This window comes from Nocardiopsis synnemataformans (genome assembly GCF_965343085.1).
Lineage (GTDB): Bacteria > Actinomycetota > Actinomycetes > Streptosporangiales > Streptosporangiaceae > Nocardiopsis > Nocardiopsis alborubida.
The window spans coordinates 1-57,671 of sequence record NZ_CBDRFA010000036.1; the positions used below are offsets into that span (position 1 = coordinate 1).

Sequence of the window (57,671 nt, forward strand, 5' to 3'; positions counted from 1 at the left end):
GCAGGCCCCGATCGGATACGACGCCGCGGTCCTGCACGCCTACGCCCTCACCCACTCGGAGACCGCGACCAAGGTCCGCGAGGTCTTCGCGGACGTGCTCGACACCGCCGACGGTAGGCTCGCGCACCTGATCATCTGCGCCGAGATCATTCAAGCCGCCCCACGAGACGCACTGCACGCACGCCTGGCCCCACACGCGCGCGCATTCGCGCTCGCCCTGCTCGCCAGCTGACTACTCGCTGCAGTCACGTCTCTGGCTTTGGACCTGTTCCCTCATCGGGGGGAACGTCCGTCCCTTCGGGGGACCTTCCTGGTCTTGGCACCACAACTGAGGTCCACCGCGAGGGCGAAAACCATCCGAATTCACTGCGATTCCAAGAAAGACCGTGCCACGATCGTGGGATGAACAGCCATCCGACTGACCCAACCTCCAGCGCCGCCGAACCGCCCTCGACCCCCGATGCCGAGACGCTGCGCGCAGCGATGGTCGAGCGCATCAAGGACCGTCAGCGCGCCCTCGGCGCACCGCTCCCGCCGACGGTGGAACGCGCGCTGGGCGCAGTTCCACGGCACCTGTTCACCCCCGGCTCGAAGTTGGAGGCTGCCTACGGCGACGGGTCGGTGATCACCAAGACGGACGAGCGCGGCGTCAACCTCAGTGCGGTCTCCGCGCCGCCGACCATCGCCGGCATGCTCGGCCAACTCGGCGTGGAACCCGGCCAGCGAGTGCTGGAGATCGGCAGCGGGGGCTATAACGCGGCCCTGCTGGCCGAGTTGGTCGGCCCCGAGGGCGAGGTGACCACGATGGACATCGACGTCGAGGTCGTGGACCGGGCACGGCAGTGTCTGGACCGGGCCGGGTACGGCCGGGTCAGGACCGTGTGCGGCGACGGAGCGTTCGGCGCACCAGACTTCGGCCCCTACGACCGGCTGGTCGTCACCGTGGGCGCTGAGGACATCCCTGAGTCCTGGACCGAACAGCTGGCCCCCCAGGGGCGGATGGTCGTGCCGCTGCGCACCCGAGCCCTGATGCGGTCCTGGGCCCTGGATCGCGACGGTGACCGGCTGGTCAGCCGCTCCCACCTGATGTGCGGGTTCGTACCGATGCAGGGAGCGGGACGCCGCCAGCGCGCCCGGATCGACCTGCAGAGCGCAGCCGTCACTCTGTGGGCAGATGAGGGCCCCGACATCGACGCCGCAGCGGTGGAGAAGGCGTTGTCGTCCCCGCGCGCTCAGGCGTGGTCGGGTGTGACCCGCAAGCGCGGAGAACCCTTCGGCGACCTGGACCTGTGGCTGGCGACCACGTTGGAGGGCGCGTGCGTGCTCACCGCCACCCAGGACGCCGTGGACCGGGATGTAGTTGCCCCGTCCTGGCGTCTGGGAACCCCAGCGTTGGTGGAGGGAACGAGCTTGGCCTACCGGGCCAAGCAGCGCCCCGTCGGAGACGACGGTGACACCTTCGAGTTCGGTGCCTTCGCCCACGGCCCCGACGCCCAGCGCCTGGCCGATCTGTTGGCCGAGCGGTTTCGCGTGTGGGACAACCACGTGCGCGGCCGACTCCGACCGCACATGGAGGTCTACCCCTCCGGCGTGAACGACATCGACCTTCCCAGTGGGCGCGTGGTGGACAAGCCGCACAGCCGCATCGTGCTGTCCTGGCACGCGCCGACCACCTAGACCCCTGTTTCATTTAGTGATTGGAGAAAGAACCCCATGCACACTGCCGCCCCCCACGAGAACCCTGCCGTCCCCCACGTGGTCGAGGATGAGGGCCTGGAGCTCGACGTGAGCTTCGTCGCCGCCGGCGTCCCTGTCCAAGGGATGGAGACCGAGGACTGCACCAGCGACGGTTGCGGCGACACTTCCGCGGACGACTGCTAGCACAGGCGAGAGGGGCGGCCCAGGATGACCACGCCGTTTGCCAGCATCGACGCGGCCATGATCCGCCTGGCCGCCCCCACCGATACACCACCGCCCTGGCCCGACCTGACCGGTGAGAGTCCGCAGCAGGTGGCTCACTGGCGCGCGTGGCTGACCCGAATCTGGGCGGAGCCCTGCCTGGCCGAGGCGATCGAGATCGCCAGCCCGCACCTGGCAGCCAGGATCGAAGACGTATGCGCCACTCGTCTGGCTCAGCCACGCCGAGTTCGACGCGTGGTGGAATCGGTGGTGCGTTACCTGCTACGCCAGCGCACCCGCGCCACTCCCTTCGGCCTGTTCGCCGGGGTGGCCCCGGTGCGTCTCGGCACCCGCACCACCATCAGTTCAGAGCAGGCAGGGGCGGTCATAGCCCGCCCGGACGCGGTGTGGCTCGCCTCCTTCATCTCCGATCTGGAAAGCCAGCAGCCCTTGCTGGTGTGTCTGAGCGTGGTGGCCGACAACCGGGCCTTCGCTCGCGATGGCCGGTGGGTCCTTGCCTGGCGCAGCGACCCCGCCGGTGGCCCAAGGCCTGACATCGGTGAGGTGTCGGTGCGCCGCACCCGCGCGGTCCGGCTCGCCGTCGAGGCCGCCCGCTCACCCATCACGGTGCGTACCCTCACTGACCACCTCGAAGCTGAGCTGCCCGGGGCGAGCCGGGTAGCCATCACGAACCTGCTGGCCGCCCTGGTCGCCCAGCAGGTGCTGATCACCAGCCTGCGCCCGCCCATGGAAACCACCGACCCGCTCAACCACCTACTCGCCCGTCTGAGTGAGGTCGACCGGCACGGTCATCACGGCGAGCAGGTGAGCGCGCTGGAGTCCGTGCGTGACATGCTGGCCGCCTACGGTCGCGAGCCCACGCCGCAGCGCCGACGCGCCCTGCGCGCACAAGCCCTTGATCGGATGAGGGCCCTGCACTCTGGATCTGAACCCCAGATCGCGGTGGACCTGCGCGTGGATGGGTCCGTCGCGCTCCCACACGCCGTGGCGCGCGAAGCCGAACACGCGGCCGCGGCCTTGACCGCACTGGCACCCCACCCCACAGGTCCCCCGGTCTGGCACGTCTGGCACGCCCGCTTTCTGGAGCGCTACGGCGAGAACGCCCTCGTGCCGCTGGGCGAGGTCACCGACCCGGCCATCGGGCTGGGGTGGCCACCCGGCTACCTCGGCGCCCCCGATACGGTCCCCCTTCCTGCGCTGAGCAAGCGCGATCGCGCCCTGCTGCGCCTGGCCCAACAGGCCGCTGTGGACTCCACTCGGGAAGTCGTGCTGGACCGGGAGCGACTACGCGCGCTGACCCAGGCCTGCGGCGCAGCACCCACCAGCCTGGCCCCCCACACCGAACTACGGTTCAGCCTCCAAGCACCCACTCCCACCGCGGTCGACGAGGGCGCGTTCACGCTGAGCATCATCGGCGCCTCCCGCCAGGCCGGCACCCTCACCGGGCGCTTCCTGGGCCTGATGGAGCCGACCGAGCGCGCACGCATGAAGAATGCGCTGGCCGCGGCCCCCTCCCTGGCCCCCGGCGCGATCCGCACCCAGCTCTGCTGCCCCCCGCTGGCCCAACGCACCCACGACGTCGCCCGAGCCCCGGCCGTGCTGCCGCGTATCGTGCTGGGCCAGCACCCCGACGCTGCGGCCGACGGACCCGACATCGATGTGCAGGACCTGGCCGTGACCGGCGACAGCAAGGGCCTGCGCCTGGTGTCGCTGAGCTCGGGCCGCCCGGTGGAGCCCACCCTGTTCAACGCGGTGGCACTGCGCCGCGCCGCCCACCCGCTCGCCCGGTTCCTGTGCGAGGTCACCACGGCTCGCACCGGAGCCTGCCGCACCTTCGACTGGGGTGCGGCCCAAGACCTGCCGTTCCTGCCGCGCCTGCGCTACCGACGTACCGTTTTAGCGCCGGCCCGCTGGAACCTCACCGCCGCCGACCTCCCCGGCCCCACGACCCCTTGGGCGCGATGGCACCAGGCCTGGCAGGAACTCCACCAGCGCCTGAGACTGCCCGAGTCGGTGCTGCTGGGCGAGTACGACCGCCATGTACGCCTGGACACGGCCGAGCCTGCCCACCTGGCACTGCTGCGCCGCCACCTGGAGACCACCGGTCACGCCCACCTCACCGAAGCTGCGCCCACCGCCGACCACGGCTGGATCAAAGGGCGCGCTCATGAAATCGTGCTACCGATGGCCGCCCCCGCGCCGGCCCCACCGGCTGATCCGCCACCCCGGCCCACGCGCCCAATCCGCCACGGCGGCCACCACCCCGGCACCTCATCGTGGCTGTATGCGCGCCTGCACGCCCATCCCGACCGCCATGACGCCCTCCTCGCCGTCCACGTGCGCGCCCTACTGGAGCAGTGGCGCGAAGGACCACCGCAAGGAATCTGGTTCGTGCGCTCCCGCGATCCGGCCCCCCACCTGCGGCTGCGCATGCGCCTGCACGGTCCCAACGACTACGGCGCCGCAGCCCAACGACTGGGCTCCTGGGTCAATTCCCTGCGCGATCAAGGCCTGGTGAGCGCCCTCACGTTGGAGACCTACTATCCCGAGGTCGCGCGTTTTGGCACCGGCCCCGCCATGGCCGCCGCCGAGACCCTCTTCGCCGCCGACTCCGCAGCAGTGCTGACCCAACTCACCACCGCACCGGGCAGCTGGTACCTCCAGGCCATCACCGCGGCGAGCATCGCCGACCTGGCCCAGGCTTTCACCGGCGGCCCCCGCCAAGGCCACCGCTGGCTGGTCAACCATCCCCCACCCCGGCCCACTTCGCCCCCACCGCGCGAGGTGAGCGAACAGGCACTGGCCTTGGCCGACCCTGACCTCGGCCCCGCCCTGCTGTCCACAACCCCCGGCGGAGAGGCATTGGTACAAGCCTGGCAACAGCGCCGCACGGCCGCGGCCGCCTACCGTGCATGCCTGGACGATCAGGGCCTCGATGCCGACCGCATCCTGTCCAGCCTGCTGCACCTGCACCACAACCGCATGATCGGCCCCGACCGGGAAGCCGAACGCGGCTGCCTAAGGCTGGCCCGCGCCAGCGCGCTCACACACACCGCCCGCGCCGAACGGAGAGCGCCATCACCGCACTGACCCCCCACTCCCGCCCGGTCGCCCACGCGATGGCAGAACGTCTCACCCACCCCGACATCGCGGCGCCCCTGCTCGCCCCCGCCCAATCCCTGTCGGCTGGGGCCGCCGGGGTGGCGCTGTTGCACATCGAACGGGCCCGCGCCCACGAGGGACCGTGGGACCGCGTCCACGCCTGGCTGAGCGAAGCGACCAGCACCCCGCTCACCACCGGCCCTCAAGCCAGTCTCTTCCTGGGCGCCCCAGCCCTGGCATTCGCTCTGGCGAGCGCCGAGGGACAGCGACGCTATACCGCAACTGCACGTGCCCTGGACGAGCGCCTCAACGATTTGACCCGCGAACGCCTGAGCCAGGCCCACGCCCGTATCGACCGCGGTGCCCGCCCATCGGTGTCGGAGTTCGATCTCATCAACGGCCTGACCGGCCTAGGTGCCCTCTGGTGGCGCCGCGACCCGCACGGGCCCCTGCTGGGAGAGATCCTGACCTACCTCGTTCGGCTCAGTACACCCATCCGGGGCCTTCCCGGGTGGTGGAGTGCTCGACCGCCCTCGGGACGCCGCGCTCGCGCCACCACCGGCGGGCATTCCAACCAGGGCATGGCACACGGCATCGGCGGGGTCCTTTCACTCCTGGCCCTGGCCGCACGTGCTCGCGTCACCGTCCCCGGTCACACCGAGGCCCTGAACCGCATCTGTGCCTGGTTCGATCAGTGGCGCCAAGACCATCACGCCGGCCCTTGGTGGCCTGAGATCCTCACCCGCGAAGACCTGTTGCGCGGCCAGCCCTTGCAGTCCCGGCCCGGGCGCCCCTCCTGGTGCTACGGCACCCCCGGCCTGGCCCGCGCCCAGCAGCTCGCCGGACTGGCCACCGGCGACACCGCCCGGTGCCACATGGCCGAACAGGCCTTGGCCGGATGTCTCAGTGACCCCGGCCAGCTCGCCCTCCTCAGCGATCACGGCCTGTGCCACGGCACCGCCGGCGTCTTCCAAGCCTCGTGGCGCGCCGCCGCTGAGACCTCCAGCTCTGCGCTCACCACCCACATGGGAGCGCTGGCCACACGTCTGAGCGGACCCGAACCCGACGAGCCCGGGGGGTTCTTGCGTGGTACGGCGGGGCGCGCCCTGGCCTTGGGCACAGCAACCGCCGGACAGCCGCCCGCCAGCGGGTGGGACTCCTGCCTCCTGCTCAACTGAGACCCTCCGGAGCTGCACCCATGTCGATCCCCACCGACTCCAGCACGCGCTGGCGTCAGATCAACATCCCCTTCACCTCCGCGTCGGTGGCCGAACACCATCTCGCAACCGACCTGGGCCCCGCGCTCATCGCGGCGGAAGACTCCGGTCTCCTCCAGAAGTGGTGGTTCCTCCGTAAACAACCATGGCGCCTGCGCTACCTGCCCACCCCGACCGCCGAACCCGAGCACGCCGCGGCCGCCGTACAGAAAGCGGTCCGAGGTCTGCGCGACAGCGGGATCACCCAGTTCACCACCACGATCTATGAACCCGAGACGCACGCTTTCGGCGGCCCGGCGAGTATGCGCGCTGCCCACACGCTGTTCCACATCGACAGCCGCAACATCGCCACCCACCTGGCATCCCCCGTGACCAGCTCCTCAACGCACGTCCATCACAGCGGACGGCGCCGAGAGATGTCGTTGCTGCTGTGCACCGCCCTCATGCGCGCTGCCGGTTTGGATCGCTATGAGCAGGGCGACGTGTGGGCCCGTATCGCCGCCCACCGCCCCCAAACCAGCACCGATCCTCAGCACCTCACCACCGCCGTGCAGACGCTGGTCAGCGTCGACACCGCCCCCGGGACCCAGTTGCGCGTTACTGGTTCCCTCGCCTACGCCGATGAGTGGTTCACCGCCTTCGAGCGCACAGGCCACACGCTCCGCCACCTCGCCAACGCGGGCGAGCTCACCCGCGGCATCCGCGCCGTCATCACCCACCACGTCCTCTTCCACTGGAACCGCATAGGGCTGTCCACTTCTGACCAAGCCGGGCTCGCCCGCGCCGCCGAACGCATGTCCTTCGCCGACCCACGCACACTCACCCCGAGCTCCGACCAGCTGTGAGGCGGCCCGCGGCCCAGCGCGGACTAACTGTGGCGGTGCTTCCCAGCTCGCCAGGGCTCACCGATGGGTGAGGGTGTCGGGGCCGGACGGGGGGTGGGGGGCGCCAGGTGAGGCGGAGCAGCGGGTCGCCATCGTGTGCGCTCGCGCTCAGGTGCATCCCGTCGCTGGTGCGGGTGGGGTGCAGGTGGTGGCGGTCGGCGACCTCGCGCGCCAGGCGGTCGATGTCGGCCATGGCCACCGGGCCGTGGACCACCTCCCACGATTCGGCGGCGGTGGTTGGGGCGGGCGGGAACGTCACGGGGACTCCTGAGGAAGATGGTCGTGGGCGAGCCGGTCGAGCATGCGGTCGATGTGGGGCAGGTGGTCCAGCAGGGTGCGGGCCGCACGGTGGCGCAGTACCCAGAAGTCGTCCAGGGCGTCCTGGTCCAGGCCGGGTTTGAGGTAGTGCTGCTTGACCCCGTACAGGCTGCGCACCAGTTGCAGGAGGGCGATGGTGCCGCAGGTGCGCACGTCCGTCCTGCGGGTGCCGGGGTGGGCATCCAGGTAGGCGGTGATGAACGCCTCGGCGAGCCCCATCCAGTCCCTGGAGCCGGTGACGGTGTGGGGGTAGAACGCCATGCGGCCCAGGTCGTAGGCGACCAGGTCGGGGCGGGGCGGACCGAAGTCCAGCACCGCCGCCAACTCCTCCCCGTGCGGGGTGAACAGGAGGTTGACGGGGCTGTAGTCGCCGTGCAGGACCTGCACCGTCAGCGCGTCATCGACCCGGGCGGCCAGTGCGGGCAGGTGGGTGAGCATGGTGCGCCGCTCGGCCAGGGTGGCCGCGGCCACCGCGTCGAAGGCGTCCGCTCGGGTGCGGGTGTCGATGGCGGCGAGGATCGTCTCGATCGTCGCGGCCAGGCCGACGGTGTCGGTGGTGCACCACCCGGACAGGGCGACGTCGCGGTCGGCGTCGGCGACGGGCAGGTCGGCGAACGCGGCGTGGATGCGGCCCAGCGCCCGCCCCGCCTGGACGCAGTGGTGCGCCTGGGGGTGGGTCACCACGTGCCCGTCCACCCACCCCCAGACGGAGAACGCCACCGGGCTCTGGGTGTGCAGGAGGTGCCCGTCCAGGTCGCGGATCAGCGGGGCGACGGGCACCCCGTGGGCGCCGGCGCGCTCGGATAGGGCGAGGGCCCCGTGTTCGGCGTCCAGGTCGGTGCCCTTCGGGTAGGTCTTGACGAACACCCGGCGCCCACCCGAGGTAGTGCCGCGCAGGTTGATGGTGTTCTGGCCGCCCCGCACCGGGGTCAGGGCGGCGTCAGGCAGGTCGTAGTGGCGGGCGAGCGCGGCGGCGATCGGTACCAGGTCGGGGGCACTCATACAGCGGAGCCCTTTCCTTCGGGTCGACGGTGTGTGGTTCCTCGGTTCTCCCACAGCTCGTGGGCCAGGCGGGTGTAGGCCGCGCCGATGGCCGGCCACCGCCCCGCAGCGCTGGCCGGGGCGTGCGGCGCGGCCGGGGACGCGGCCTCCCAGGAGGCCAGCGCCACCTCCGGCCCGCCGCGGTGGGGGTAGAGCAGGCGGGGATGGTGGTCAGTCATCTCGGTGATGGCGGGCAGATCGGGGGCGATCACTGGGCATCCGAACCCCACCGCGGTGCCGACCGAGCTGGGGTGCAGGACGCGGGTGAAGAACTCCCGCACCCCGTCGCTGCGGTAGAGGCACCATGCGGTGTCCGCGGCCGCGTACAGGGCCGCGGTGTGGTGGGGGTGGACCCGTTCGGCCACCAGGTGCGGGGTGCGGTCGGGGCCGACGATCACCAGGTGGGCGGTGGTGGTGGCCCGGCCGAACGCGGCCGCGGCGGCGGGCAGGCCCTTGTAGGCGGTGAGGTTGCCCAGCACCAGCAGTGTCCGGTGGGAGTGCATGCGCTCGACGACCGCGGCCAGGGGGGCGGGCAGCGGCTCCTGTGCGGGTGGGGGGCTCAGGCCCGCCCCTCCGGCGACGGTGATCGGCGCGTCGGTCAGGGCGGCCAGGTGGGTGGCATCAGCGCGGGTGTGGGCGATCACCGCGTCGGCCAGTCCTAGCACGCCGTGGGCGGCCACGTGTTCGGCTTCGCCGGGCGGCGGGCCGTCGATGGGCAGCAGGTTGTGCACGGTCCAGGCCACCGCCCATCCGGCGGTGCGCAACCCGGCCAGCTGTTCCAGCATCCGGTGAGCCGCGGCCGTGGTGCGGTCCCCGGCGTGGTTGCGGTACAGGCGTTTGAGCCGGTGCAGGTTCACCACTCCGGGTGGGCCCGGCCAGGAGGCGAGGGCGTCCAGGTCCGGGCGGAACTGCGGCCGCAGGCCGGTGATGTGGGTGTGGAGTTCCCGGAGGTAGGGGCTGGGCCAGGCGGGGTAGTTGGTGATGACCACCGATGGGCGGGCCGGTGGGGTCATGGTCGAGGGGTCTCCTGTTTGCAGAGGGTGCGCCACCACCGGGTCAGGGAGCGGTGACGGTCCAGGCATACAGCTCGGCTGCGGTCGGCGCCGGTCCATTCCACGGCCACCTCCACTGGCTGGCCGGTGTGGATCCGGGCGGCGAGGTCGCGGGCGGCCTGCTCATGGCCGCCGGTGGTGGTCTCGGTGCCGTTGTCGCTCAGGTGCAGCACCCGCACCCGGTCGGCCACCGCCCCCCACCGCTTCTCCATGCCCGCGCTGTGCACGGTGCGGGCGTGGGTGAGCTGGGCGGTGTCGGCCAACACCCCCATCGAGGGGTCGGTGTCCAGCAGGTCGAGGAGTACTCGGTGCGGGGCCGCTTGCCACCAGGCGGGGTGGTGGAGTTCGACCACCACCGGCACCGCAAGGTCCACCAGGGCCGGGACGGGGGTGGTCAACGGGTGGCGGGCCAGTAGCCGCACCCATCCTGCTCCTACCGCCGCGGCGGCCCGGGCCAGGGACTCCAGTTCCAGGCGTGCCCGGTCCGGGGCGGCGACAGCGGGGTGGATGTCGGCGAGGTCGAGGCCGGCGAGGTCGAGGCCGGCGGTGACGCCGATGATCGGCACCGTCCCTGCGGCGGCCAGGCGCCACTTCTCCCATGCGTCCGGGGGCACACCGACTCAGTCGAGCCGTGGGTGCAGCCAGCCGGAGCAGGGCCGCATCGCCTACCTGGGAAAGATCCGGGGTAAGGGGGCATGACACGGAGCAGGCCCAACCCGAGTCACCCCTTCAGGTACGGCCACGACCAGACGCCATCAAGGAGGAGATCGTTGGCACCACCCCCTGGTGGTGCTTCACATGGTCGACGGGCTCATGGGGCCGATGCGTTGCTCTGGCGTTTGTCGCGGGCATAGATGACGGTCGACTTGCCGTTGCCTGGAGTGCGACGGTCCAACTCGAACAGGGTGGTGGCGGCGAGCACATCGCTGAGCTTGGTGTAGCCGTAGCTACGGGAATCGAAATCCGGCCGTTGCTTGGTGATGATGTGGCCCACGACAGCCAGCGGGGCCCAGCCGTCATCGTCGGAAGAGGCCTCCACGGCGTGACGGAGCAGGTTGACCAGAGCGGTGTCGCCCTTCAGCGTGGCCGTCGGTGTCCGCGCAGGCTGTTTCGCCTCGGCTGGGGCGGCGCTGGCGTGTAGGTTCTCGATGTAGATGAACTTGTCGCACGCCGCGACGAACGGCTTGGGTGTCTTGCGTTCCCCGAAGCCGAAGACGGTCAGACCTGCCTCACGGATCCGGGAGGCCAAGCGGGTGAAGTCGCTGTCGCTGGAGACGAGGCAGAACCCGTCGAAGCGCTCGGTGTAGAGCAGGTCCATCGCGTCGATGACCATCGCGGAGTCGGTAGCGTTCTTGCCCGTGGTGTAGGAGAACTGCTGAATCGGCTGGATGGACTGGGCGAGCAACTGGTTCTTCCATCCCTTCAGCTGGGTGCCGGTCCAGTCGCCGTAGGCGCGTTTGACGTGAGCGGTGCCATACCTGGCGACCTCCGCCAACAGTTCCTCGACCATGGCGGGTTTGGCGTTGTCAGCGTCGATCAGCACCGCCAGTTTCGTGGCGTGCTCGACAGGGGCGGCTGTGGCCATGCGCTACGGCTCCATCCGGTGAAGAAGGGGCACCAGTCGGGGGAGGGGCTCTGCCACCAACATGGCACGGCGCCCGTGCGCTGTGAAAGCCACAAGCGCCTTGTCATCGCTCGAAACGACCGGGCACATCCAGCTAGCGGGTCCTGGCCGCGGCGGTGGTCTGCTCGGGCGAGCGAGCCCTCACCGGGTCCGCTGTGACCAGCGCCAGGTCCCGCCAGCGCGAACATCAAAGGCAGATTGACGGGCGCACACGACCGGCCCGGACACCTACCGGCCAGAGTGGACACCGCCAGGCGTCCCCGAAACCAGGTTGCCAGGTTCATCGACCCACAACCGCCGTTCCCCAGCGGCGGTCACCGAGATTCCGAGGCGCCCGCGGTCCGGAGCCCCCGCCGCTTCCCACAAGCGGCGCGCGTGATCGATCTCCGCACCCAAGTCCCGGGGGCCGAACCGGTGCGCCTCGAAGTCATCGTCTTCGGGAACGTACTCGACCAAGGCCCACGATCCCCGCCGGTCGAACAGGTAGATGGTCGCCTCGCCGCTGTCGTCTCCCGCGTGGTAACGGACCACGTTCAGGTGCTTCACCAACGCTCCGACCATCAATGCCAGACCGCCAGCTGGGTCGGCGTCGCACACCGGCATCGGGTTGATGGTGGTGCGGTACTCCACGGCGCCGGCAGCCTGCTCATCGATGAAGTCCCTCCATCCCCCAGCAGGCACCCGTTGATCGCGCAACCACATGAACGGTGCGTCGCCGATCACGCGCCCGTGCGCCATACCCTGCTCGTCGACGACCAGCCGCAGCAAGTTCGTGGTCGCGAAACCGGTCGCCCACGGGGTGACGATGACCCCTCCGGGGCGGGTCTGGCAGATCCACGCCCCGGGGATGTCCCGTGCCGCCACCGTGGCCAGCACCCGGTCAAAGGGTGCCCGGCCGGGCGCTCCGTGGGCACCATCCCCGACGAGCAACTGCGGCTTGTACCCGGCGGCAGCCAGGTTGGCTCTCGCCTGCTGAGCGAGGACCAGGTCGATCTCGATGGAAGTGACGTGCTCTGGGCCCAGGCGTTCGCACAAAAGCGCACAGTTGTACCCCGTCGCGGTACCGATCTCCAGGACATCCATCCCCGCGGTGACGTCCAGGGCTTGGAGCATGGCAACGACCAGGGAGGGCTGGGAGGCTGAGGAGGTGGCGCGGTCGCCGCGGCCGTCCGGGTAGGCGGGGGTGCCATCATCGACCTGGGTGATGACCGAGACGTCGTCATAGGCCCACCGGGACCAGTTCGGATGTGAGCGGGGAACGCAGATGAGCCTGCCGTCTCCGGCATCGACGTCCAAGCCCCAGACGGTGTCGGGAAGGAAAGCGTGCCTGGGCACCTTTTCCACAGCCTGACGCCAGGCCGGGTCGGTGAGGACACCGCGGTCCGCCAACCGGGCGGCCAGGGCGGATCGTCGTTCGATGTGCGGGTCGATCACGTGCCCTGCTTCTCCCCGCCGCCTCCGTGAGGGCTGGGATGCTGGGAGTCGTTGTCCTTGGGATCGCCGCGCTGGTCTTGCGGCTGGTCGGGGTTGGAGTGCTTGCCCATGTTCTGCTCTCCTTACGGTCCGCTGCGAGATGACTGTAACCGTGTGTGACCCTCTTGCTGTGGTGCTGACCGGATGTGGCCTGGATGCGGCAAGGACGCTTCGTTGAATGGGAATGCGGGAAGAGGCTCTATCCGCTCACACGGACTTGGGACACCGTCATGCCAGGGGTTGTCGAGCAGATGTAGGAGCTGTACGCGGGCCTGCTGGGTGTCGGACTCGACGGCACGGGCGTGGCGCTGTTTCCACAACACAGCGAGCCAACACAGGGCTCAGGTGACGACTTGTTGACCGGACTAGCGGAGGTGTCACGGGCGAGTCGTGGACTTCGGTACGTGCCGGGACAGCGGCACTCGGCTGGGATTCGTGTACGGAGTTGCGCAACACTAGCTTCGTACAGTTGCTACTCAGCTCGGGGCTGCGCCACCAAGAGGGCGGGTGACTGCTCACCGGCGAGCTGCACTCCCGGCGCCTGTGCCACGGCCGTCACATTCACGGGCGCATCGCCGGAGCCGTGTCCCGGGCCAAGAAGAGTCGCGCCTACTACGCCTCGGCCGAGGCCGTGGGCCTGGTCGAGGCTTACACGGTCTGCGGGCCACCGCGTACCTGGCCTCGAGACCGCAGGCATTGTCGCTTCATTCGGGGCGCCGAAGCGCTTGCGGAACTGTGTGGGGATGGCATATCCCAGCAGATCCGCGCATCGGTTTAGGTAGATGGCCCCGCCGTTGAGCCAGGAGCACAAACCAGACCCTGGACCGTCAGCAACCGGGGGTCCCCGCGAGGAGGGGGCCAGGGGGCCAGCTCCTCGACCACGCCCATGCTCGGGACGAAGTCCACGGCTTGGGCCCCTGGTCGTGGGTCAGCTGTGTGCGCTCTCGGCGGACCGTGAAGGGCCATCCCGACGTCTGTTCTTGCGACGAATACTTAAGGTGTGCGATCATGCTCACACGGCGACCGAGGGCGCCGCGTCTCCCCCATCTCCACCCGGCGCTGGGGCGCGAGGCCAAAACGGCGGTACCGCCCGCCCTCACCTTCCAACAACCGCTGCAGTGCGACAGGACTTCTTCGAGCGTGGCCGGGGCGCTGGGAGCCACCATGTCCCGTCACACCGAACTCATCCGAGCCCGCTCCGCCGCCACCGGGGAAAGCCACGCCACTGTTTTCAAGGCCATAGCCGCTTTGCCCGCTGGAGCGCCGGTCATCCCCGAGGCCACTGATGACCAAGCCCGACTGGAGACAGACCTCCTTTTGGAGCTTCGCGACCTAGGCACCATGGGCCCCCCATATGACCCGCCGCTGGGCATCACGCGCTGCACCCCCAGCCCGGACAGGGCGGTGTTGGAGATCGCTCGTCCACACCTGTCTGATGCATTGACCCTCTGGCTGCCCCGTAGCGATGCCGATAGCGAACCCTTGGGCGTTCCTGGTCTGCGCGTTCGGCACCGAGGCCGCTTCCTCGAGTTGCGCCAGCTGGGCCTGGACGCATTGGTCAAGATTCCCGCGACCCGAGCGCAGTGGTCTTGGGCCCGTGATCAGGTGCACGCTCTGCATACCTGCCTGGGGACTCCGCTCTGGAGCACAGATCCCCTCTCCCTGACTGCCCTGGAACGCCACACCATCGCCATGCGCCACAAGCACTTCCAAGGCCCGGGATCGCTGGAATCCGTCCGTCTGGGATCGGCGCTGCTACGCCGGTTGCGGCTGCTGAAGACACATAATGCGACGGGGGTCGCTGGATACTCGGATCTGTGGCGTGGGCTTCCCTCGTCCCGCTTCGGGGGCTTCCCCGTACACCTTGAGTGGGGGCGCCCCCACCATGTGGCGGCTCTGGCTCGCCAGTTGGCCGATCCTGCATCCCTGGTAGCGCTGCCCGGGGCTCTGCGCCAAACTCTGGAACAGAGCTCCTCCTCAACGATTCACATCCGCAGTGCTCATGACATCGAAGTAGCGCTGAGGCCCTGTCCAGTCTCATTCGACGGGCCTTTGTGGGACTGGGAGCGTCGTCTTCCCCTCCACGGCACGCACCAAGCCCCGCAGAAGAGGCCATCACATTTGTCTCCTGTGACTGTCCTCAACATACTCATCGACGCCTTCACAAACGAGCACTTTGGCCCTCTTGCCCGCGAAGAGCTGCAGATCAAGCCCAGGGGGAGCAACGGTTGGTATGTCGTCTTGCCCGACCGGATCCATCACCCGGTCGAGTACCTGCGCATCCTGGCCTGGTCCCGAGTGTTCGCAGGGTTGTGGCCGACCGACCTACAGGACGCTGTGGACGTTCATGACACTGGCCGCCTCCTCCGGATGGTGAAGCTCAGTGGGGTGGATGTGGCCTTTCATTGACCCCGCATCCGACCATGACCTGCGTACTCGCCTCTGTGAGAGGCTGCTGCATCACTCAGAAGGCGGTATCGCGACAACCACGATTTGCGGCACTCGGTTTCCGTAGACGCCGCATGCGTGAGCAGGTAGTGCCGAGGCTGCGTTCGGCGGTATCCCTTAACTATGCGCGTTCGCATCCTGGGTGCTGGACAGAGCCGTGACGCAGGCGCCCAAGGACGCGGCGTGGCCGACGGTACCTTGCCCATCACCTGCACTGGCGCACGCAGGGCACCGGAGGTGGCCCACCGGGACATGCGCCTCAGGGTGACGCAGCCCACGGGCACTTGCGCGCACCGCCCGGCGATACGCTCTCGGTCCAACCCCTCCAGGCTCTCCGAGTGTCATATCTGCGGTGGACAGCCCTTCAAGAACACGCAACACTGAACGTCCGACGCATGGAGGGAATCAGTGGTGACCGTACGAGTTCGTGATCTGGTGGTACCTCCTCGTATTGCCCGGTTGCCTCGTGTTGGAGCCCTACCTGTTCCCTGGGCCACTCAGTGGAAGAGCTCCGACACCAGTACCAGCATCACATTCACCGATCGCGGGCGCACGGTGACCTGCACCTGTCAACCTGGCAAGGGCACTCCCGTCTTCGGCCAACCCTGTCCGGACCGTCAGCGGCGCGCGGTCATCGATCGGCTGTGCAGCATCTGTGGCACGCCGATCAAGCCCACGAGCCAGTGCGCGTTCATGGTTGGCGAAAGTTATCCGGCAGGGGTCCTTGTGGAGCCGCCCACCCACCCGCGGTGTTTGTCTTTCGCTTTACACGCATGTCCGGTCCTCGCCAGTGCCCACGACGAGGGGAGCGTCCTTACCGCCCGCGAGTACACGGTCGTCGAGCAGCGCGCAGTCGGAGTCAAAGACGGCGAAGTGGTGCACCAACTTTTCGAAAGATCCCACCTGGGGGTGGTGGACCTGCTTGGTCTGATTCCGAAGGATGGTGCGCTAACGCCAGCCCGGGCATGGCTCGCGGCCAGGTCTAAGTGACTGCTTACCCTGCGGTTACGTCCACTCACCGGGGCGATGTCGTCGGCGACTTAGGCCCGGTAGGCGACTGATTTTACTGGTTCCGCACAACTTCCCCAGCCCCCCGAGCGATCTCACCCACGGTCTCGTCCAAGCGCTGGACGTCCTTGCGCAGGTTCTGAATTTCCAAGCCGATGTCCATCATCATCGCAATGACGCCGATCGCGGCCACCCGATCGGCGGGGACGTCCTCCAGAGCAGCGACGTAGCGGCCAGCTAGGGCGTCGATGCTGTCTTGGGCGAGCTGGAAAGCCGCTTCGGTGCCGCCGCCTTGAAAGCGAGCGTACTCATCCAGCAGCGTGTCGCGGTGCATGGTGCGTTCCTCCTGCGCGGTGGCGGAGGGACGGGCGGTGGTGCGTGCCATGGGCGGCGTTCTCCTTCTCGGTGGCGAGATCGGAACTAGGTCCTCACACAGCCGGGTTCGAGCGGGTGAGGCTGGTACGGCGGATGCTGCAAGCTCGAATCACCAAACCGCGAGACTCACACCAGTGAGCCTGGCGGTCAACCCAGCCAGATTGTTGATGCGTTCGCCCAGTGGTAGCGCAGGAGCTTTGGGGCGGTGCACCAGCGGGATACGGCTGGCGATCGAAGGGATCATCGTTCTAGCTCCGGCGCGGCCAGTCGATGACCAGGCGACTGTGGGGCTTGTCGATGACCAGCCGCGGGTCTGAGGCTGGCAGCCGGGTGCGGGCCTCACCGACGGCCATGCGGAAGGTCGGGGCGGGCGCGGCGTTGCCCCAGCCGGAGTCCCAGGCGCCGACCTCGGTGACGACCTGCTCGGTGAGTTCGGCGGCGCGCGGACCGTGGCCGATGACCCCGATCTCCCAGAACCTGCCCTGGTCGTCCTCGCCTTCGCGGATGGTGAAGTAGGCCAGGCTGCCACCGTCCAGGGCGGCCATCGCGCCCCAATGGAAGTGCGGGGTGAAGCCGGGTCGGGAGCCGGGCATGCGGGACAGCCCGTTGGGCAGCGCGCAGGCCAGGTACAGGTACAGCCACTCCCAGTTTCCATCCCCGCGGAGCTTCACCCCGGTGTAGGCCTTGGTCGGCTCATGGTCCAGCACGGTGCGCAGTGCCTCGTGGTCCACGTCCTGCTCGCTGAAGGTCTCCAGACGTACGTTTCCTTCGCCGGCCATGGGCACGCGGGTGCAGATGTCGTCGCACACGCCCTTGCGCAGGGGCACGAACGTGGCCATCTCGCAGGAGGTGGTCTTCCAGGTGTCGCGGTCGCGTTCGAAGGCGAAGCTGCGGGAGATGCTGCCGCGGATCCGCATCGGCAGGACCAAGCGTCCGCCGGGGGCGAGCTGGTCCAGGAGCTTGACCGGGATGTCACCGGCGCCGACGGTGAACTGGATGCGGTCGAAAGGTGCGTGCTCGGGCAGCCCAGCCGCGCCGTCGGCCAGCACCACGCTCACGTTCGAGGCTCCGGCCGCGGCGAGGTTCGCATGGGCGTTGTCGACGAGGTCCTGGTCGATGTCCATGGTCCACACATGACCCTGCGGACCCACCAGACGGCTCAAGACTGCGGCGTTGTAGCCGGTGGCGGCTCCGGCCTCCAAGACCCTGTGGCCGGGTTCGGCGCCCAGCTGCTCCAGCTGGGTGGCCACGATCGAGGGTGCGGAGATGCAGGAGATTATCGTGCCCGTCTCGTCGTGCTTGATGGGCACGGCGTCCTCGACGTAGGCGGTTTCAGGGTCGACGCCGGGTAGGAACCGGTGGCGCTCGACGGCCCGGAAGGCGGCGATGACCTCGGGGGAGCGCAGGTGGCCGGTGTCGGCCAGGCGGGTCACGAGCGCTTGGCGCAACTCGGCGGGGTCAACGGTGGCAGTCAGAGTGGTCCTCACCCCGCTCAGGTTAGAGGCCACGAAGGCTGACCGGCGGGTAAACACGTCATCTCCCTTTACGCCAGCGAAGATGAGCTGTCGGTTCAGTGAGGCAACCGTACGCACCCAGGTCTTCTCACAGGACGACTACGCGCTGCACCACTCGCACCCAAGCTGACTGCACTTCATCCACCGGCCGACATCCAGCGGCGGCTGCTGGGTGTCGGCCAGGCGGTGCGGTGATGCCCGGCCGCCAGGGCACGGGTTCAGCCATACCAGGGAGTCTCGGGGCGCTGCAGGAGCTGTACGCGGGCGTACAGGGCGCCGAACTCGTCGGCGCGGGTGTAGCGCTGATTCCACAGCGCGGCGAGCCAGGGCAGGGCGGAGAGGAGCTGGTGCTGGTTGGCGGGGGTGATACCGAGGCCGGGCATGAGCGCGAACAAGGTGCTATCAGGGATCTCGCGGGCGCTGATGTGTTCGATCAGGTCGGCGGCGTCGAAGAAGTCACTGCGGTGCCCGCTGTGCTGGAAGTCGACGCAGGCACTACTGTCGCCGTCGCGGAGCCTGTTGAGGAGGTTGAAGTCACCCCGGGAGAACACGGCGTGGCCACCGGCTCAGAGAGTTAGCCGCACTAGACCTGGATCGGTGGCGCTGGCATAGGGAAAAATCCTGGATCTGGGTGCCGGAGCGGGAGGCCACACTGTCGTCCCAACTCCTGAGCAAGGCGCGTACCCCTCACCCGGCGTTGCAGGAGCTGATGCGGCACCCTGGGGGACGTCTTCCGTCCATGTCGGTCGTCACCGAAGGAGCCAGCCATGACCAGGGCCGAGCCCACCGTAGACGTGTGCGTCCTGCTCACCCGCCAGGACGGCCGGGTCCTGCTCGGTCGTCGCCAAGCCACAGGGTTCGCCGACGGCCAGTACGGCATCCCCGGCGGGCACCTGGAGGCCGACGAGTCTGCCCCCCAGGGAGCGGCCCGTGAGCTCAAAGAAGAGCTCGGCGTGGTCATTGACCCCGCCGACCTGGTGTGCGCCCACGTGGCCCATCACCGCAACAGCAGGGGCAAGACCCGCATCGGTTTCTTCTTCACCACCACACGTTGGCAGGGCACCCCGAGCAACATGGAACCCGACCTGTGCTCGGGTCTGTCCTGGGAGGATCCCGCCGACCTGCCCGAGACCACGATCCCCTACATCGCCACGATCATCGACCGGATCCGGTCAGGCGAAACCTTCTCCACCCACGGCTGGAACGGGGCACACTGACCCCACAGCGGCCAGGAGCACGGCCGCCCCGACGTCACCCACAAGGTGGTGCCCGTGCCGACATCCCCTCACATCGGCCCCCAACTGGTCCGACACCGGCGCAGGCGTGCTCTGACCCAGGAAGAACTGGCCGCCGCAGCCGGAGTCAGCGTGGACGTGGTGCGCCGGTTGGAGCAGGGCAGGCGCACCAGTGCGCGCCTGGCCACCCTCGACGTCCTCGCTGATGCCCTGGGTTGCACCACTGCCGTACTGCTCACTCCCGAACAGTGCACCGCGGCCGAACCGCCGTTGGCGGTCGACGGAATCCGCCATGCCCTCACCTCGCCCGAGGCGCTCGGCCTGATCGAGTCCGCCGAGTCCACGCCCGCGGACCCGGCGGAGCTGCGTGAGCAGATACGACGGGTGTGGGCGCTCTACCAGGACGGCGCCTACACCCAGGTCACTGTCCGTCTGCCCGAACTCATCAGTCAGGCCCGCGCCGCCGCCCGCCAGGGTGGTGGAGACGCACAAATACAGGCGGAGGGCGTCTTGGCCACCGCCTGCCAGGCAGCGGCCGGGGTCACGATCACGTTGGGCCACAAGGACCTGGCGTTTCTGGCTGTGGAGCGGGCCATGGCCGCCGCCCGTGCCAGCGGATCGCACCTGCACCACGCGGCCGCCGCGAACTTCCTGTCCTGGATCTACCGCCGCCAGGGTCGCTTGGACGATGCAGAAAAGATCGCCACCCGTGCAGCTGAGACAGTCGAACCCCCTTGGAGTGGCGCAACCGAGGAGGAACTGGCGGTGTTCGGTGCGTTGCTGGTCAATGCCGCCGGTGCCGCTGCTCGCGCTGGAGGGGTACGACGCTGCCTTGACCTGACGGCTGTGGCACGGTCGGCCGCGGAACGCCTCGGGAGCGATCGGATCGACCAGTGGGCGGTATTCGGCCCCGGGGTGGTGGCGATGACCGCCGTCAACGACGCCGTCGAGCTCGACGACCTGGACCTGGCCCACCGCCTCATCGGACAGGTGCCCACCACGCGTGGAGTGCCAGCGTCCTGGCGGGCCCGCTATCTGCTCAACTGCGCCCACACCCGTGTTGAACTCCGGCACGATCAGCAGGCGACAGCGGCACTGCTGGAGGCGCACCGTAGCGCCCCCGAGTGGGTGCGCTACCACCCTCAAGCCCGCACCACGGCGCAGACACTGTTGGAACGCGGCAACGGACGACGCACCCCAGGTCTCATCGGACTCGCCCACCGATTGGAGGAGTGAAGAGGACCAGGCAGCGCTATATCGCGACGGTTACCGACACGGTTCACTGACGATGGGGGAGTCCTCGCCCGCGTGGACCCTCCTGAGGTGGACCAGGGCCCTCGCCTGCGTGGGTAGGCCACCACGGCCTACCGCACCAGATGCCGCCAGACCAGAGGGACAGCACGGCCCTTCACTCCATGAGGGAGCACGCCTACTTTCGGTGAGTGCAGAGGTTCGTCGACCGCGACGAATCCAGAGGACCCGAAGGGAAGGTCACGCCCATGGACACCGTGTTCGCCTACACGCCGCCCCAGGCCACCACACTCGGCACCGTCCACACCCACACCCTCGGGAATGTCCCCGAGGACAGCGAGGACAACGACCGCTACTTCACCGACGTCGGTGTCGGCGTCGAAGACGACGCGTAACCCTTCGCTCCGTCGCCGCCCACCCGCACGGCGGGCGGCGACGCCCTCTGCTCGAAAGGACATCCCCTGTCGATGCGCTGGGTCGCCGGACACCACCACACCCGCCCTCCGCACACCGTCCCCGCCACGGCCATCCCCCTCACCGTCCACCACATGCCGGTCTGGACGATGGACGCGCCTCCGCACCGCACGGTGACCACCGACCAGGCCGCCGTCACCGTCATCGGCCGCTGCGCAGCCAGCGACATCGAACTGCGCACCGCAGCGGAGAAGGCGCTGCGGACCCGGGACTGGTCGGTGTTCACCCACTGGGCAGGCTCCTACCTCACCGTCCTCACCACCAGGCAGGAGACTGTGACGGTTCCCGACCTGGCTGGTACCTGGCCCCTCTACTACACCCACCACAACCACGGGTGGTTCTGGGCCACCCGTGCCCGTCCCCTGGCACAGATCACCGGTGCAGCGCTGGATGTAGAAGCTCTGGCTGCGCACCTGGCCGCTCCCTTGGTCGAAGAGTTGCGCTCCACCCGCAGCCTGTGGCACGGCATCCACCAGGTCCCACCCGGTCACACCCTGCACCTGACCCACGACCGCGCCACCACCATCGCCCCCGCTCCCCTGTCCGGTCTGGACCCCGGCCAGGTCCCGGAACGGTTGCGCACCGCCCTGACCGAAGCCGTCGCCCTGCGCACCCGAGAAGGCGATCGGGCGAGCGCAGACCTGTCCGGCGGCATGGACTCCACCACCGTCGCGCTGCTCGCCGCCCGCACCACCGAGGTGTACGCCGTCACCTACACCGCCCCCGGCCTGGGCAACCACACCGACCTGCACCACGCCCGCACCGCGGCGGCCACCACACCCGCCATCACCCATCGCCTCGTCCACGGCGGCCCCAACACCCTGCCCTACACCGACCTGCACCAGACCACAGCGACCGACGCCCCCGCCCTGGACCTACGCGCCTGGAGCCGCCACCGGGCCTACCTCACACCCGCGGCCGAAGCGGGCAGCACCGTGCACCTGACCGGCAACGGCGGCGACAACGTCCTGTCCACCGGCCCCGCCCATCTAGCCGATCTCCTCGCCAACGGCCACCACCGCCGTGCCTGGACCCAGACCCTCGCCCACGCCCGCCTGTGGCGCGTACCCGCCCACCGCCTCGCCCGCGCCGTTCATCACTTGGCCCGCACCCGCTACCCCGACGCGTTGCGGGCCTTGGCCGACAACCTGGAGCACCGCGCCCGGCCCCCGCGTTTGGAACGCACCCTGTCCTGGACGGCCCCGACCGCCACCGCGGCCTGGCTCACCCCGCCCCTGTGCCGCCTCCTGGCCCACCAGACCCGCCACGCCGCCGAAACCCACGACCACGCAAGGCTCCTGCCCGGACAGTGGGCCGACCACCGGGGCCTGCGCTACTACGCCGCCGGCCACACCACCTTCCGCGACCTCGCCCACCACGACCTCGGCGTGGACATCAGCGCCCCCTTCCTGGACAACGCCCTCGTACGCGCCACCCTGACCGCGCCCTCCTGGACCCGCGCTGACGCCTACCGGTTCAAGCCCACCCTGCGCCAGGCCATGACCGGAGTACTGCCGCCAGGGGTGTGGGAGCGCGCGTCGAAGGACGCCTTCACCACCCACGCCTACCAAGGCCTACGCCGCAACGCCTCGGTCATGCGAGATCTGCTCACCACCGCCCACGTGGGTGAACTCGGCGTCATCGAAACCACACCCGTGCTGGCAGCCTTGAGCCGGGCCGTGGACGGGCGTACCGCACCCCTGGGAGCCCTCGCTCAGGTCATCACCACCGAAATGTGGGTGCGCTCCCTGGCAGACGAACCCGCCTGGTGGACCCAAGCACACCACACCGCCACCGTGGGGGAGAGGCCATGATCGGCCGTGTCCGCCCCACCCGATGGGCCGCCGCGGCGATGGACCCACACGGTCGCGGCGCACTGATCCTGAACCTGCGCGACGGCTCCTGGACCCACCTCAACCCCACGGCCGCCGCCTACTGGAACGAAGCCCTCACCGGAGGCCGCACCCACCTCGACGCACTGACGGCCCTGGCTGAGCGCTTCGACGTTTGCCCCGAACGCCTCGATACCGACCTGCTCCCACTCCTGGACGACCTGCGCCAACGACGCCTCATCACCACACAGGAGCCCCGGTGACCAGTCCCATGGCCCTACCCAACCACCACACGCCCGTGACCTGGAAACTCAAGGCGCTCGCCGCGCTGGCGTTCATCTGCGCGATCTGCCTGCTCCGCCTGCCCTTTCGGACTACCATCGCCACCATCGAAATCCTGCACCGGCTCCCGCTGACCACCCCCACCACCACGGACCCGACCCTCGCGCGCCTCGCGAACGCCTGCGCCCGTGCCGGTGCTTGGTGGCCAGGCCGAGCCGCCTGCCTGGAGACCTCACTGACCCTGGTCCTTGCCGCCGTCTTCACCGGCCGCCGACTCCACTGGTGCCTGGGCGGCCGGTTCGACCCACCCGCCACCCACGCCTGGGCCCAAACCCCCGACGGCACCCCCATCGGAGAAGACGACACCACCGCCTGGCCGTGGACCACAGCTCTGCGCATCTGACCCGCCCACAACGAACCGGATCCTTCGATGACCGACACCACGACCACCCCGCCCGCCATCACTGCCGCCCTGGCCCGGGTGGACGAGACCCACTACCGCGGCACCGACAAACGCGCCGTCCGACAGACCACCCCCGCCTCGGTCATCGAACGCCACCTCCCCCTCCTCGACATCCAGGAAGGCATGCGGGTGTTGGAGATCGGCACCGGCTCCGGCTACTCCACCGCACTCCTGGCCGAACTCACCGGCCCCCACGGAGCAGTGGTGTCCGTAGACGTCGAAGCCGACCTCATCACCCGCGCCACCGGACTCCACCACCAGGCCGGCTACACCACCATCACCTCCCTGGCCGGAGACGGCTACGCCGGAGCCCCCGACCACGCACCGTTCGACCGGCTCATCGCCTGGACCACCCCACCCCACCTGCCCACCGCCTGGATCGAACAGGTCCGCCCGGGCGGGATCATCCTGGCCCCGCTGGTGTGCGCACCGATCGCCTACTCCACCGCCATGGCCCGCATCACCGTGGCCAACGACCACACCCCTGGACCCACCACCTTGTCCCGAGGCCAGTACGTGCCCATGACCACCCCCGCCCTGGACCGGTCCCGCTACGCCACCATCTCCCGCATCATCGACGGCGAGCGTAGCCCCTCCTACATCTCCGCCCCCTGGATCGCCGCTACCGGAACCCGAGGTCTGGCCGAGACGGTGTTCACTCGCATGCTCCACGCTTCCCACACCGAGCCCGTCGATGTCGGCTGGCCGGAGATCGAGCACTTCAAGCTCTGGGCCATCGCCCACGAACCGGCCGGGCTGACCATGGCCCACCGCGGCAAGGAAACCTTGGTCGGCATCACCACCTCTGACCACGTCGGATTCGTCGCCCTGTTCCCCGAAACCCGGCTCGTAGCCGATTCGGCTACGTCACCGCCCCTAGAGCACGTTCGCGACCTGATCCAGGAGTGGAAGGAGCACGGCCGACCAACGATTGACACCGTGGGCGTGCACGCCACACCCATCGACCAAGGGTGGACGCTCACGCTAGCCCCCGCCCCAAGAAGCGTCGCCTGAACACGCGCCCTGCGTCCGACGGCCTCCCCCAAGCCCTATAGAGCCCACCTCTGCAGATGACTGAGGCCAAGACGCTGCTGCTACCTTCACCCGACGTGACCACTCAACGAAACAGGGACCATGACCAGCACCACCACCCCATCAGCGCACACCTTGCGCGAGGCCATGGTCCGTGAGGTGGTCGCCAACCGCGCCCACGTCGGCGTGCCTTTGGCCCCGGCCGTGGAGGAGGCCCTGTCCCAGGTGCCCAGGGAAGCGTTCCTGCCCGGCCTGGAACTGGGTGAGGTATACGCCGACCAGGCGGTGGTGACCAAACGCGACACCGAACGCGGTGTGGCGCTGAGCTCGGTGTCCGCACCCACCGTCATCGCGCTCATGCTCGACCGGGCCGACATCCGCCCCGGCCACCGGGTCATGGAAATCGGGTCGGGCGGCTACAACGCCGCCCTGATCAGCGAACTCGTCGGGCCGCACGGGCAGGTCACCTCGATCGACATCGACACCGACGTCATCGACCGCGCCCACCGCTGCCTGACCGGCGCTGGGTACACCGATGTGCACCTGGCGGTGGCCGACGGCGAGTACGCCTTCTCCTCCCGGGCCCCCTTCGACCGCATTATCGTCACCGCCGGCGCGTGGGACGTGCCCGCCGCCTGGGCCGAGCAGCTCGTGCCCGGGGGGCGTCTGGTCGTGCCCATGCGCATCCGCGGGCTGACCCGGTGCCTGACCCTGGAGCACACCGGCCAGGGATACTGGTCGGCTCTGTCCCAGGACATGTGCGGGTTCGTGCGCATCACTGGCGCGGGCGAGCACTGGGAGGACATGCCCTACCTCAACGACACCGACGGGCAACACGTCGGGTTGCGGCTGGAGGACGGCCCCGACGTCGACGTCCAGGCCCTGCGCATCGCGCTCGCCCAAAAGCCCGTTACCGCCTGGTCGCAGACCCTGGTGGCTTATGACGAGGCCACCGACGCCCAGGACCTGTGGCTGGCCACGGTGGTCGACGATTGGGCGCTGCTCACCGCCGACCCCGGCGCGGTCAAGGCCAAGCTGGTCAAGCCCACCTGGAACCACGGCACGCCTGCCCTCATCGCTCCAGATGGGGCGAGTTTTGCCTACCGCACCCTGCGCCGCCACCCCGACCGTGAGGACCGGTGGCAGTTCGGCGCTATCGGCCACGGCCCCACCAGTGCCGTTACCGCCGAGCGGCTGTGCGCGCTGATACAGGAGTGGGACCACGACTATCGTCACGGCCCCGACCCCAGCATCACCCTGGTCCCGGCCGACACTCCCAACGACCAGCTCCCGCCTGGACGCGTCGTGGACAAGCGGCACACTCGGTTGGTCCTGAACTGGACGAATAGGCCCTGAAGGAGAGGCCGCTCACCCGTGAAGTCCTCAACGTCGTGGAAGTTTCCACCGGGAAGTTCACCATCTTGTCCTGAACGGGACAGGAAGACCCCGTCGCCCTCAGTCTGCGGACGCGGACCCTGGCCGCGACTTAAGGGTTCCTAATACGCTGCAGCACTTGCCGCCCGCATCAGTTCACGCACCGGCATCGGTGCCGCAGCGCGCTCGCTGAGCCCTACGGTGCGGGCGAGCAGAGCGTTGGTGCGTGCTGACCGCACCTGGCCCACCGCAGGGATCACCGCTGTGGTCAGTACTTCCTGGGCGGCGCCCCATGCCCTCAGATGCACCAGCGCGTGCAGTTGGTGGACCGCATCGACCAGCGGCCCGCGCGGGTAGCGGGCAGGACGCTGCTCCCGAGCCAGCGCGAACAGCTCCTGGGCCCGGTCCCAGTTGCCGTTGTCGGCGTGGATCATGGCCTCGTGCCAAGTCAGCTCACCTTCGGTGATCCACCACGCCCAAGGCGGGTCATCGTCATTAGCGCCGTCTTGAAGACGAGAGCGAGCTCGGCGCAAGGTACCCAAAGCACGGATCGGCGTGTTGCTCTGCCCTTGAGACCGCGCCAGACGAAGCTCGAACAGGCAGGTCAGACGGGAGGAGAGCTGCTCGTCGAGCACATGCTCGCATACCTGGCGAGCCTGAAGGGGCAAGCATTCGTGAGCATCGTGCATCGCAAGCTGTGACAAGGCGAACAGCTCACCGCCGCGGTCCTCACCCACACGCGCCGCCAGAACCGAGGCGCTGGTCAGCCGACGAGCCAGCACGTGCTCGTCGGCATCGAAGGCCAGCCACCCGGCCACCTGCAACGCCTCCGCTGCCGCCGAGACCACGTCCGCTGACGCTCCCGCTCGTGCGCTGGCGTGGGCCGTGTGTGCCGCGCGCACCGCTGCGGGCACCAGATCTGTTCCGCCCAAGGCCACGTCCAAAGACACCAGATGGGCACTGGTTGCCCGAATACGACTCGCCTGGGCCGGTGCTCCCGGTTCGACCGGCTGGTCGGCGAACACCTCGGGGTCGACCTGGAGCACCTGGGCCAGCAACAACCGGTAGCGCTCACGGATACCGCTACTGCCTGCTTCCCAGGCCCGGATCCGTCGGGTCAGGCTCTCGGCGGTGGCGGTGTTGTGCCGCCCGGCGGCCTGCACCAGTTCCACCGCGAGCCGGTGCACGTCCCATCCCAGCTCGGTGCGCTGCTGCCGTAGAGCCTGTGCCCACCTGGGCAAGTGCGGGGTCTGTGGGGTCATGGCCCGTTCCTTCCCCCGGGACGGACAGCGGACGCAACCAACGTCCGTGTTCGTCCGCGAACGTCACTGGTGCTGCCTTCGTCTGCGAGGCGAATCTTGTTCTCACGTTCTGTGATCACCCTCTGGCGAGTGTGAGGACCCCCGTGAACTCCGATACCCCCGGCCTGTCCCAGGCCTTCCCCGCTGCGCTGCATCTGTTGACCTACGACGTACGTGGCACGATGACGGCGACCGGGCAACCCAAGCCCACCCGGCAAACCGGCCTGGTCAACCACACCCACCAGCTCCTGCGTGGCCTGGCCGAGCAGCACCCCACCACACAGCTGACCATCACCCGCACCGGCGCGGACCTCCCCGGCTACCTGGGCACGTTGCGCACCCCCGAAGGCCACCTGGTGCGCCTTCGTGGTGTGGCCACCCGTTTTCCGCAGTACCTGGGCGATGCGGCGACCGGCGGTAAGGACCCGGCCCGGGTCCAGCACTTTTATGAGGACCTCATCGACCAGGCCACCAACCCGGTCTGGTCACAGTTGGCACGTCAATACGCCGACCAGGTCCTGTCCGCGGGTGTGGACGACCTGCTGGTGCAAAACATCAACCCCCTGGTCGCGCTGCTCAAGGCCGAGGAGCACTCCCACCTGCCCGCGAAGCGGGTCGAGCGGCTGCAGATCACCGGTGTCATCCACGACGCGGCCCAGATGCATGCCCGGTTCACCTACCTGGCCCAGCGACTGGAGCACACTCGTGCCCAGGTGCGGCTGATCGCGGTCTCTGAGACGATCCGCCGCGCCCTGATCGCAGCCGGAGTGGCGGCGGATGCGGTGCGCACGGTGTTCAACGGCATGGACACCACCAGTTTCCTCCACCAGCTCGACGCCGTACGTCACCACGACGTCTTCTTGCAGGTGCGACAGCGCAACACCCTTGACGCCCAAGCGCGGGTGGTGCTGCTCTCGGCCCGGCGGGTGCCGTGGAAGGGGCACGAGGATCTCATCGAGGCCGCTCACCTGTTGCACACCCGCGGTCAGATGGACAACACCGTGGTGGTCATCAACGGTGCGGGGCTGGTGGACACCCGCACCCCCGGTTTCGAGCGTGATCTGGAGCAGATGATCGCCCAGCGCGGCTTGGGTGGGCGTGTGGTGTTGCTGGATGCCCTCACCCCGCAGGAGGTCGTCAGCTGCTACGCAGGTGCGCATGTGGCTGCTCACCCCAGCCGCGAGCCCGAGCCCTTCGGCTACACCAACATCGAAGCGATGCTCGCCGGGATGCCCGTGATCACCACGGCCCACGGCGGCCCGGCCGAGTACATCGACCACGGCCACAGCGGTCTTTTGGTGCCTCCGCACAATCCCACGGCTCTGGCCCAGGCCCTGCACCGCGTCCTGTCCGACCCGGCCCTGCACCAGCGCCTGTCCCACGGGGGCCGCGCCAAGGCCCTGACCTTCGGGCTGGAGCGGATGTTCACCGCCTACGCCCATGTCCTGTCTCGCACCCCCGCCGCTGTGAAAGCGAGCCTGTGATGACCTACATCCTCGGCGTCAACGCCGGTACGGCCACCTACCACGACGCCGCGGCCTGTCTGGTCGACGACTCCGGCACGGTACTGGCCTACATCGAGGAGGAACGCCTGAGCCGGATGCGTCACGCCGTGGGCACCCACATGCCCACCCTGGCGGTGGCCGCCTGCCTGCGCATCGCGGGCATCGACGCCCACCAAGTCGACGCGGTGGCCGTGGGCTGGGACGAACCGCGCCTGGCAGCCGCGGCTGGCCGGGGGTGGGAATTCACCTCCCCAGCCCACTTCCTGGCCGCGCTGGGATTGCCCCACCGGCCCAGCCTGCACTGTGTGCCCCACCACCAGGCCCACGCCGCCTCGGCCTTCCACGCCAGCGGCGATGAGGCCGCCGCGGTGCTGGTGGTCGACGGCAACGGCGAAAGCGAGTCGACGTCGCTGTGGCGAGCCCAACGCGGTCACCCCCTGGTCCAGATCGCAGTGTGGCCGCAGGTGGCCAGCCTGGGCCACCTGTACGAGGCCGCCTCCAGCTGGCTGGGGTTGGGCAAACGCGGTGCCGGAAAGACCATGGGCCTGGCCGCCTACACCGACCAGCGCCCCGATCCGGGGTGGATCCGTGTGGGCGAGCACGGCCTGCTCTCGGTCCTGGGCGATGACCCCACCTTGGACTATGAGGCCACCCGCGGCCGGTGGGCCAACCACATCACCCGTTTCGCCGGCGCCGCCCGCCCCGAGCATCCCGCGGCCAGCCTGGCCCAGGACGAGCGTGCGGTGCGGGTGGCCGCCGCTGCCCAGACCACCGTGGAAAACACCCTGGCCTGGCTGGTCGAGCAGGCGCGCACCCTGAGCGGTCTGCAGCGCGTGTGCATCGCCGGGGGAGTGGGCCTGAACTGCGCCGCCAACGGCCGCTTGGACGGGCCGGTGTACGTGCCCCCGGTACCGCACGACGCCGGGGTGGCCCTGGGAGCGGCCTGGACCCTGGCCGCCCCCACCCGTCCCCAGGTCATGGACCCCTACACCGGCGGCACCCCCGGAACTTTGCCCGAGGTCGACGGCGGCCGGGTCCGCGACGTGGACGCCGACCACATCGCCGACCTGCTCCAGCAAGGCAAGATCGTGGGGGTGTGCCGGGGCCGCAGCGAAGTGGGCCCGCGCGCCCTGGGACACCGCTCCTTCCTCGCCCTGCCCACCCAGGCGCGGATGCGCCAGCGCATGAACACGCTCAAACGCCGCGAACAGTGGCGACCCTTTGGCCCCCTCACCCACCACGGCCAGCACGGGTGGTGGGAGCCCTCACCACACCTGCACCGCTACATGCTCGGCGCCGCCCACCTCAGCGACACCGGCGCCGCGCTGATGCCCGCGGTGCGCCACCAGGACGGCACCACACGCCCCCAACAGCTCCAACCGGGCGCCGAAGACCTGGTGTGGGAGGTCCTGGATGTTCTCGCTGGACGTGGGCACGCGCCGGTGCTGCTCAACACCAGCTTCAACGGTCCCGGCGAACCCCTGGTCGAGACCGCCACCCAGGCCCTGGCCTGCGCCAACCGCCTGGGCGCCCACGCCCTGGTCACCGACCAGGTGCTGGTGGAACTGGAGGACAAGGCGTGAACACTCTGCCCGCCCGGCCGCCCGCCGGGTACGAACTGATCGGCGACGGCGAGCACAGCCGCGTCTACCGCCCACCGCACGGCGGCCGGTTCTGTGTGCAGTACTTCCTGCCCCAAGCCCCCGAGCTCACCCCGGACAAGGTGGAGACCGAATACGCCTACCTGATGCGCACCTACACACCCACCTGCCCCAACCTGATCCCCGACCAAGTCCTCATCCGCCCCGCCGCCGACGCGCCGCTGTGCCAGATGGTGCTGGTCAAGGAATGGGTGCCGGTGCGCACCGAGTGGAACCTGGGCCGAACGAGCGCCGAGCAACTGCCCGCCTCGACCCGCCACGACCTGGCCGAGTTCATCGCCACCACCCGCCACCTGCTGGAGCGCGTCCCCCACCAGGACGTGCTGTTGCCCGACATCATCGACGACCGCTTCTTGAACCTGGCGGTCGACACAGCCGGACGGGTGCGGCTGGTGGACACCAACCGGCTGATCAACACCCGCGCCTTGCAGGCGCTGGGCCCGGGCCAGAGCCTGGACATCCAACGCAGGTGGATCCACGGGCGCTTCTTGCGGCGGCTGATGTACCTGGAGGCCGCCTTCACCGGGCGCACACGCACCGACCTGCGCGCCGACGCCCTCTACCGCCGCTACCTGAGCGAGGCCTCCATCACCACGCTGCTCGACGCCAGCACAGCGGCAGGGGAGCAGGTGTGAACGAGCACGACCTGCAACGCCGCACCCCTACCGCGGGCAACCACGACCCCCTCGAAGAGGACTACTCCCGCGTGCTGCGCTCTGCGGCGCTGCGCCGCCTGGGCGGTGTATCCCAGTCCCTGCATCTGGAGGAGGACGCCACCACCCCCCGCACCCGCCTGACGCACTCGCTGGAGGTGGCCTGTATCGCAGGGCGGATCGCCCAGCGTGTGGGCGCCCACACCCGCCTGGTCGAAACCGCCGGACTCGCCCACGACCTGGGACACCCACCCTTTGGCCACTACGGCGAAAGCGTCCTGGACTCGCTGGGCCAGACCGCAGGCGGGTTCGAGGCCAACGCCCAGACCTTGCGCATCCTCACCCGCCTGGAACCGGTCGGCCACAGCTCGGGGCTGAACCTGACCCGCGCCACCATCGACGCCACCTGCAAGTACCCCTGGCCCCACCAGGAGGGCCAGCGCAAATTCGGGGTCTTCCCCCAAGACGCCCACGCCTTCGCCTGGGCCCGCCACAGCGCTCCCCACGGCGCGGTCAGCATCGAAGCGCAGATCATGGACTGGGCCGACGACATCGCCAACGCCACCGGCGACCTCGAAGATGGCGTGCGCGCCCGCCTGCTGCGCCCACGCGCCCTCACCGAGAACGCTCACCGCCGCTTTCTCAGCCACCTGGCCGCCGAATGTCTGAGCACACAGCCCGCGGAACACATCGACCAAGCCGCCCGCGAACTCCTGCAACTGCAGGAGTTCGCGATCCTGGCCAAGGAAGAAGACGACGCCACCCCCCGGACGCGCGAGGCGCTGTGCGCGCTGACACGCACCCTCACCACCCGCTGGGTCCAGGCCACCACCGCCCAAGGCACACCGGTGCGCCGCCACCACGCCCACATCCGCGTCGAGCCTCGCGCCCACGCCGAAGCGGCCTGGATCAAGGCCGCCACCTTGCACCACGTACTGCGCCCACCCCAGCGCCGCACCCACCGCCCCCACATCCGGCAAGCCCTCACCCACCTGTTCGAGCACCTGCACCACCACCCCGACCAGCTCAACCCCAGCGCACACCACCTCTGGCACAAGGCCACCACCAGCCAGGACCGCACCCGCGCGGTCCTGGACCACATCGCCACCATGACCGAACCACAGGTCAACTCCCACGCCCGCACCCACGGGCTGTAGCAAACACCCCACAGACCACGTCTGGACCTGAAACCATGGCAACGTCCACCCACACACGAGAGGCACCCATGTCGTCCATGCTCCGCGTCGCCGTCCCCAACAAGGGCTCCCTGCACGCCAAAGCGGTCGCGATGCTCCATGAGGCCGGGTACCTGCAGCGCACCGACTCCAAAGAACTCGTCGTCACCGATGAGGCGAACAACATCGAATTCTTCTACCTGCGTCCCCGTGACATCGCGACCTACGTCGGTTCGGGGAAGCTGGACATGGGCATCACCGGCCGTGACCTGCTCATCGACTCCGCAGGCCCGGCCGAGGAAGTCCTGGCATTGGGCTTTGCCCGCTCCACCTTCCACTTCGCCGGCGACCCCGACTCCGCCCGCGGCGTGCACGACCTCCACGGCAAGGTCATCGCCACGTCCTACCCCTCGGTCGTGGCCAAGCACCTGGCCGACCACGGGGTGGACCCCGCAGGCATCGTGCGCCTGGACGGCGCGGTGGAAACCGCGCTGCGCCTGGGCGTGGCCGACGTGATCGCGGACGTGGTCGAAACCGGCGCCACCCTGGCCCACCTGGGGCTGCGCATCATCGGCGAGCCCATCATGCGCTCCGAAGCCGTCGTCATCCAGGACCGCAGCGACACCAAGACCGAAGCCTCGACGCGATTCCTGCGCCGCCTGGGCGGCGTCCTGGTCGCCCGCGACTACGTGCTGCTCGACTACGACATCGAGGCCAACAACCTGGAAGCGGCTGTGGCGATCGCCTCCGGTAAGGAGGGGCCGACCATCTCTCCGCTGCACCGCGAAGGCTGGGCGGCCGTCCGTGTCATGGTGCCCACCGCTGAGGCGCACAGCATCATGGACCAGCTCGAACAGGTCGGCGCCCGCGCGATCCTGGTGACCCAGATCCGGGCGTGCCGCGCCTGAAGCCTCCTTGGACTCACCCCAGGCCATGGGGTGAGTCCACAGGTGTTAGACCCTGGGCCCGCGTAGGTAGCGGCGGGGATCGTTGTCGTAGTAGTCGACGTCGCCCAGGGCCGCTGGACCCGTGACCAGAGTCCAACCCACAGGTGGGCCCCACCCGGATGGAGTGGGGCCCACCTGCAAACCAGACGCGCTTTCATGGGACCGCACCACCGTGAAACCTTGCGTCCCGACCTCCTGCCCCTGGCCAGGGCCGGTTAGCGCTGCCGGGCGCTCTCCAGCTCAGCACGGCTGAGCACCGTGGGATCGTGCCTGGCCTGAGTGATCTTCTCCAACCCCGACGAGGGCTCCAAGGCGCTGCGCGAGCCGACGGCTGGGGCACGGCGGTGACATCCGACAGGTTGAGCTTGGTGATGACCGTGTAGAGGCCGACCCGGGACCGGGGCGAGGAGCCGCGGGCAGCCAGCAGGGTCGTAATTCCGCGGACGACTCCTTCCCAACCATCGCCTTCCCGGCGGGGCGGGCGCCAGGTGTCGTTGTAGTCGGGGTCGGTAGAGTCCAGCGACACGGAGACGCCCTTCACTCCCAGCTCCACCAGGCGCTCGGACATGCCCGGCTGGTTCAGTGCCACGCCGCTGGTGCACACCACGACCTCGATCCCGCCGTCCTTGAGGATCTTGATGAGATCCAGGACGAGCCGCCACATCAACGGCTCGCCGCCGGCAACGAAGACCCGACCTACGGCCGATCCCTTCAGGGTGCGCGCCAACACCATCACCTCCCTGGTGGGCAGATCGTGGGGCGAAAAGTGCGACAGCAGACCGGGGGTCTTGGCCACGCGCTGCTCGTCGAGCTACGTGAAGTAGCAGGGTTTGCACTGGTGTGAGACACAGTAGGGACGCAGCACCCACAGCAGGCTGATGGTCTGCGGCATCAGGGTCATGGTCATCCTCAAACGATCGGGCGGCCGCGGGCGCGGCCGCTGCTGCTCGTCGGCCGGTGGCGGCCAGGGGGTGTGGTGACGCCTGGCCGCAAAGGTGGGTCAGCCATGCCAGGGGTTGTCGGGGAGCTGTAGGAGCCGTACGCGGGCGTGCTGGGTGTCGAACTCGGCGGCGCGGGTGTGGCGCTGCTTCCACAGAATCGCGAGCCAGCGCAGGGCGCAGGTGCGCTGGGCGGCGAGGAACTGGTGCCGGTTGGCGGAAGTGATTCCGAGGTCGGGCAGGAGCGGGATCCAGGTGCTGTCGGGGATCTCGCGGGCGCTGATGTGTTCGATCAGGTCGGCGGCGTCGAAGAAGCCACTGCTGTGTCCGCTGTACTCGAAGTCCACGCACGGGGCGCGGTCGCCGTCGCGGAGCCAGTTGAGGAGGTTGGAGTCGCCCCGGGAGAACACGGCGGGGGCCGTGTTCTCCCTCACGAGTTCGGCGTCGCCGCTGGCGTGCCAGGCCGCGAGCAGGGCGCGCATGTCGGCGGTCAAAGGGTCTTCCTCGTGGTTCGCGAGGAGTTCGGGCCAGCTGCTGGTGAGGCGCAGCAGGTAGTGGGCGCCGGAGTCGATGCGCTCGATGTCGGCGAGCAGACCGGACAAGGGCACATGCTGCAGGCGACGCGTGGTGCGGGCCAGGCCTTTGAGGGCGGCTTCGCGGTCGGCGCTCTCCAGGAGCGGTGTGCCCGCTACCAAGGTCATGCCGATGGCGGGGACGCTGTCGTCGTTGAGCCACAGCGGGCGGGGGACGCCGTCGACCTCGTGTTCGGCGAGCAGGGTCAGGGCTGCCCACTCGCGCTCGACGCGGCGGCGGTGGTGGCCCTTGGTGTAGAGCTTGATGCAGATGGGCCCGTGATCGGGGTCCTCCCAGGCGTAGACGCTGTTCTGGAGGCCTCCGGTGAGCGGGCGCAGGCCATGGCTCTCCAACACGTCCTCAAGGCGGGTCTGGCTTGCGGTGCGGGCGTCGCGCAGCCTGGTGAGAAGAGCGGTGGGCGGGGCGAGGCGCGTGTGGTGCATGCGAGGTACTTCCTGAACTCTGGTGGTCGGCGTGGGGGACGGACAGGTTGATCGCTTCACTGCAGGAGAGAGCTGTGTTTGATCCTCAAACACCTGCATCGGCCCTGGTGCGGCCCTACAGGGATGGCACGTTTGCGGAAACACAGATCCTCCTGCGGGAAGGAACGGCCTGTGTTCTTGCGAAAGGGGCAACACCGCTGGTTTCCATCTGATTACCTTGACCCCCATGGACCTGACCGGCTGCCCCTCCTGCTCGGCCACCCGAGGATTTCCATGCCGACGTTCTGACGGCACCACCCGTGCGCTACCCCACCCGGCACGGCTGCTGGCCGCGACCGTGTGCTGGCTCATCCCCCTCCTGGCCCGGTGGATCCCAGTACGGGAACGCTGGCGCCTCGCCCGAGTTCTGATCACCCATGGCGACCCGCCCTCCGGTACGCCCGCGGGTGATCAACCCGAATGGGACCGTGTCTGGCCGCGGCTGCTGTTCATCGGCGACACGGCCCGCCAGATCACCCGTGACCTCAAGCAACCCCACCTGTTCGTCGACTTCACCGACCTGGCCACCTGCGCGCGTGCCCTGGGTCGACAAGCCAACGACGCCTACAAGCTCATCTGCCAAGCCAACACGACCCCGGGGTTACGCCTTGACCCCGGTGACGATCTGATCGCCCTGCGTCACAAGATCGACGTCCGTCGAGGCGAACTCCTCGACGCCGATCTCGCACTGGCACACCGTGAACCTGATTCCGAAGCCACAAGCTGGACGATCGACTACCAACCCGATGGGGCGTTTCAGGCCCGCACCACCCACACCGACGGCACCGCACCGTGGACCTTGTGGGGAGCGGCCCCCACACCGCGGGCGGCGGCTCACACGGTCACCGGGTTCTTTCATGAGTGCCCGCCCGCACTCGCCTTCGACCCGGTACCGACCACCGCTGACCGACCTTTGACCCCCCATGCCGTTCCCCGGAACCTGCCTCACAGTTCCCTGCTGATCGAGCAGCTCCTCGCTCACCGGGGTGTGGCCTACGACGAACACATCGCCGCCTGCGCCAAGGCCAGGGACCTGCTCGGCGCCGTGGTCGTGAAGGAGTATCTGGCCGAGCGTGCTCAGTGGCTCAACACCCACCACCCCCAGCTTCCTGATGCCGACAAGCTCGAAGATGTGGGCGCGCCCACCAACCGGGACCACGCAGGCTCCGTACAAACCGCTTACTGGGTGCCTACCTCCTTGGTGGTGGCTACAGGCAACCGTCCCTGGGGAGAGTTCGGCACACACCGCCCCGAGGTACCCGAACAGATCGCTCATGGTCTTCGCGCCAGCGACAACCTGGAGGCCTTCACCGAGGAGCTGTTCGAAGGCGGACCGATCGATCTCACCCGCATACCGGCGTGGGCAGGCCCCCTCTACACGGTCGGATCCAACGGCAACCACCGGACCCACACCGCCCGCATGCTCGACCTGCCCTGGACCGCGGCAGTAGTCCACTACAACCCACCCGCCACCCGGTGGGACCTGCTGGGCATTCTGGCCGAGGATCCGGAGGAAGACCACCAGGTCAGCGACGAAAGGTGGGAGCAGCGACACCACGAACGTCTGATGCTCATCGCCGGGCTCCTCCGACGCGGGGTCATCCACGGGGAACTCATCGGGGCCGATTCGCAGTTTCCCACCCTGGCCTGCCGGTGGCTGCCAGCACCGTGGCTGTTGCGTGACGCTGTCTACTCCACCCGCGTCAACGCCGTCTATGAGGCTCTCTACCCCGGGGCGTTGCTCCGCCTGGGCATACCCGAAGGAGTGGGCACCGACCCTGAGGCCTGGAGCGCATGGCTCGCCACATGACCTCACGCATCGAACACGTCGCCCCCGCGGGCAAGAGCGGGTACCGGCGGAGCGCACCACGGGCACAGGTTCGGTGACCAAGGGGCGGCTTCCCGCCTAGCCCGTGCCCTGGGAGAGGCAACTGCTGAAGCACAATCCCTCTCACCCCACCAGGTGCCAGGGCGCAAGCAAGACCGTCCGGGAAATGGGCCGGTCGCCAACGGTGATGTCGGTGCAGGTGCCCGCACAGGTAAGAAGGAGCGGTAATGGAAAACGAAGAAGCCGGCAACTCCTTTATTGGTGATAACTCGGGTGTCGTCATACAAGCTGGAAAAGTTCACCTGGCATACAGTGAGGCGTTCCAGGCTCGCAAAGGGCTGACCGAGGCCACCCAGCGACTGTTCGACAGTCCACCGGTACTCCAGGCCGCAGCCCTGGACGAACTGGAGGCCATAGGGTGCAAGTTCCCCGATCTCAGGCAATCGGTCATAGACGTCGTGTGCGCCTTCCTGCGCGAGAAAGCGCGCACAGACAATCAACGCGTGGGCGGGAAGGCTCAGGAGATATTGAGTCGGAGGCTGTCGAGCTACGACTTCCACCAGGGTCGCTGTCCTCGCGGTGAGCTCAAGCTCTGGGAGGATATACGCATCGACCTGAGCGGAGCCCGGCTCCAAGACTTCTTCTTCATGGATGCGGATATCGACCAGATCGACTTCACTCGAACCGAATTCTATGGAGAGACACGGATGGAGGGCATGCGAGTCTGGGAAGAGGCAAAATTCAACGATGCCGCCTTCCGTGGGGTCGCACACTTGGAGGCGGCGCGCTTCGAGCACGGCGCGTCCTTCGCGAACGTCACCTGCAGTGACTACGCATACTTCGAAAGGTCCACGTTCGATCACTGGGCCGACTTTGCAGGAGCGAAATTTCAGGGTCGTGCAGTGTTTCGTGATGTGAAGTTCCAAGGCGTATCCTGTTTCAGGAACTCTTCGTTCCACACCGACGCTGTGTTCGAGAGGGCTGAGTTCGAATACGAAGCGTACTTCACGAACGCCGATTTTCCTCCAAACGTCTTGTTCGAAGAGGCAGTCTTCGGCGATCTGGCTGACTTCACTGGAGTGGATGGATCCTCGGGCTTTTGCTTCTACAGAGCGAGGCTGCTGAGTCCGTATCTGCACCACCGGTCCCCTGTGGGGTGGATTGTGCGGGAGCACGAAGGCGTGGGGTACATCCTGCCCGCGCAACAGGGATGAACGCCCCGAAGGCAAAAGCACGGCGAAACGCCCCCAGGATCAGACGACACGCTCTAGGTAAGGAACCTGGCAGCCTTGGCACAGACCTGATCCAGACGTGCGTCCACCCCAAATGGCTCTTCGTTTTCGGCCAGTTCCGCGCGTGCGACACGCGCTCGCAGTGCCTGCTGCTGGTCCTTGGCCAACTGCGGTGCGACGACGGGAGAGCCCAAGGCCGCAGTGGCAGTATGAGCATCGTCGGATTGCAGAACACCGAAGAGGACGTGGTCGAGCAGAGCGCGATGTTCTGGCGCCAGCTCGCACGCCAGCACCCCCAGCCGCGCGGCGAACACCGCCCCACCCGGGGTGGGTGGTAGGTGCAGGACGGCGTTGACCATGGCGGTGGTGGCCGCGGAGGAGTCCTGCCCCGATGCGAGGCGGGTGGCGGTGGTCAGGCAGGCGGCCACCGCATGCTCCCACGCCTGTGCGCAGTCGGTTGTGGCCAACAGCCGGGTGGCGGTGCCAGGGTCCGTGCGGTGCAGGGCGGCCAGCACGGCGACTTGGCGTCCGTCCAGCAGCCGGGTGCCGATGCCGTTGTAGCGGTGGAGGTGGTCGACGGCGTCCTGCCACCGGCCCGCTGCGCACAGGGCTCGGGTGCCGTCGGCGAGTAGGACCGCCCACAGGAACTGGCGCAGCTCGGCGCGTTCGGCAGCGCAGGCGACGAGGCCGCCAACGGGGCAGGTCCGCCCGAGTAGTTGCGCTGGCTCCGCCTGGTCGGCGGCAGCGAGCAGCGACTCCAGCAGTGTGTAGGCGTCGGAGGGGTTTCCGGTGCGGATGGCCAGGCGGGCCAGGTTCACCAGCGGTTGCAGGGCAAAGGTCGCCGCCTTCACGGTCAAGGGCGCCGCGGGCAGGAACGCCTCGTACTGTCGCCAGCACAGGGTCGCGGCCAGGTCCGGGTGGCCGGTGTCGCTGGCCAGGAGCGCGGCCTTGTTCATCGCCTCGCAGGCACGCGCCATCCCTTCTTCGGCGCCGTGGGCGTGCTGGGCCTGGTGGACGAGTTCGTCGAGTTCGGTGAGTCGCCGCTGTAGGGGCAGCGCTGCAGGCCGGGGGCGGGGTACCAGCGGAAGATAGCGGATCGCCGCAGGAAGCTCGGGCCCGGTCATAGCCCCACCGTCTCGGGGTCGAAGATCGTCTGGGCGGCGGCGTGGGAGAGCACCGCCTGGACTGGTGCGGGGATGGCGAGCCGGTTCCAGTGAAAGATGACGAGATGGGCCAGGACGCCTCGTAGTCCGCGCTCCAGACGGCCGCGGGAGTTGAGATCGCTCAGGGTCTGGGCGCAGGTGTGGAAGGCCTGCGCCCAGGGGGCGAACCCGTCGAAGGCACCGCCAGGGCAGAAGTGCGGGGCGCGCGGGCCGGGGTCCACGCTCAGCAGGCGGTGCACCTGGGCGCAGACCTTGTCCGGCACCGGGGCGGGCACGGAGCGAAGGGTGGCGACGCGATCCCACACATCACCCTGCTCGAAGGGGTCCAGGCCGGCGGCGCGCATGAGGGTGTGGCACAGCAGCAGCGACACCTCCTTGCGGCGGCCGGGACCCTCGGTCGTGGCCAGGAACCGGGTGAGGTGGTGGGTGTCGGCGCAGAACAGGGTGTGGGCTGCGGCCATCGCGTCTGGGCCGCCGAAGGCGTGGATCTCGGGTTCGTAGATCACCGGAGTCCAGCTGCTGATGCGCCCGGCGTCGGTGAGCTCGTCCAAGAGCTCACCTACCCGCTCCCTCATGGTCGCCTGCGCTGTCGGGGCGCCGGTGAGGTGGAGGCGGCACCGCCACGCGCCCTTCTTGCGCATCAGGAACCATCCCCTACCGTTGCACTCCAGGGTGGGGGACAGGTGGTGGACACCCACCTGTTCGGCTGTGGCCGGGGTGGGGAAGTCGACGTTGACCTGCCACCACACGTCGATGGGGGCGGGGGCCTGGTTGGGCATGGTCGGCTCCTTCCAGAAGGGTGGTGGTCAGGCCAGGGCCAGATGGGCGTCCCACGGCACACCGGGAGCGGTGCCGGTGGCGTAGGTGTGCAGGGCCAGGGCGATACCGGCGCGGCCGTCGAGGAACTCCGGGTCCTGGACGTCGTCGTGATTGAGCCGGTCAAGGAGCGCGGCGGCGACCCGGTCCAGGCCCGCTGCCAGGAGAGCGCCGGGGGCGTCGGCGTTGACGCGCCACGCACAGTGCAGCAGCCCGGCCCAGCCGTGGCACAACCCCAGGTCGGTAAGGGCATCGAGCTGGGAGACATCGCGCAGGCAGTCGGCCATGCTCTGCTCGGCCATGGCCCGCCGCTTGTGGTCGTTGAGGGCGAGCCCGGCGAGCTGCTGGGCGCGGGCCAGCCCGGGGGTGCCGTAGCACCAGCTGGGCCGCTGCCCGGTGGCGGCAGCGTTGGGGCCGTTCTTCCACCGCTGCGGGGTGAGGTAGTAGGGCCACCACATCCCCGCTAGCGGGCTGTGGCGGTAGGCGTCCAGGACGGCGCACACCCGGCCGATGGCCTCGGTGTGCCCGCTGACGGTGACGCCTCGCAGCACCGCCAGCGACAGCACGGCCAGGGGCGCGCTGATGCCGTGGGCCACCCCGAGGTTGAGGTGCCCGCCGGGGAAGTCCGGGTCCAGGCGGGCGTGGGGGGACTGCTCGCTCCACCAACCCGGCCGCTGGTCGGGGTCGTCGGCCAGCGGCCAGGTCAACCGCACCAGGTAGGCCAACACCTGGCGGGTGATCGTCGCGTCGGGGTGGGTGTGCAGGTGGTAGAGGGCCAACCCGGTGAGTCCTTGGATGAGGTCGAACTCGGCCAGGGGTGGGCGCGCGCCGCAGTCGATGCGGGCGTGGGCCTGGGCCAACCGGTGCTGGGTCAGGCGCCTGGTGGCCTCGTCCAAGCGGGTGCGGGCCCGGACCAGGTGAGAAGGGGAGGTCGCGGCGATGGTCGTGACCAGGCCCAGGGCCGGGGCGCCGGACCACAGGGTCGCGGTGCCGCTGGCGTTCACCGGGCCCGTCAGGGCGCGGGTGATCCAGGTGTGGGCGGTGTCCCAGGACCCGTGCCCGGTGCGGGCGGCCTCGATGTGGGCCAGCGCCACCCCCGCGGCGCCACCACCCACCGAGGCGGGGCGCGTGCGCAGGGTTGGTTTGCCGGGCAGGAACCGCACCCGATCGGGATCGGCCAGCTCCTCCCGGATCACCTGGGCTGCGGCCAGCGCCCGCTCCACGGTCGTGACGTTGGTGGTGTTCACCGATGCTCCTTGAGGCGGGCGTTCCAGCTCAACGCGGCTGTGCGTGCCAGCGCCAGGCACGCCCGTTCGGCGTCGGGGTCGGGGCCAAACAGGCGGGCCGAGTGCAGGTGCAGCAGGTCCGGCAGCACGTCCTCAACACCGGCTCCCAGGTCAGTGAGGGCCTTGGCGTAGGCGCGGGCCGCTACGGCGCGGTGGCTCCAGGCGTCCTGGATCGGGGTGGGAAGGCCCTCATGTCCGGGATCGGTGAGGGTGATCGTCTGCGCGGCCTCGGCGCGGTCGGTGGGCGCCGGAGGCGCGTGGTCGATGAGCCACCGCCAGGTGGCAGGTGCGTCGTGGTGAAGGTGGTGGACGAGGTCGACCATGCTCACCGCTGCCCACACCCGCGTCCCGCCCTCGGTCGGGTCGGCGGCGAGTTGGGCCGTCACCGCGCGGGAGTCGGCGACGAACAGGGCCTCGGCGGCCTCCATCGCCACACCGGGGCCGAACCTGCCGGACTCGGGGGTGTAGGTGTCGTGGACGATGGCGGCGACCAGGCCCCGGTCGCGCAGGCTGCGCGTCCAGGCGTGCACCGCCGTGAGTTGATCGGGCTCTTCGATCCGCACCCGCAGACGCAGGTGGGGGTCGGGGTCCTGATAACGCAGGAACCACCAGGTGAGCGGTGTTCCGGCGCAGGCCAGGTGGGGGAGTTCGCCGGTGATCAGGCCGCTGGTGTGGTCGGGGTGGCCGTACAGCTTCACCGAGCACCACCCCGCGGCGGCACCGGGCAGGTGCTCGCCCGTGCGGGGGTGCGCCGACCCGGGACGAAGACGGACCGAGATCGGCTTCTGGTCCGCGGTCAAGGTGGCCACGACCTCATGGGCTCGGCCACCGATCCACGCCAGGTCGGCGTCGGTGGACGCTTCGCGCAGGAACACCCGCCCGGCCGCGGCCAGGTCGGCGCGCACCAGATCCTGGTGCGCGGGCAGATCCAGGTCAAGCAGGAGACGCTGGTCGTTCTCCCCGACCTCCACCTTCGTCGGCACCCGGTGGGTGGTGCGCCACCGGCGCAGGCCTTCGACCCATTCCCGCCACGGCGCCCGGGGGCCGGGAAGAGTATGGGCGTCCAACCGCCACCGAGTAGGGGCCAGGACGCACTGCTGCCAGCGCACCCGCGGTAGCACCGGCAGGTGCGTGGCGGCTCCCCAGGAGAAGGGGATAGGGACGGTGGTGCGGCTCCAGGGCAGTTCCGCCAGGAACCGCAGCAGCGGGTGGGCGGCGCGGGTGAACTCGATCGCGGACAACACCACCGGCTCCACCGGCCGCAGGTCCTGGCGGGTGACCAGGTGCAGATGGTGGGGGTCGGCGGTGACGGCGAGATCATCCAGGCCCAGGGCGCGGGCGTCGGCCGGGTGGTGCTGGCCCAACGCCAGGCGGGTCGGCAACACCGCAGGGGTGCGTGAGACCTGGTCGCCGCGCGCGGACGCCGCCGGGCAGGTGAGCTGGGCCAGGATCGCGTCGCGGCGCAGGGTGGGCAGGCGCCGGTACAGGTCGCTCAGAGCGTTCCGGCCCGGGGACGGGAGGAGGTCGAGGAAACGTCCCACGGTGGTGCCCGCCCCACGGGACACTCCGGCGACGACGACACGAAAGTCACCGGTGTTGAGGGCGTCGCGGCTGGTGGCGTGGACGCGCACCCGCAGTTCGGTGTGCGGCCACACGGTGTTGGGCCAGGTGGCGCCGAGGCGGTCCAGGAGGGCGTCGTCCAGCACGACTTCGCCTGTCCCGTCCAAGGTGGCGCGCTGGGCCAGGTCCAGCAGGACCGCGTCGCGTTCGGAGAGCGCCTCAGCGGCAGGTGCGGGCAGCCGGGAGCCGTGGAACCCCGCCGGGAAGCCCAGCCCCCGGTCGGGATCGCTCACCTCGACCACCGGTACCACCGCTCCGCTCCCGTAGCGCTCGCAGAACCGGCGGTGGTAGTCGACCCAGGCCGAAGGGCCTTCGCGTACGGAGGCCAGGCGCGCCAGGACATGGGCGGCTTCCTGGATCTGCCAGGCGACGGTGCGCGGCAGCATCAGATCACTGTCCAGACGCACATCCACACTGGTAGGAGTGTCTGCGGGCGCCACAGTTACCAGCGCCGCATGGGCCTGGCCCGCCGCGTCGGTGCGCATCGTGGGGGCAGGTGCGGTGCCGTAGTCGTGCAGGATCCGGTGGGCCTCTTCCAGGTGCGCCAGGACCGCAGCGGTTTGGGGGTAGCGGTCAGCGTCGGCATCACGCGCCGCCGTGATGAGGTGCCCGAGCGGGTCGGGGGTGTCCATCGGCGGGTGCAGGCACGTCAGCAACACACGGTGGCGTACCAACGTGTCCACGAGAGCGCGGGCGGCGTCCTGGCGGCCGGGGAAAGCCGCGATCAGGGCCGCTTCCACCTCCGCCCAAGGTGTGGGGGTGCGGGCCATCTCCATGGCCATGCGCATGGGCGTGGTGTGACGCAGTGATGAGTGGGTGCTGCGGTCGGTACCCGGTGCCGCTTGGTGCTCGACGATGACTCTCCCGTCGCGGACGACGGCGAGGTTGTTGACGACGACCCTCAGGCGGGCGGAGAACTCCGTCTCGCACGACTCCAGCCGGGTGATGGCTGCCGTGACCCATGTTGTGCTCACCCGCGCCACGGTCTGGTGGTCGGTGCCAATGCCCCCGGACACGGTGGAGGTGAACGCGGTGGAGGCGATGCCAGCGAACAGACCGAACGGTGTGGCCCGGCTCTGGGCGCGCAGCACATACCGTGCGCAAGAGCGCACCACCCGGGTGAGATCACGTCCGCTCCCGCCTTCGCGGCAGATCCGATCGATCTGCTGAACCAGAGTGGGACTCGCGTGTTCGATCGCTGGCCCCAGCACGGGATGCACACGCACGTGCCGCAACCAGGTAGTCCACATCTGGCGGTGAGAACTGTCGACAGGGCCCTCCGGCCACGGCGGAAGAGCGTGAGAACCTGCGAGCGTGGAGGCCCGCAGCACACCGGTGGGGTGAGCGGTGAATCGAGGACGCACGGGTGCTCCTTGAAGGGGGCGGCCCGGTGCCGCTGGGTGCGGCACCGGGGGCGGCTGGCCGTTATGGCTACGAGCAGGAGGTGCAGGCGCTCTCGCACGTGTGGCCGCAGTTGTCACCGGTCAGGTTGAGCAGGGCGTCCAGACGAGGGCCGGACTCGACGACCTCGACGTCCAGGTCGAACCCGTCCGCGTTGTCCTGGTGGTTGAGATCCATGGTGGGTTTCCTTTCCAGGGGAGGGACACGACCCCACGGGGTGGGGTGTGTTCAGGTCCAGGCCAGGACGGTGCGCGTGTGCGGCTTGTCCAAAACCCGGGCCCGGTCTGTGGGCAGGTCGGCGTCGGGGGTACCGCTAGGCCAGACCTCGATCCGCGCCATGGAGCCGTCGTGGCGGTCCCAGGCTCGGAGGATGTCGATGTAGTCCTGGGCGGCGCGCTCACCGTGGGGTCCGTAGGCGAACACCCCGATCTCGTACCGGTCCTCGTCCAGGGGCCGCTTGGTGCGCACCGCCACGCTTGCGTCGTCGGCGAGCACCACCGGGACCGGTTGGCGGGCCAGCGGCCCGGCAGGGCCGTGGTCGAGGACGTCACCGGCCACGTGCAACATCGCGTACCGTTCGGCGTGGCCCGCGATCCACAGGTGCAGCCGGTCGGGGTGCGTGAACTCGATCCCTGGCCAGAACTCCGTGCGGGGACCGTGCAGGGCCTCGCGCAGCGCGACCACATCGACGGTCTCCTCCGCGCTGTACAGGGCGATGTCCTCCCCCTGCACGGCGATCCCGCGCTCCTCGTGTGCTCCGGCGCCCTGCATGGGCACGAACACGGTCAGGTGGTGGTCGGGGCGACTGACCAGATGGTCGCCCGTGCGGTCGAGCGCCACGGTGCGGTTCACCCCCCGCAACCGCATCGGCGTGACCAGACGGCCGGTGTCGGTGAGCTGCCGAATCCAGGCCGGGGGCAGGTCCCACGCCCGGACGGTGACGATGATGCGGTCATAGGGAGCGAACTCGGCCACCCCGAACTCGGCGTCACCGGTCACCACCCGCACGGCCTTGTACCCGGCCTCGTCCAGGTAGCGGCGAGCCCGATCGGTGACCGCCGGGTCGATGTCGATGGTGGTGACCTCACCCTCGACGCCGACGAGCTCGGCGATCAGCGCGGCGTTGTAGCCACCGGAGCCGATCTCCAGCACCCGCATGCCAGGTTCGAGACCGGCCTGGTCGAGCATCATGGCCTGCACCCGCACCGCGGACATCGAGCTGGTGATGAGCCCGTCCTCAGCGCGCTGGATGGGCGGTGCGTAGTCGGTCGCGTAGGCATCCTCCAGCGCCACCTCGGGCACGAACACGTGCCGGGGAACCTCCCGCAGCACCTTCTCGACACGCGGCGAGATGGGGGTCATGCCCCACTCTCCCTGGAGCCGGAGCAGGGTGTCGACCATGTCGTGGCGGGCTCGGTCGGGACTCGTCGTTGGCGTAGCAGGCATGCGTGTCCTTCGTGGTCGTCGTCATCGCTGCCGGATGTGCCGTGCAGCTGATGTTGGGTGCGCTGATGGGCGAGAGTCACTGACCACCCACCGTGAGCCAGGAGAGTGCAACGGGCCAAGAGCCCGCACACGCTTCCCTGAGGTGATGGTCTCGGATCATGCGCACGCAGGCCGTGGCATTTTCCAGACCCTCGCGGATAGGTCTTACGAGCGCAGGAGCGCCAAAATCCTACGCACCACCAAGGGCTCTCGACTAAACGGAAGTTCTTTCGCTTCAACGGTTCGACGTGGGCCTGTTGAGCTGCAAAAACACATCGCCATCACCTTTGTCCAGGTTTCCTCAGTGGGCGATTAATTCCTTTTGTGATCTTCCTGCGTGGTAGGTGTCGCCGATCATGTGCGCTCCACGTTGGTGCGGTGCCTACTCGCGGTGGTCTGGCTCCACATCACCGCACAACAACCCGGGCGGGAAAGAGGGCGGACGGGGGCGAAGCAGATGCGCTACCGGAGCGCGCAAGCGGCGGCGGGTAGGCGAATCGGTGGGCGAACGGCCGTTTCCGGCCGTTGCCGTAGCGCGCTGGCCCACCCAGGCTTAGGGTCGAATCCCTACGCCCTGCACGCTTCGCGCCCTTGAGACGGATGGACGTGCCCGACAAGCACCCCAACGATCGGCTGGCCCGCTGGATCAGCGTCGCCGGTCTGAACAACACCCAGCTCGCCTCCCAGATCCGGACGCTGGCTCACCAGGAGGGCCACCCCCATGTCAACCCGGACAGCCGCAGAGTCCGGGCCTGGAGACAAGGCGAGCGCCCCCGACCACCGGTTCCGCACCTGCTGGTGAGCGTGCTGCGCCACCACACCGGCCACCCCCTGACACTGGACGACATCGGCATGGGGTCCGACGCGCACGTCCCCCTGCACGAGCGCGAATGGACCCACACCGTGCTCGCCCAGGAACTCACCAGCCTCTCCCGCAGTGACCTGGTGGGAGCCCGCTTCCACGAACCTTCCCTGCAGGGCTCGGCGCTACTGAGCGCCCTACAGCCCTGGGTGAGCCTGCCGGAAAGGCCCGCGACCGCGCGCGGCACCTGGCGCCTGGGGCACACCGACATTGACCGGCTCCACACCCTCACCGAGGCCCTGCGCTCCCTGGACAACCTCCACGGCGGCGGGATAGCCCGCCACGCCGTTCTGGGTCAGGTCACCCGGGTCAGCGACCTGCTCGCCCACGCCTCCTACTCCGAAGCGGTGGGACAACGCCTGTTCACCGCGGTCGCCGATCTGGCCGGAGTCGCCGGCTGGATGAGCCACGACGTCGGCGACCACACCGCGGCCCAGCGCTACTTCCTGCTCGCCCTGCGCGCCGCCAAGGAGGCCGCGAACGCCCCGATAGGCGCCCACATCCTCAACTGCATGGCCCGCCAAGCCACCCATCTGGACCGTCCCAGCGACGCCCTGGAGCTGGTGCACCTGGCGCTGTACGGGGTGCGACGCTCGGCCACCCCCACCGTGCGAGCGGTGCTGCACAGCTTGGAAGCACGCTCCCACGCCATCATGGGACACACCAGCGAGTTCGAACGCGCTGCCCACCAGGCCGAAGCCGCCCTGTCCGCCACCCACACCGCAGTCGAAGAACCGACCTGGGCACGGTTCTTCGACAGGGCCGAGCACGCCGCGACCATCGGCGTGTGTCACCAGATCCTGGCCCGAGGCAGCGACCCCGGCCATGCCCGACGCTCGGTGCAGATGATCGAGTACGCGATCGACCATCGCCCCGCCGAACGCCACCGCTCCTTGGCCTTCGACCACATCGGCCTGGCCCGAGCACTCCTGGTCCAAGGAGAAACCGAAAGGGCCCTGGCCGTCACACAGCAGGCACTGAACCTGCTCCCCGACCTGTCCTCGACCCGGGTCATGGACCGCCTCCACGACCTGAGCACCGAAGCCGCCACCATGAACGACACGTACGCCACCAACCTGCACGAAACCCTCGTTCGCGCCCAAGGTGCCTCACAGCACGACGACCTGTGAGAATCACCGTCTACCCGGCTCTGTCTTTCGAAAAGCGGGAGAGGTAAACACCAGGCGTGATGGGTCAGTACCGTGTCTCATCGGCCGACCACCCCCGATACTGCGCGTGCCCGCGGACGAGAGCTCAAGGCGGTGGACGGCCCCGCTCGAACACGGGCAAGGGGCGCCTGGGTTCCTTGCGGATCGGGCAGGTGCGGCCACAGCGCGGCATTGAGGGCGCGATAGCGGACCAGGGGCAAACTGTTCCTCATCGGGCGGTCCCGCACAGCCCGAGCCGCACGGATGTCCCGCGGCTGAGTGATCCTTAGCTCAGCGCCGTTTGCTTGGCACACACTCGACCAAGCGGACGCGCTCCTTCGCGGGGAAGTGCGGGAACCGATCCATGCAGCGTTTTGCGTACTCCGACGTGCGGCTCGGGCGTGGGCTTACCCGTCTCTCCCTCTTCGGAGAGCGGTAGCCCTGGGTGAGCTTTCAACCACAGTGAACACCAGTGGCTTTCGCATCCGGACAACTCCCCTGCCTGCGCTTTGGGCTGGAAGGCAGAACAGCACGAAATGCCTGAACACGGGTCCGTGAGCGGCCCCCGGGATGCTCCGGTGGAGTCCGCAGCCATGGCCGGGGACCTGATTAGTTCGCCGAGGAGAAGGAGTTCCCCCGCATCAGGGGGAGAAGGAAGGCCGTCGAGGTGATGGGACCGCTCTGGCGTGTGCTGTCGGGTATGACGGCGGTGTGGAGGTCGGGTGTGGCCCACAGGTGTGTGCTCAGCGGTCGCAACGCCACCCGTTCGGGAAGCGGGTCCGTGGGGCACACCAAAGTGGCCTGGCCGTGCGTCACAGCCCCGGCTTGGGGGGTGATGGTCAGGATCGTTCCCGCAGCTGTCCGCACCATCGCGGCCGGAGCACCGCTGTTCCCGCTGTCCCATCGTTGGAGGGTGAGCAGGCTCGGATCCCAGAACAAGGAGAACCCCACTCCATTCCTCACCTGGTAGGCGGGGCCGAACCACTCACCCATGGTGGCGGCGAGGCCCAACGACTCCTCCTCACCCTCCCCCTCTTCTCCGTTGCTGTGGGAGGCGACCACGAGACCCGGCGGGCGGTGGCTCGTCCCGTACACGCTCTCGCACGCCTGTTCCATGCGCTCTGGGGTCGCAACGTCGGCTATGGCCGCCATCTCCAACGTCATCGGTACCCAGCCGACATCGACCTGGGTGGTGCGGGCGCCAGCCGCCTCCAGTACCTGCCGCCACATCACCTGCGCGGTGATGTCCAAGACGTCCAGGACCGCGTGCACCACGTCAGGGCGACCCGGCAGAGGCCGCCCTGCCTCCAACTGTTGGATGAGCGCCTGGCCAACGCCCACCATGTCGGCCAGGTCGGTGAGCGACCATCCGCGGTGGTCTCGCCTGGCCCGGATCACCGCACCCACGTTCACCCGCACCGGTCACCCCCGAGCGTGAGCGGCTGAAGAGCGCACAGCTCTTCCACGTGCGCGTCCAGGTGCTGGCGGTGCGCGTGGGGCAGGGCGGTTTCCACTACCTGGCGGGCCCGGTCGGTCTCTCCCACCGCCAGCAGGGCCCGGGTCAAAGGGGCGGAGATCCCCACGATCTGGTCCAGGTCCTGGTAGTCGGTGGCCCGATCCCAGGCTGCGGTGAGGTCCGTGACCGCCTTGGCATGGTTGCCGACGGCGAGGGCGACCTCCCCCATCCTTCGGCGCACCCGCCATACCCGCTCTTCCCATCCCACGTCCCCGGCCGCGTCCAGGACCCGCAGGAACCGCTTCTGCGCCAGAGCGGTATCCCCTCGGTGCAGCGCCAAGACGCCGAGTTCCTCGTGGACTTGGGCGCGGGCGGCGCGGTCCCCGGTGGAGGCGAGCAGGTGCTCGGCTTGCTGGAGTACGTGTTCGGCCTCAACGAGTTCGCCTTGGTCCTGGAGGCGTTGGGCGAGCTCCCTGAGAGAGGAAGGGCTGGTAGCGGGCATGGGAGGACTCGATTCGGTGTGGGGAACGTTCAGGAGCGGGTGAGGAAGGACAGGACCCAAGGAGGGAAGCCGGGAGAGAGCGGGCCGGTCCCTTGCTCCGTGGCAGCCGAGGTGTTCTCGCAGGGGGAGAACACGCGCTCCACGTACCCCCGGCAGGTGTCGGGTGCGTGCACCGATTCCGGGACGGTGCCGGGGCGGGTCCAGACGTCATAGCGCGAAGAGTTGGCGTCACTGCTCACATGTCCCTCCCCGCAAGGGAGCGGTTGTGCAGCGGGTGGCCGGTTGAGGCGAGCTCGTCGATCACCGCGATCAGCCCGCGCGCCAGCTCGGGGTCGGTCAGGTGCGTGGTGCCGTCAGGGGCCCCGAGCATCGTGTGGTGGTGCACGAGGATGACTCCGGAGACGAACACCTCGATCTCGGGGAGGGGGCCGGTGCGCTCCAAGGAGGCGACGTGTGCGCAGTTCGTCACACGCACCTGCTGGCCGGCGTTCGCGCGGTAGGCCAACTGTTCGCGCAGGTAGCGGGTGTAGGGCGTGGGGGTGGTGGGCGCCACCCACACCACCCGGGTGCGGTCCGCGCCCTGGGGGGCGTGCCGTGCGACACGGCGCTCGCGGTCGCGGAGCCGCTGGTGCCAGGTGTGCATGTCGGCCAACGCCTGCCCCTGCTCGCCCCGGTACCACTTCTCCCATGCGGGGGTGATGGGGGGCATGGAGGTCAGGCGCAGCAGGCACCGGGGGAGCCCGTGCTGGTCGGCGGCCGTGGTGAGGCGGGAGCGGGCCGAGGAGACCTGCTTGCCCTGCAACCGCGAAGCCACGCCTGCCTGCTCCGTTGTGTGGTGGAGGAGGTCGAAGAGCGTGACGAGGCCGTCGTTGGTGCGCACCAGGTGGTCCACCAGGCTGCGGGTGAGGACGTGGGTGCGGGCGCGGCGTGGGCTGGGGTGCAGGGTGCCCTCGTCGATCAGCATCCCCAAGCGCCGCGGCTTCAGGCCGGTCAGCTTCACGGCGGTGGCGCGGGGGATGTCCTCACCGGCGGCGGCCAGCGCCAGGGTGCGCTCGGTCAGGGTCTGGACGAGGGCGGGCGTGGTGGTCGGCAACAAGGGGTCCTCAGGTCGTGGGGTGTCGTAGCGGGTGGGTGGCGCGGTGCGGGGGTCTCCTCCCCGTGGCGCTGTGGCCGCGCGCCTGGGCGGGCCTCGCCCGCACCGCACCGGCTCAAGGGCACAGGGCCGGGCCCCGCACCAGGTAGGTGGCGTAAGGGGTGGCCGCCGAGCGCAGCCGGTCGGCATCACGCCGGGCCGCTGCCACCAGAGCCGGAAAGGTCAGCACCTCCACCGCCAGGCCCTCGGGGTCGAAGCCGTCGAAGTCCAGGGCCAGGAGGGTGTCGCCGCACAGCACGAAGTCGTCCATCCCCTCGACCAGGGCGCGTTGCGGTCCGGTGTGCAGCACACGCAGGACCTCTCCGCGCACCACACCGCAGGAGTGGACTCCGGCTACCCGGTGAACCGGTAGGGGGCCGCCCCACGCCTCATCCACCACCACGACGCGGGTGAGGGTGCGCGAGCGCACCACCGTCCCGGGGGCGAGGGTCTTCGGCCGGTGAGCAGTGAGGAGCCTGGTGAGCCCGGCCCGGGGCTCGGGGCAGTGGGGGCGGGTCTGCAACCGGAACACGGCGCGCTGGAGGAGGTGGTGGACGCGGGGATGGTCGGGGCGCAGTCGCATGGCGGGGTTCCTGTCCGCGGAGAGCGAGAGAGGGGGAGGGTGTGGGGCCCGGCTGCGGGGCCAGGCCCCACACCCGGGGGCGAAGGACGGCTTCGCCCCTGGGAAGGCCCGCGTCTTCCCCCTGTCCGCGGGCTGTGGCGTGGGGGGCGTCCGACCGGGGAAGGCGACGGACGACCAGTCACTGAAGGCCCCCTCAGAAGGAGCTGGGGGTGAGCGTCTGGGAGGCCGCCACCAGCCGCTCGAAGTGGGCCTCATAGAGCGGGACGGCGGCGGGGGCCAACGCGATCAGCCCGGAAGGGCCTTCCAGGCTGACCTGCCCATCGCGGAGCACGAAACCCACCGTCCACGGTTCGACGGCATCGGCGGGCAACAGCCTCAGGTCCACATGCCCCAGCCCCGCCACACGGCGCAGGTGCGCGAGCTGGGCCTCCATCACCGTCTCCTCCACCACCCCGCACACCAGAGCCAGCTCGGTGATGACGTAGGTCCGCTGGTGGCCCGCCCCGTGGAGCAGTTCGTCGTGGCGCCGCATCCGCACCTCCACCGTGCGTCGCACCATCGCCCGGTCGGCGTCGTGGACGCAGGCGGTGATCACGGCGCGGGCGTACTCCCGGGTCTGTACCGCCCCGGGCAGGAGAGCGGGGGAGAAGGACCGGGTGGGGCCGCAGCGTTCCCGGTCCAGGATCAGCCGCTGGGGAGACGTGGGCTCCTGGGGCAGAGCGGTGGTGGTCATCGCGGGGGTCTCCGTTCAGGGGTGTGGTGAGTCAGCCGACGGCGCGGTGGGCGCGGTGGCGGTCGGCGCGACTGGTGGCGTAGCGCTGAGCGGCGAGCCGGTCGCCCAGCTCGGCGGAGGTACAGGCGCTGAGGGCGTCGCGCACGCCGTGGGTGCGGTTGGTGGCGGGGGTGCGGCGACGCGCTGTGAACCAGATGGGTCCGGTCTCGGTGCGGTCGTAGGTGATCTCCCACCCCGGGTAGCCCGCCCGCAAGGCGAGGACCTGGTTGACGGAGGTGATGGGCCGGTGCAGGGACGCGAGCGTCGTCCCGCCGCGCAGGGTCAGGGCTTCGTCGTCGTGGTGGGCCCGCACTCGTCCGGCCGTGTCGCGGGTCGGCTCCCATCCGGCCAGCCACCCCCGGTCGCACAGGGTGGGGGAGAGCCAGGACCACATCGCCCACACCACCAGGCGGCCCTGGTTGTCGACCCGGGTGCCCCAGGAGTCGGTGAACGCGTCGACGATCAGCAGACCGCGCCCGTGTTCGGCGTCCGGGTCCGGGTTCTGTTCCTGGATGGGGTCGACCGGCTCATGGTGGGGGTTGGTGACTTCCACGGTGAGGGTCATCAGGCCGTCCTCAACCAGGTCAGCGCTCAAGCCGACCAACCCGGGGGAGTTGGATGTGATGCCTTCGCGGATCGCGTTGGACACCAGCTCACTGACCACGAGCACAGCGTCGTCGCCCACCGTCTGAGGGGCGCCTGGGGGGAGGTGCCGAGCGGTGTACAGGCGGCTCACCGCCACAGATCCGGCATCGCACCGCAACGCAGCACAGCCGGGCAGTGCGAGGAGCTGGTGTTGTGAGGGAGGCATGACAGTCACCTGCTTGGGTTGACGAGTGACGGAATGATGCTGAACCCCCGGTATTCCGGAGGCGTTCCCGCTAGGATCAGAGTCTGCATCGGAATCAACACTTCGCGCAAGACTCCCAGGGAATAATTCCCTGAGCAAGTATGCGACAAGTTGGATCGAGCCGGGGGAATGGGACACACTGGAGGCGTCCACCACCGGAAGGTCCCCATCCATGAGCCGCACCAGCGGAACGGTCGCGTCCGTCCCCCGTCGCGTCGTCGCTTACGCCATGCGCGACGCGCGCAAACGAGCTGGCAAGACGGTCACCGAATCAGCCGCGATCGCAGGTCTGGCCCAAGGCACCCTCACCAAGTACGAGAAGGCCGAGAACCCCTTCCCGAAGGCGATCGTCTACCGGCTCGCCGACTACTACGGGATGGACTCGGACGCACGTGACCAGCTCGTGGAGCTTGCTGGACGCAAAGCGCTCGGGTGGTGGCAGAACAACCAGCAGATTCCCGCGTGGTTCGCCAGCTACGTGGCCTTCGAGTATGAGGCAGGGCTCATCCTGACTTTCGAAGACGGGGTCATCCCTGGTCTGCTGCAAACGCCGGAGTACGCCAGGGCACTTCTGGGAGCCGACCTTCGGGCAGGTACCCCCGAAGAGATCACGGCCCAGGTGGACGTGCGCATCCAACGACAAGCCCGCCTGGCTGCGGAAGAACCCCTGCATCTCCACGTCGTCCTGGGTGAGGCCGCTCTGCACCGTCCCGGCGGTGACGCTCAGACCATGCGCGACCAACTCGCCATCCTCATCGAGTGGTCGGCACGCGACAACATCGACCTACGGGTCCTACCGTTCGATGCCGGTGTGCACACCAGCAGCGAGACCGCCTTCACCCTCATGCGCTTCCCCAGTCCCTTGCAAGGGGTCAAAGTGCGCGACGTCTGCTACATCGAGTACAAGCTCGGCGCCGTCTATCTCGAAGAGGAAGCCGCCACCGAATTCAGCGAGGTACACGAGAACCTGCGCCAACAGGCACTTGACCCCGCGGAGTCGGTCCATCTCATCCAACGTGTGATGGATGAGCGCTATATGAGGAGTGATGCGTGAACGAAAGTCCGAAGACCTGCGTGTCGACCTGGCACAAGAGCAGCTACAGCGGTAGTTCCGGGGGCAACTGTGTGGAGGCCAGAGAGGGGGAGAGGTGTGCGGTACGTGATACAGCCCATCGATCCTTGGGGGCGCTGGAGGTGCCCGCTGGTGAGTGGAACGCTGTCCTTGTCTCACTGAAGAAGCCCTGAGACGGTGTCGTCCCCGCCAGCTGAATCGGCGGGGACGACAACGGTCCCAGCATGCACGAATGTCGTGCCACCTCGCGAGGCGAAGGTGACGCGGCGGTGCTGCGCCACGCCGAGTTCAGATCCTCTCCGGGGTGCAGCCGGTGCCGCCCCGGGCGCTCCCTGAGCGAAGAGCTGACACAGCTCGAAGACCGGGTGGAAGTGGTGCTTGAGCCCAACGGCGCACCACCGGTTCCACGTAGTCCGCGTGCGGACCCTCCAACCCTGCGAGTTCAGTAGGAGAGCGCACCAGAGCGATCCGATCCAACTCAGGAACGCGCCCAGAGGTCCGCTCAGCGGCCGTCAGGGCATCAAAGCTCTCCCGCAGAATCACCGCTGGCCGGGGCGGAGCCAGAAAGACCACGCCGACACTGCGGTTCTCGCCGCAGGTGACCACCCACAAACGCAGCTCCTTGGGGGCGAGGACCACACCGACCTCTTCAGCCAGCTCACGCGCGGCATGGCGACGCAACGCCGCTTCGTCGAGCACCTGGTGGTCTTCGGGTGGCTCCGCCGAGCCGCCTGGAAGCTGCCACCGCCCCGGGGCGGATGTGGACACGGACATCCTCACCACCAGTACACGGCCGTCGTCTGTCGGTTGAACGACATTCACGAACAACGACGGCAACCATGCGGTATTGCCTGGCACCCGCCGCAGAGCGTAATGCCGGTAGGTCACTCGTACCCACGTCAGGAGCAGGGCGTGCGGAGCCTCCCACTGCATGTCCGCGCATGCCGTCACCGGCCCATCGAATAGATGAGGGTTGGCCTGAAGGGCTTGGTCCCACACGCGGTCCCGTGCCGCTTCGTCCTCGGGCGACAACTGTGGTGCGGCTCCCTCTTTCAAATGGAGCTGGTGTACGTCGAACAAATCAACGGAGGGCAGCGGTGTGGTCACCAGCCCATCGTAGAGCTGACCAGTCCCAGGACGAGGCCGAAGTCGCCTGGGCGCTGGATATCTGAGCACACAGACCGCAGAACACATCGACCGGCCGCCCGCGAACTACTGGAACTGGAAGAGTGCGCGGTCCTGGCCGAGAAAGGATTCGTCGCTACCCCAAACGCAGGAGGCGCTGTGCACGCTGACTCGCACTCTCCCCACATGCTGGGCCAGACCATCACCGTACACAGCGCTCCCGCGCTCGACAAGGAGTGTCCCACCTGTTCGAATACCTACATCACCACCCCGGCCAGCTCAATCCCAGCGCACATCACCTCTGGCGCAAGGCCACCAACGGCCAGGACCGCACCCGCGCGGCCTAGGACCACATCACCACCATGACTGAACCAACGGCAGATCTGTCGCGACCTGGTGAACGCCACACGCCCTGGAACGTTGTGAAACCCCCACGCTCGGAAGCGTGGCTGGTTAGCCTGCCAGCGTGACGACATCTGACACCTCCACCTCCGCACCGGACACCAACCGCATCGATGAGCTGCGCGAACACATGATCACCCGCCTGCGGGCCGTCAACGCCCTGCACTCCGAACCAGTCACCCGAGCGGTGCGTACCGTGCCCCGTCACGCGTTCGGCCCGGAGTTCCCGTTGGAGGAGATCTACGACATGAAGACGGTGCTGCGCACCCGCTACGCCGAGGACGGCACCGCCACCAGCTCGGTCTCAGCGACCTGGGTGCAGACCCTGATGCTGGAACGCGCCCAGCTCCGCCCCGGCATGCGGGTGCTGGAAGTGGGCAGCGGCGGCTACAACGCCGCGCTGGCCGCCGAGGTCGTCGGACCTACCGGATCGGTGACCTCCATCGACATCGACCCCGCCGTCATCGACCGCGCCCGCACCCACCTGACCCAGACCGGATACGCCGACCGGGTAGAGCTGGTCGTCGGCGACGCCGAACACGGCCACCTTGGCGGTGCTCCCTACGATCGGATCATCGTCACCGTCGCCGCCACCGACCTGCCCCCGGCTTGGACCGAGCAGCTCGTCGATGGCGGACGCCTCGTGCTCCCCCTGGGAGTGCGGGGCTTCCAACGCATCTACGCCTTCACCCGCCACGGGGAACTGCTGCTGGGCGAGACCGGCAACCACGCGGGGTTCGTCCCCATGCAGGGCTTGGGCGCTCCCACCCTCACCACCGTGCCGATCACCGACACAGTCACGCTGACGACCGACGCCGACCCTGTACCCGCGCCAGAAGCCCTGCCCGCGGTGTTCGCCCTTCCCGCGCACGAGCAGTTCACCGGGGTGCGTATCGGCGGCATGGAACCTTTCAGCACTATGCAGATGTGGATGGCCACCGGGCTGCCCCACTTCGCCACCTTGACGGGCACGGTCGATGACTTCCCTCACAAGCCCATGACCCGCGATCTGACCCCGGCGATGTGGGACGGCACCTCCCTGGCCTACCTGCTGCTTTCCGCGGTGCCCGACGACTCCACCGCCTACGAGTTCGTGGCCTGCGGTCACGGTCCCGACGCCGCCGACATGGCCGCCACCATGGCCGACCACGTCCGTCGCTGGGACCGCGATCACCGCGGCGGGCCCGGCCCCCGGTTCCTGGCCCACCCCGCCTTCCCCCCTGCGGACGAGATGATCCGCACCCGCCACACCCGCCTGCTGGCCCTATGGGACCGATCCGAGGAAGACCACGGCCTGAACTGGCCCGCTGACCCCGGTGCATAGAACCCTGCCAGGAACGGGTTGCGCGGGTGGCCGTAAAGTCACGCTTACCCCATGACGGGTAGGCCCGAGCGGTAAAACTCATTGTTATGCCCTGTGACTGATCAGGTGAAGAGCGGAAATCCCTCGTAGGTGGCTCGGTCGAAGACGTTCGGCCGAACCGCCTACGAGGGTGGTAGGGGTTCGTGATGGCACAGTGTCTTGCCGGACAGCCACCGTAGACCCCTCATGTGTTTTCATGGGCAAGTGAAGCCGACATCTGTTCAAACACATCCACTTCACTTTCGAACAGGGCCTCCATGCGGCAGTGCTGCCTACTGTCCAGCGTTCTATGGATGTTTGTGTCTGCAAGCTGCTCCACCTTGGCCGTTCTCCGTTGAACACAAGGCACACCCTGAGAACGTCTAGCGGGTGCTTGCCCTGCCTGGACGCATCAGGATGTGGGCGGGCTTAAGGCCGCA

52 protein-coding genes and 2 pseudogenes are annotated in these 57,671 nt (G+C 68.9%); 27 read left to right on the plus strand and 27 right to left on the minus strand.

All coding sequences use genetic code 11. From position 1 onward, the window contains the following. From ACSIH6_RS20800 to ACSIH6_RS20825, 6 genes and pseudogenes are all read left to right on the plus strand, one after another. Positions 1–232 (plus strand): annotated as a pseudogene (locus ACSIH6_RS20800) (phosphotransferase); the annotation flags it as partial. Between the two features lie 170 nt (positions 233–402). Then, the gene (fxlM, locus tag ACSIH6_RS20805) at positions 403–1,677 is read left to right on the plus strand and encodes a methyltransferase, FxLD system (RefSeq protein WP_435109975.1); all 1,275 of its coding nucleotides are present in this window, start codon (positions 403–405) and stop codon (positions 1,675–1,677) included. 36 nt (positions 1,678–1,713) lie between these two features. After that, the gene (locus tag ACSIH6_RS20810) at positions 1,714–1,881 is read left to right on the plus strand and encodes a hypothetical protein (protein ID WP_435109976.1); all 168 of its coding nucleotides are present in this window, start codon (positions 1,714–1,716) and stop codon (positions 1,879–1,881) included. Between the two features lie 24 nt (positions 1,882–1,905). Then, positions 1,906–5,010 (plus strand): lantibiotic dehydratase, encoded by a 3,105-nt coding sequence (locus ACSIH6_RS20815; protein WP_435109977.1) that lies wholly within the window; start codon positions 1,906–1,908, stop codon positions 5,008–5,010. Between the two features lie 29 nt (positions 5,011–5,039). Next, complete coding sequence (locus tag ACSIH6_RS20820; RefSeq protein WP_435109978.1) at positions 5,040–6,200, plus strand: lanthionine synthetase C family protein; 1,161 nt, start codon at positions 5,040–5,042, stop codon at positions 6,198–6,200. 20 nt (positions 6,201–6,220) lie between these two features. Continuing rightward, positions 6,221–7,084, plus strand: a complete 864-nt coding sequence (locus ACSIH6_RS20825) for a thiopeptide-type bacteriocin biosynthesis protein (RefSeq protein WP_435109979.1) — start codon at positions 6,221–6,223, stop codon at positions 7,082–7,084. On the opposite strand, the gene ACSIH6_RS20830 is transcribed toward ACSIH6_RS20825, so the two are convergent. The 6 genes from ACSIH6_RS20830 to ACSIH6_RS20855 all read right to left on the minus strand — a co-directional run bounded on the left by ACSIH6_RS20830 (position 7,059) and on the right by ACSIH6_RS20855 (position 12,592). Further along, on the minus strand, positions 7,059–7,382 hold the full coding sequence (locus ACSIH6_RS20830) for a hypothetical protein (RefSeq protein WP_435109980.1): 324 nt from the start codon (positions 7,380–7,382) through the stop codon (positions 7,059–7,061). The genes ACSIH6_RS20825 and ACSIH6_RS20830 overlap by 26 nt on opposite strands. Further along, positions 7,379–8,443: a phosphotransferase enzyme family protein gene (locus ACSIH6_RS20835; protein WP_435109981.1), complete on the minus strand. Its 1,065-nt coding sequence runs from the start codon at positions 8,441–8,443 to the stop codon at positions 7,379–7,381. The genes ACSIH6_RS20830 and ACSIH6_RS20835 overlap by 4 nt, the downstream gene beginning before the upstream one ends. Then, the gene (locus ACSIH6_RS20840; RefSeq protein ID WP_435109982.1) at positions 8,440–9,495 is read right to left on the minus strand and encodes a glycosyltransferase family protein; all 1,056 of its coding nucleotides are present in this window, start codon (positions 9,493–9,495) and stop codon (positions 8,440–8,442) included. The genes ACSIH6_RS20835 and ACSIH6_RS20840 overlap by 4 nt, the downstream gene beginning before the upstream one ends. Beyond that, positions 9,492–10,148, minus strand: coding sequence for a hypothetical protein (locus ACSIH6_RS20845; protein ID WP_435109983.1), 657 nt, complete (start codon positions 10,146–10,148; stop codon positions 9,492–9,494). Before ACSIH6_RS20845 ends, ACSIH6_RS20840 begins: the two co-directional genes overlap by 4 nt. A gap of 197 nt (positions 10,149–10,345) precedes the next feature. Further along, entirely contained in the window at positions 10,346–11,119 is a 774-nt protein-coding gene (locus ACSIH6_RS20850; protein ID WP_435109984.1) for an NYN domain-containing protein, read from the minus strand. 267 nt (positions 11,120–11,386) lie between these two features. Continuing rightward, a complete protein-coding gene (locus ACSIH6_RS20855; RefSeq protein WP_435109985.1) occupies positions 11,387–12,592 on the minus strand; it encodes a methyltransferase domain-containing protein in 1,206 nt (401 codons plus the stop codon). Between the two features lie 2,169 nt (positions 12,593–14,761). On the opposite strand from ACSIH6_RS20855, the gene ACSIH6_RS20860 reads away from it, so the two are divergent. After that, a complete protein-coding gene (locus tag ACSIH6_RS20860; protein WP_435109986.1) occupies positions 14,762–15,040 on the plus strand; it encodes a hypothetical protein in 279 nt (92 codons plus the stop codon). A gap of 804 nt (positions 15,041–15,844) precedes the next feature. Here the strand turns inward: ACSIH6_RS20860 and ACSIH6_RS20865 are convergent. From ACSIH6_RS20865 to ACSIH6_RS20880, 4 genes are all read right to left on the minus strand, one after another. Continuing rightward, complete coding sequence (locus ACSIH6_RS20865) at positions 15,845–15,982, minus strand: hypothetical protein (RefSeq protein WP_435109987.1); 138 nt, start codon at positions 15,980–15,982, stop codon at positions 15,845–15,847. A gap of 160 nt (positions 15,983–16,142) precedes the next feature. Continuing rightward, positions 16,143–16,472 carry a hypothetical protein gene (locus tag ACSIH6_RS20870; protein WP_435109988.1) on the minus strand — a complete coding sequence of 110 codons (330 nt, stop codon included), beginning with the start codon at positions 16,470–16,472 and terminating at the stop codon, positions 16,143–16,145. Positions 16,473–16,710: 238 nt separating this feature from the next. Further along, entirely contained in the window at positions 16,711–17,949 is a 1,239-nt protein-coding gene (fxlM, locus tag ACSIH6_RS20875; RefSeq protein ID WP_435109989.1) for a methyltransferase, FxLD system, read from the minus strand. A 245-nt stretch (positions 17,950–18,194) separates the two neighbouring features. After that, positions 18,195–18,527, minus strand: coding sequence for a hypothetical protein (locus ACSIH6_RS20880; RefSeq protein WP_435109990.1), 333 nt, complete (start codon positions 18,525–18,527; stop codon positions 18,195–18,197). A gap of 216 nt (positions 18,528–18,743) precedes the next feature. On the opposite strand from ACSIH6_RS20880, the gene ACSIH6_RS20885 reads away from it, so the two are divergent. The 8 genes from ACSIH6_RS20885 (at position 18,744) to fxlM (ACSIH6_RS20920) (ending at position 25,901) form a co-directional block, all read left to right on the plus strand. After that, on the plus strand, positions 18,744–19,193 hold the full coding sequence (locus tag ACSIH6_RS20885) for an NUDIX hydrolase (RefSeq protein ID WP_435109991.1): 450 nt from the start codon (positions 18,744–18,746) through the stop codon (positions 19,191–19,193). A gap of 54 nt (positions 19,194–19,247) precedes the next feature. Beyond that, positions 19,248–20,447 (plus strand): helix-turn-helix domain-containing protein, encoded by a 1,200-nt coding sequence (locus ACSIH6_RS20890; RefSeq protein WP_435109992.1) that lies wholly within the window; start codon positions 19,248–19,250, stop codon positions 20,445–20,447. A gap of 263 nt (positions 20,448–20,710) precedes the next feature. Beyond that, complete coding sequence (locus ACSIH6_RS20895) at positions 20,711–20,857, plus strand: hypothetical protein (protein ID WP_435109993.1); 147 nt, start codon at positions 20,711–20,713, stop codon at positions 20,855–20,857. Between the two features lie 72 nt (positions 20,858–20,929). Next, positions 20,930–22,750 carry an albusnodin/ikarugamycin family macrolactam cyclase gene (locus tag ACSIH6_RS20900; RefSeq protein WP_435109994.1) on the plus strand — a complete coding sequence of 607 codons (1,821 nt, stop codon included), beginning with the start codon at positions 20,930–20,932 and terminating at the stop codon, positions 22,748–22,750. Further along, a complete protein-coding gene (locus ACSIH6_RS20905; protein ID WP_435109995.1) occupies positions 22,747–23,031 on the plus strand; it encodes a PqqD family peptide modification chaperone in 285 nt (94 codons plus the stop codon). Before ACSIH6_RS20900 ends, ACSIH6_RS20905 begins: the two co-directional genes overlap by 4 nt. After that, the gene (locus tag ACSIH6_RS20910; protein WP_435109996.1) at positions 23,028–23,453 is read left to right on the plus strand and encodes a lasso peptide biosynthesis B2 protein; all 426 of its coding nucleotides are present in this window, start codon (positions 23,028–23,030) and stop codon (positions 23,451–23,453) included. The genes ACSIH6_RS20905 and ACSIH6_RS20910 overlap by 4 nt, the downstream gene beginning before the upstream one ends. A gap of 27 nt (positions 23,454–23,480) precedes the next feature. After that, positions 23,481–24,527: a methyltransferase domain-containing protein gene (locus tag ACSIH6_RS20915; RefSeq protein WP_435109997.1), complete on the plus strand. Its 1,047-nt coding sequence runs from the start codon at positions 23,481–23,483 to the stop codon at positions 24,525–24,527. Positions 24,528–24,647: 120 nt separating this feature from the next. After that, a complete protein-coding gene (gene fxlM / locus ACSIH6_RS20920; RefSeq protein ID WP_435109998.1) occupies positions 24,648–25,901 on the plus strand; it encodes a methyltransferase, FxLD system in 1,254 nt (417 codons plus the stop codon). Between the two features lie 140 nt (positions 25,902–26,041). Here the strand turns inward: fxlM (ACSIH6_RS20920) and ACSIH6_RS20925 are convergent, their stop codons facing one another. After that, a complete protein-coding gene (locus tag ACSIH6_RS20925; RefSeq protein ID WP_435109999.1) occupies positions 26,042–27,181 on the minus strand; it encodes an NsdA family TPR-like regulatory protein in 1,140 nt (379 codons plus the stop codon). Between the two features lie 143 nt (positions 27,182–27,324). On the opposite strand from ACSIH6_RS20925, the gene ACSIH6_RS20930 reads away from it, so the two are divergent. The 5 genes from ACSIH6_RS20930 (at position 27,325) to hisG (ending at position 33,122) form a co-directional block, all read left to right on the plus strand. After that, positions 27,325–28,704: a glycosyltransferase family 4 protein gene (locus tag ACSIH6_RS20930; protein WP_435110000.1), complete on the plus strand. Its 1,380-nt coding sequence runs from the start codon at positions 27,325–27,327 to the stop codon at positions 28,702–28,704. Then, on the plus strand, positions 28,704–30,308 hold the full coding sequence (locus ACSIH6_RS20935) for a carbamoyltransferase C-terminal domain-containing protein (protein WP_435110001.1): 1,605 nt from the start codon (positions 28,704–28,706) through the stop codon (positions 30,306–30,308). The genes ACSIH6_RS20930 and ACSIH6_RS20935 overlap by 1 nt, the downstream gene beginning before the upstream one ends. Next, a complete protein-coding gene (locus ACSIH6_RS20940; protein WP_435110002.1) occupies positions 30,305–31,021 on the plus strand; it encodes a hypothetical protein in 717 nt (238 codons plus the stop codon). Before ACSIH6_RS20935 ends, ACSIH6_RS20940 begins: the two co-directional genes overlap by 4 nt. Then, positions 31,018–32,196 carry a dGTP triphosphohydrolase gene (gene dgt, locus ACSIH6_RS20945; protein ID WP_435110003.1) on the plus strand — a complete coding sequence of 393 codons (1,179 nt, stop codon included), beginning with the start codon at positions 31,018–31,020 and terminating at the stop codon, positions 32,194–32,196. Before ACSIH6_RS20940 ends, dgt begins: the two co-directional genes overlap by 4 nt. Positions 32,197–32,264: 68 nt before the next feature. Continuing rightward, the gene (hisG, locus tag ACSIH6_RS20950) at positions 32,265–33,122 is read left to right on the plus strand and encodes an ATP phosphoribosyltransferase (protein ID WP_231972400.1); all 858 of its coding nucleotides are present in this window, start codon (positions 32,265–32,267) and stop codon (positions 33,120–33,122) included. Positions 33,123–33,315: 193 nt separating this feature from the next. On the opposite strand, the gene ACSIH6_RS20955 is transcribed toward hisG, so the two are convergent. Together ACSIH6_RS20955 and ACSIH6_RS20960 are read right to left on the minus strand one after the other, a co-directional pair. Further along, positions 33,316–33,957 (minus strand): radical SAM protein, encoded by a 642-nt coding sequence (locus tag ACSIH6_RS20955; RefSeq protein WP_435110004.1) that lies wholly within the window; start codon positions 33,955–33,957, stop codon positions 33,316–33,318. A 204-nt stretch (positions 33,958–34,161) separates the two neighbouring features. Further along, the gene (locus ACSIH6_RS20960) at positions 34,162–35,115 is read right to left on the minus strand and encodes a phosphotransferase (protein WP_435110005.1); all 954 of its coding nucleotides are present in this window, start codon (positions 35,113–35,115) and stop codon (positions 34,162–34,164) included. Between the two features lie 226 nt (positions 35,116–35,341). Between ACSIH6_RS20960 and ACSIH6_RS20965 the strand changes: the two genes are divergently transcribed. Both ACSIH6_RS20965 and ACSIH6_RS20970 read left to right on the plus strand, forming a co-directional pair. Beyond that, positions 35,342–36,964 (plus strand): hypothetical protein, encoded by a 1,623-nt coding sequence (locus tag ACSIH6_RS20965; RefSeq protein WP_435110006.1) that lies wholly within the window; start codon positions 35,342–35,344, stop codon positions 36,962–36,964. Positions 36,965–37,209: 245 nt separating this feature from the next. Next, on the plus strand, positions 37,210–38,196 hold the full coding sequence (locus ACSIH6_RS20970; protein ID WP_435110007.1) for a pentapeptide repeat-containing protein: 987 nt from the start codon (positions 37,210–37,212) through the stop codon (positions 38,194–38,196). Between the two features lie 53 nt (positions 38,197–38,249). Here ACSIH6_RS20970 and ACSIH6_RS20975 read toward each other — a convergent pair whose 3' ends face one another. The 6 genes from ACSIH6_RS20975 to fxlM (ACSIH6_RS21000) form a co-directional block, all read right to left on the minus strand. Next, positions 38,250–39,338 carry a hypothetical protein gene (locus tag ACSIH6_RS20975; protein WP_435110008.1) on the minus strand — a complete coding sequence of 363 codons (1,089 nt, stop codon included), beginning with the start codon at positions 39,336–39,338 and terminating at the stop codon, positions 38,250–38,252. Beyond that, positions 39,335–40,156, minus strand: a complete 822-nt coding sequence (locus ACSIH6_RS20980; protein ID WP_435110009.1) for a thiopeptide-type bacteriocin biosynthesis protein — start codon at positions 40,154–40,156, stop codon at positions 39,335–39,337. The genes ACSIH6_RS20975 and ACSIH6_RS20980 overlap by 4 nt, the downstream gene beginning before the upstream one ends. Before the next feature lie 27 nt (positions 40,157–40,183). Next, positions 40,184–41,440, minus strand: coding sequence for a lanthionine synthetase C family protein (locus tag ACSIH6_RS20985; RefSeq protein WP_435110010.1), 1,257 nt, complete (start codon positions 41,438–41,440; stop codon positions 40,184–40,186). Beyond that, on the minus strand, positions 41,437–44,349 hold the full coding sequence (locus tag ACSIH6_RS20990; RefSeq protein ID WP_435110011.1) for a lantibiotic dehydratase: 2,913 nt from the start codon (positions 44,347–44,349) through the stop codon (positions 41,437–41,439). Before ACSIH6_RS20990 ends, ACSIH6_RS20985 begins: the two co-directional genes overlap by 4 nt. A 181-nt stretch (positions 44,350–44,530) precedes the next feature. Continuing rightward, on the minus strand, positions 44,531–44,677 hold the full coding sequence (locus ACSIH6_RS20995) for an FxLD family lanthipeptide (RefSeq protein WP_416030393.1): 147 nt from the start codon (positions 44,675–44,677) through the stop codon (positions 44,531–44,533). A 51-nt stretch (positions 44,678–44,728) separates the two neighbouring features. Next, positions 44,729–45,946: a methyltransferase, FxLD system gene (gene fxlM / locus ACSIH6_RS21000; protein ID WP_435110012.1), complete on the minus strand. Its 1,218-nt coding sequence runs from the start codon at positions 45,944–45,946 to the stop codon at positions 44,729–44,731. A 639-nt stretch (positions 45,947–46,585) separates the two neighbouring features. Here fxlM (ACSIH6_RS21000) and ACSIH6_RS21005 point away from each other — a divergent pair. Further along, a complete protein-coding gene (locus tag ACSIH6_RS21005) occupies positions 46,586–47,977 on the plus strand; it encodes an NsdA family TPR-like regulatory protein (RefSeq protein ID WP_492226598.1) in 1,392 nt (463 codons plus the stop codon). 627 nt (positions 47,978–48,604) lie between these two features. Here the strand turns inward: ACSIH6_RS21005 and ACSIH6_RS21010 are convergent. The 7 genes from ACSIH6_RS21010 to ACSIH6_RS21040 all read right to left on the minus strand — a co-directional run bounded on the left by ACSIH6_RS21010 (position 48,605) and on the right by ACSIH6_RS21040 (position 53,464). Then, positions 48,605–49,408, minus strand: a complete 804-nt coding sequence (locus ACSIH6_RS21010; protein WP_435110014.1) for a helix-turn-helix domain-containing protein — start codon at positions 49,406–49,408, stop codon at positions 48,605–48,607. Then, positions 49,405–49,953, minus strand: coding sequence for a tetratricopeptide repeat protein (locus tag ACSIH6_RS21015; RefSeq protein WP_435110015.1), 549 nt, complete (start codon positions 49,951–49,953; stop codon positions 49,405–49,407). The genes ACSIH6_RS21010 and ACSIH6_RS21015 overlap by 4 nt, the downstream gene beginning before the upstream one ends. A gap of 29 nt (positions 49,954–49,982) precedes the next feature. Continuing rightward, on the minus strand, positions 49,983–50,192 hold the full coding sequence (locus ACSIH6_RS21020) for a hypothetical protein (RefSeq protein WP_435110016.1): 210 nt from the start codon (positions 50,190–50,192) through the stop codon (positions 49,983–49,985). Beyond that, positions 50,189–51,046 (minus strand): DUF6879 family protein, encoded by an 858-nt coding sequence (locus ACSIH6_RS21025; protein WP_435110017.1) that lies wholly within the window; start codon positions 51,044–51,046, stop codon positions 50,189–50,191. Before ACSIH6_RS21025 ends, ACSIH6_RS21020 begins: the two co-directional genes overlap by 4 nt. A gap of 115 nt (positions 51,047–51,161) precedes the next feature. After that, positions 51,162–51,668: a DUF6879 family protein gene (locus tag ACSIH6_RS21030; protein WP_435110018.1), complete on the minus strand. Its 507-nt coding sequence runs from the start codon at positions 51,666–51,668 to the stop codon at positions 51,162–51,164. 193 nt (positions 51,669–51,861) lie between these two features. Further along, on the minus strand, positions 51,862–52,401 hold the full coding sequence (locus ACSIH6_RS21035) for a Scr1 family TA system antitoxin-like transcriptional regulator (protein WP_435110019.1): 540 nt from the start codon (positions 52,399–52,401) through the stop codon (positions 51,862–51,864). A 31-nt stretch (positions 52,402–52,432) separates the two neighbouring features. Continuing rightward, the gene (locus tag ACSIH6_RS21040) at positions 52,433–53,464 is read right to left on the minus strand and encodes an ATP-binding protein (protein WP_435110042.1); all 1,032 of its coding nucleotides are present in this window, start codon (positions 53,462–53,464) and stop codon (positions 52,433–52,435) included. Here ACSIH6_RS21040 and ACSIH6_RS21045 point away from each other — a divergent pair. Together ACSIH6_RS21045 and ACSIH6_RS21050 are read left to right on the plus strand one after the other, a co-directional pair. After that, positions 53,463–54,344: a helix-turn-helix domain-containing protein gene (locus ACSIH6_RS21045; RefSeq protein WP_435110020.1), complete on the plus strand. Its 882-nt coding sequence runs from the start codon at positions 53,463–53,465 to the stop codon at positions 54,342–54,344. The two genes, ACSIH6_RS21040 and ACSIH6_RS21045, sit on opposite strands and share 2 nt — an antisense overlap. A 20-nt stretch (positions 54,345–54,364) precedes the next feature. After that, complete coding sequence (locus ACSIH6_RS21050; protein ID WP_435110043.1) at positions 54,365–54,535, plus strand: DUF397 domain-containing protein; 171 nt, start codon at positions 54,365–54,367, stop codon at positions 54,533–54,535. A 115-nt stretch (positions 54,536–54,650) separates the two neighbouring features. Here ACSIH6_RS21050 and ACSIH6_RS21055 read toward each other — a convergent pair whose 3' ends face one another. Continuing rightward, positions 54,651–55,469, minus strand: a complete 819-nt coding sequence (locus tag ACSIH6_RS21055; protein WP_435110021.1) for an NUDIX hydrolase — start codon at positions 55,467–55,469, stop codon at positions 54,651–54,653. Between the two features lie 230 nt (positions 55,470–55,699). On the opposite strand from ACSIH6_RS21055, the pseudogene ACSIH6_RS21060 reads away from it, so the two are divergent. After that, positions 55,700–55,834: pseudogene (locus ACSIH6_RS21060) on the plus strand (hypothetical protein); the annotation flags it as partial. A gap of 119 nt (positions 55,835–55,953) precedes the next feature. Beyond that, positions 55,954–57,213 (plus strand): methyltransferase, FxLD system, encoded by a 1,260-nt coding sequence (gene fxlM, locus ACSIH6_RS21065; RefSeq protein WP_435110022.1) that lies wholly within the window; start codon positions 55,954–55,956, stop codon positions 57,211–57,213. Positions 57,214–57,671 lie beyond the last annotated feature (458 nt).

Coding starts and splice junctions, on each gene's coding strand:
- ACSIH6_RS20810 (WP_435109976.1), top strand. CDS start 1,714: ATGCACACTGCCGCCCCCCACGAGAACCCTGCCGTCCCCCACGTGGTC.
- fxlM (WP_435109975.1), top strand. CDS start 403: ATGAACAGCCATCCGACTGACCCAACCTCCAGCGCCGCCGAACCGCCC.
- ACSIH6_RS20980 (WP_435110009.1), bottom strand. CDS start 40,156: ATGCCCAACCAGGCCCCCGCCCCCATCGACGTGTGGTGGCAGGTCAAC.
- ACSIH6_RS21030 (WP_435110018.1), bottom strand. CDS start 51,668: ATGCGACTGCGCCCCGACCATCCCCGCGTCCACCACCTCCTCCAGCGC.
- ACSIH6_RS20915 (WP_435109997.1), top strand. CDS start 23,481: ATGACCGACACCACGACCACCCCGCCCGCCATCACTGCCGCCCTGGCC.
- ACSIH6_RS21005 (WP_492226598.1), top strand. CDS start 46,586: ATGGACGTGCCCGACAAGCACCCCAACGATCGGCTGGCCCGCTGGATC.
- ACSIH6_RS20960 (WP_435110005.1), bottom strand. CDS start 35,115: ATGCACCACACGCGCCTCGCCCCGCCCACCGCTCTTCTCACCAGGCTG.
- ACSIH6_RS21040 (WP_435110042.1), bottom strand. CDS start 53,464: ATGGATGGGGACCTTCCGGTGGTGGACGCCTCCAGTGTGTCCCATTCC.
- ACSIH6_RS20820 (WP_435109978.1), top strand. CDS start 5,040: ATGGCAGAACGTCTCACCCACCCCGACATCGCGGCGCCCCTGCTCGCC.
- ACSIH6_RS20995 (WP_416030393.1), bottom strand. CDS start 44,677: ATGGATCTCAACCACCAGGACAACGCGGACGGGTTCGACCTGGACGTC.
- ACSIH6_RS20885 (WP_435109991.1), top strand. CDS start 18,744: ATGACCAGGGCCGAGCCCACCGTAGACGTGTGCGTCCTGCTCACCCGC.
- ACSIH6_RS20925 (WP_435109999.1), bottom strand. CDS start 27,181: ATGACCCCACAGACCCCGCACTTGCCCAGGTGGGCACAGGCTCTACGG.
- ACSIH6_RS21045 (WP_435110020.1), top strand. CDS start 53,463: ATGAGCCGCACCAGCGGAACGGTCGCGTCCGTCCCCCGTCGCGTCGTC.
- fxlM (WP_435109998.1), top strand. CDS start 24,648: ATGACCAGCACCACCACCCCATCAGCGCACACCTTGCGCGAGGCCATG.
- ACSIH6_RS20990 (WP_435110011.1), bottom strand. CDS start 44,349: ATGTGGACTACCTGGTTGCGGCACGTGCGTGTGCATCCCGTGCTGGGG.
- ACSIH6_RS20850 (WP_435109984.1), bottom strand. CDS start 11,119: ATGGCCACAGCCGCCCCTGTCGAGCACGCCACGAAACTGGCGGTGCTG.
- ACSIH6_RS20825 (WP_435109979.1), top strand. CDS start 6,221: ATGTCGATCCCCACCGACTCCAGCACGCGCTGGCGTCAGATCAACATC.
- ACSIH6_RS20870 (WP_435109988.1), bottom strand. CDS start 16,472: ATGGCACGCACCACCGCCCGTCCCTCCGCCACCGCGCAGGAGGAACGC.
- ACSIH6_RS20970 (WP_435110007.1), top strand. CDS start 37,210: ATGGAAAACGAAGAAGCCGGCAACTCCTTTATTGGTGATAACTCGGGT.
- ACSIH6_RS20935 (WP_435110001.1), top strand. CDS start 28,704: ATGACCTACATCCTCGGCGTCAACGCCGGTACGGCCACCTACCACGAC.
- fxlM (WP_435110012.1), bottom strand. CDS start 45,946: ATGCCTGCTACGCCAACGACGAGTCCCGACCGAGCCCGCCACGACATG.
- hisG (WP_231972400.1), top strand. CDS start 32,265: ATGTCGTCCATGCTCCGCGTCGCCGTCCCCAACAAGGGCTCCCTGCAC.
- ACSIH6_RS21015 (WP_435110015.1), bottom strand. CDS start 49,953: ATGCCCGCTACCAGCCCTTCCTCTCTCAGGGAGCTCGCCCAACGCCTC.
- ACSIH6_RS20815 (WP_435109977.1), top strand. CDS start 1,906: ATGACCACGCCGTTTGCCAGCATCGACGCGGCCATGATCCGCCTGGCC.
- ACSIH6_RS20905 (WP_435109995.1), top strand. CDS start 22,747: ATGATCGGCCGTGTCCGCCCCACCCGATGGGCCGCCGCGGCGATGGAC.
- ACSIH6_RS20895 (WP_435109993.1), top strand. CDS start 20,711: ATGGACACCGTGTTCGCCTACACGCCGCCCCAGGCCACCACACTCGGC.
- ACSIH6_RS20900 (WP_435109994.1), top strand. CDS start 20,930: ATGCGCTGGGTCGCCGGACACCACCACACCCGCCCTCCGCACACCGTC.
- ACSIH6_RS20965 (WP_435110006.1), top strand. CDS start 35,342: ATGGACCTGACCGGCTGCCCCTCCTGCTCGGCCACCCGAGGATTTCCA.
- ACSIH6_RS21035 (WP_435110019.1), bottom strand. CDS start 52,401: ATGACCACCACCGCTCTGCCCCAGGAGCCCACGTCTCCCCAGCGGCTG.
- ACSIH6_RS20975 (WP_435110008.1), bottom strand. CDS start 39,338: ATGACCGGGCCCGAGCTTCCTGCGGCGATCCGCTATCTTCCGCTGGTA.
- ACSIH6_RS20840 (WP_435109982.1), bottom strand. CDS start 9,495: ATGACCCCACCGGCCCGCCCATCGGTGGTCATCACCAACTACCCCGCC.
- ACSIH6_RS20835 (WP_435109981.1), bottom strand. CDS start 8,443: ATGAGTGCCCCCGACCTGGTACCGATCGCCGCCGCGCTCGCCCGCCAC.